This window comes from Streptomyces sp. NBRC 110611, assembly GCF_001590865.1.
In the GTDB taxonomy this organism is placed as follows: Bacteria; Actinomycetota; Actinomycetes; order Streptomycetales; family Streptomycetaceae; genus Streptomyces.
The window spans coordinates 127,754-185,025 of record NZ_BBUY01000001.1; the positions used below are offsets into that span (position 1 = coordinate 127,754).

45 protein-coding genes (1 of these 45 cut by a window edge) are annotated in these 57,272 nt (G+C 72.1%); 21 read left to right on the plus strand and 24 right to left on the minus strand.

The genetic code is table 11. From position 1 onward, the window contains the following. Window positions 1–430 precede the first annotated feature (430 nt). From groL to AZE13_RS37715, 3 genes are all read left to right on the plus strand, one after another. On the plus strand, window positions 431–2,053 hold the full coding sequence (groL, locus tag AZE13_RS00600) for a chaperonin GroEL (protein WP_066925373.1): 1,623 nt from the start codon (window positions 431–433) through the stop codon (window positions 2,051–2,053). 190 nt (window positions 2,054–2,243) lie between these two features. Beyond that, a complete protein-coding gene (locus tag AZE13_RS00605; protein WP_258527514.1) occupies window positions 2,244–3,116 on the plus strand; it encodes a DUF998 domain-containing protein in 873 nt (290 codons plus the stop codon). A gap of 100 nt (window positions 3,117–3,216) precedes the next feature. Next, window positions 3,217–3,798: a hypothetical protein gene (locus AZE13_RS37715; RefSeq protein ID WP_066925376.1), complete on the plus strand. Its 582-nt coding sequence runs from the start codon at window positions 3,217–3,219 to the stop codon at window positions 3,796–3,798. A 119-nt stretch (window positions 3,799–3,917) separates the two neighbouring features. Here the strand turns inward: AZE13_RS37715 and AZE13_RS00615 are convergent, their stop codons facing one another. From AZE13_RS00615 to AZE13_RS00625, 3 genes are all read right to left on the minus strand, one after another. Next, window positions 3,918–5,501 carry a PTS transporter subunit EIIC gene (locus AZE13_RS00615; RefSeq protein WP_066925379.1) on the minus strand — a complete coding sequence of 528 codons (1,584 nt, stop codon included), beginning with the start codon at window positions 5,499–5,501 and terminating at the stop codon, window positions 3,918–3,920. Between the two features lie 129 nt (window positions 5,502–5,630). Next, window positions 5,631–6,575, minus strand: coding sequence for an N-acetylmuramic acid 6-phosphate etherase (gene murQ / locus AZE13_RS00620; protein WP_066925382.1), 945 nt, complete (start codon window positions 6,573–6,575; stop codon window positions 5,631–5,633). A 99-nt stretch (window positions 6,576–6,674) separates the two neighbouring features. Next, window positions 6,675–7,604, minus strand: coding sequence for a MurR/RpiR family transcriptional regulator (locus AZE13_RS00625; RefSeq protein WP_066925385.1), 930 nt, complete (start codon window positions 7,602–7,604; stop codon window positions 6,675–6,677). 131 nt (window positions 7,605–7,735) lie between these two features. On the opposite strand from AZE13_RS00625, the gene AZE13_RS00630 reads away from it, so the two are divergent. Both AZE13_RS00630 and AZE13_RS00635 read left to right on the plus strand, forming a co-directional pair. Then, window positions 7,736–8,098, plus strand: coding sequence for a hypothetical protein (locus AZE13_RS00630; RefSeq protein ID WP_066927019.1), 363 nt, complete (start codon window positions 7,736–7,738; stop codon window positions 8,096–8,098). A 5-nt stretch (window positions 8,099–8,103) separates the two neighbouring features. Continuing rightward, window positions 8,104–8,397, plus strand: a complete 294-nt coding sequence (locus tag AZE13_RS00635; RefSeq protein ID WP_066925388.1) for a DUF4031 domain-containing protein — start codon at window positions 8,104–8,106, stop codon at window positions 8,395–8,397. Between the two features lie 174 nt (window positions 8,398–8,571). Here the strand turns inward: AZE13_RS00635 and AZE13_RS00640 are convergent, their stop codons facing one another. Both AZE13_RS00640 and AZE13_RS00645 read right to left on the minus strand, forming a co-directional pair. Further along, window positions 8,572–9,861, minus strand: coding sequence for a Cmx/CmrA family chloramphenicol efflux MFS transporter (locus tag AZE13_RS00640; protein ID WP_079123559.1), 1,290 nt, complete (start codon window positions 9,859–9,861; stop codon window positions 8,572–8,574). 245 nt (window positions 9,862–10,106) lie between these two features. Next, window positions 10,107–10,805, minus strand: a complete 699-nt coding sequence (locus AZE13_RS00645; protein ID WP_066925390.1) for a hypothetical protein — start codon at window positions 10,803–10,805, stop codon at window positions 10,107–10,109. 234 nt (window positions 10,806–11,039) lie between these two features. Between AZE13_RS00645 and AZE13_RS00650 the strand changes: the two genes are divergently transcribed. After that, window positions 11,040–11,753 carry a copper homeostasis protein CutC gene (locus AZE13_RS00650; protein ID WP_066925393.1) on the plus strand — a complete coding sequence of 238 codons (714 nt, stop codon included), beginning with the start codon at window positions 11,040–11,042 and terminating at the stop codon, window positions 11,751–11,753. Between the two features lie 197 nt (window positions 11,754–11,950). On the opposite strand, the gene AZE13_RS00655 is transcribed toward AZE13_RS00650, so the two are convergent. Together AZE13_RS00655 and AZE13_RS00660 are read right to left on the minus strand one after the other, a co-directional pair. Continuing rightward, window positions 11,951–12,202: a hypothetical protein gene (locus tag AZE13_RS00655; RefSeq protein WP_066925396.1), complete on the minus strand. Its 252-nt coding sequence runs from the start codon at window positions 12,200–12,202 to the stop codon at window positions 11,951–11,953. Window positions 12,203–12,388: 186 nt separating this feature from the next. Beyond that, complete coding sequence (locus AZE13_RS00660) at window positions 12,389–14,560, minus strand: HelD family protein (RefSeq protein ID WP_066925399.1); 2,172 nt, start codon at window positions 14,558–14,560, stop codon at window positions 12,389–12,391. A gap of 427 nt (window positions 14,561–14,987) precedes the next feature. Here AZE13_RS00660 and AZE13_RS00665 point away from each other — a divergent pair, with 427 nt between their 5' ends. Both AZE13_RS00665 and AZE13_RS00670 read left to right on the plus strand, forming a co-directional pair. Then, window positions 14,988–15,248, plus strand: coding sequence for a hypothetical protein (locus AZE13_RS00665; protein WP_066925402.1), 261 nt, complete (start codon window positions 14,988–14,990; stop codon window positions 15,246–15,248). Between the two features lie 311 nt (window positions 15,249–15,559). Beyond that, window positions 15,560–16,861: a glycosyltransferase 87 family protein gene (locus tag AZE13_RS00670; RefSeq protein WP_066925405.1), complete on the plus strand. Its 1,302-nt coding sequence runs from the start codon at window positions 15,560–15,562 to the stop codon at window positions 16,859–16,861. A gap of 24 nt (window positions 16,862–16,885) precedes the next feature. Here the strand turns inward: AZE13_RS00670 and AZE13_RS00675 are convergent, their stop codons facing one another. Both AZE13_RS00675 and AZE13_RS00680 read right to left on the minus strand, forming a co-directional pair. Continuing rightward, complete coding sequence (locus AZE13_RS00675) at window positions 16,886–18,538, minus strand: DNA repair helicase XPB (RefSeq protein WP_066925408.1); 1,653 nt, start codon at window positions 18,536–18,538, stop codon at window positions 16,886–16,888. Between the two features lie 114 nt (window positions 18,539–18,652). Then, a complete protein-coding gene (locus AZE13_RS00680; RefSeq protein WP_066925411.1) occupies window positions 18,653–21,517 on the minus strand; it encodes a helicase-associated domain-containing protein in 2,865 nt (954 codons plus the stop codon). 339 nt (window positions 21,518–21,856) lie between these two features. On the opposite strand from AZE13_RS00680, the gene AZE13_RS00685 reads away from it, so the two are divergent. From AZE13_RS00685 to AZE13_RS38940, 3 genes are all read left to right on the plus strand, one after another. After that, window positions 21,857–23,140 (plus strand): hypothetical protein, encoded by a 1,284-nt coding sequence (locus tag AZE13_RS00685; protein ID WP_066925414.1) that lies wholly within the window; start codon window positions 21,857–21,859, stop codon window positions 23,138–23,140. 164 nt (window positions 23,141–23,304) lie between these two features. Continuing rightward, window positions 23,305–24,060, plus strand: a complete 756-nt coding sequence (locus AZE13_RS00690) for an HAD family hydrolase (protein ID WP_066925417.1) — start codon at window positions 23,305–23,307, stop codon at window positions 24,058–24,060. Between the two features lie 434 nt (window positions 24,061–24,494). Next, window positions 24,495–24,878, plus strand: a complete 384-nt coding sequence (locus AZE13_RS38940) for a cold-shock protein (protein WP_066925419.1) — start codon at window positions 24,495–24,497, stop codon at window positions 24,876–24,878. 58 nt (window positions 24,879–24,936) lie between these two features. Here AZE13_RS38940 and AZE13_RS00700 read toward each other — a convergent pair whose 3' ends face one another. The 4 genes from AZE13_RS00700 to AZE13_RS00715 form a co-directional block, all read right to left on the minus strand. Next, window positions 24,937–25,788 (minus strand): 1,4-dihydroxy-6-naphthoate synthase, encoded by an 852-nt coding sequence (locus AZE13_RS00700; protein ID WP_066927024.1) that lies wholly within the window; start codon window positions 25,786–25,788, stop codon window positions 24,937–24,939. Window positions 25,789–25,834: 46 nt separating this feature from the next. Then, on the minus strand, window positions 25,835–26,797 hold the full coding sequence (locus tag AZE13_RS00705) for a futalosine hydrolase (RefSeq protein WP_079123562.1): 963 nt from the start codon (window positions 26,795–26,797) through the stop codon (window positions 25,835–25,837). Between the two features lie 38 nt (window positions 26,798–26,835). Continuing rightward, window positions 26,836–27,339, minus strand: a complete 504-nt coding sequence (locus AZE13_RS00710) for a hypothetical protein (RefSeq protein ID WP_066925422.1) — start codon at window positions 27,337–27,339, stop codon at window positions 26,836–26,838. A 127-nt stretch (window positions 27,340–27,466) separates the two neighbouring features. Further along, window positions 27,467–29,065 (minus strand): MFS transporter, encoded by a 1,599-nt coding sequence (locus AZE13_RS00715; RefSeq protein ID WP_066925425.1) that lies wholly within the window; start codon window positions 29,063–29,065, stop codon window positions 27,467–27,469. A 467-nt stretch (window positions 29,066–29,532) separates the two neighbouring features. On the opposite strand from AZE13_RS00715, the gene AZE13_RS00720 reads away from it, so the two are divergent. Together AZE13_RS00720 and AZE13_RS00725 are read left to right on the plus strand one after the other, a co-directional pair. Continuing rightward, window positions 29,533–30,438 carry a DUF3027 domain-containing protein gene (locus AZE13_RS00720; protein ID WP_066925428.1) on the plus strand — a complete coding sequence of 302 codons (906 nt, stop codon included), beginning with the start codon at window positions 29,533–29,535 and terminating at the stop codon, window positions 30,436–30,438. Window positions 30,439–30,638: 200 nt separating this feature from the next. Further along, entirely contained in the window at window positions 30,639–34,061 is a 3,423-nt protein-coding gene (locus AZE13_RS00725; protein WP_079123563.1) for a sacsin N-terminal ATP-binding-like domain-containing protein, read from the plus strand. A 178-nt stretch (window positions 34,062–34,239) separates the two neighbouring features. On the opposite strand, the gene AZE13_RS00730 is transcribed toward AZE13_RS00725, so the two are convergent. Next, complete coding sequence (locus tag AZE13_RS00730; protein ID WP_147264584.1) at window positions 34,240–34,419, minus strand: hypothetical protein; 180 nt, start codon at window positions 34,417–34,419, stop codon at window positions 34,240–34,242. A 116-nt stretch (window positions 34,420–34,535) separates the two neighbouring features. Further along, window positions 34,536–35,936: a chloride channel protein gene (locus AZE13_RS00735; protein ID WP_066925434.1), complete on the minus strand. Its 1,401-nt coding sequence runs from the start codon at window positions 35,934–35,936 to the stop codon at window positions 34,536–34,538. 486 nt (window positions 35,937–36,422) lie between these two features. Here AZE13_RS00735 and AZE13_RS00740 point away from each other — a divergent pair, with 486 nt between their 5' ends. Continuing rightward, window positions 36,423–37,748 carry a cation:proton antiporter gene (locus tag AZE13_RS00740; RefSeq protein ID WP_066925437.1) on the plus strand — a complete coding sequence of 442 codons (1,326 nt, stop codon included), beginning with the start codon at window positions 36,423–36,425 and terminating at the stop codon, window positions 37,746–37,748. A gap of 39 nt (window positions 37,749–37,787) precedes the next feature. Here AZE13_RS00740 and AZE13_RS00745 read toward each other — a convergent pair whose 3' ends face one another. The 3 genes from AZE13_RS00745 to AZE13_RS00755 form a co-directional block, all read right to left on the minus strand. Next, entirely contained in the window at window positions 37,788–38,342 is a 555-nt protein-coding gene (locus tag AZE13_RS00745; RefSeq protein WP_258527515.1) for a hypothetical protein, read from the minus strand. A 121-nt stretch (window positions 38,343–38,463) separates the two neighbouring features. Continuing rightward, complete coding sequence (locus AZE13_RS00750) at window positions 38,464–40,932, minus strand: HAD-IC family P-type ATPase (RefSeq protein WP_066925440.1); 2,469 nt, start codon at window positions 40,930–40,932, stop codon at window positions 38,464–38,466. Window positions 40,933–41,102: 170 nt separating this feature from the next. After that, the gene (locus AZE13_RS00755) at window positions 41,103–41,363 is read right to left on the minus strand and encodes a DUF2530 domain-containing protein (RefSeq protein ID WP_066925443.1); all 261 of its coding nucleotides are present in this window, start codon (window positions 41,361–41,363) and stop codon (window positions 41,103–41,105) included. Window positions 41,364–41,645: 282 nt separating this feature from the next. Between AZE13_RS00755 and AZE13_RS00760 the strand changes: the two genes are divergently transcribed. After that, entirely contained in the window at window positions 41,646–43,115 is a 1,470-nt protein-coding gene (locus tag AZE13_RS00760) for an NCS2 family permease (RefSeq protein WP_066925448.1), read from the plus strand. A gap of 163 nt (window positions 43,116–43,278) precedes the next feature. On the opposite strand, the gene AZE13_RS00765 is transcribed toward AZE13_RS00760, so the two are convergent. Then, entirely contained in the window at window positions 43,279–43,470 is a 192-nt protein-coding gene (locus AZE13_RS00765) for a ribbon-helix-helix protein, CopG family (protein ID WP_066927032.1), read from the minus strand. A 186-nt stretch (window positions 43,471–43,656) separates the two neighbouring features. On the opposite strand from AZE13_RS00765, the gene AZE13_RS00770 reads away from it, so the two are divergent. From AZE13_RS00770 to thpR, 3 genes are all read left to right on the plus strand, one after another. Next, a complete protein-coding gene (locus AZE13_RS00770) occupies window positions 43,657–44,121 on the plus strand; it encodes a MarR family winged helix-turn-helix transcriptional regulator (RefSeq protein WP_066925451.1) in 465 nt (154 codons plus the stop codon). A gap of 28 nt (window positions 44,122–44,149) precedes the next feature. Next, window positions 44,150–45,553 carry an MFS transporter gene (locus AZE13_RS00775; RefSeq protein ID WP_066925454.1) on the plus strand — a complete coding sequence of 468 codons (1,404 nt, stop codon included), beginning with the start codon at window positions 44,150–44,152 and terminating at the stop codon, window positions 45,551–45,553. 71 nt (window positions 45,554–45,624) lie between these two features. Then, window positions 45,625–46,221: an RNA 2',3'-cyclic phosphodiesterase gene (gene thpR, locus AZE13_RS00780; protein WP_066925457.1), complete on the plus strand. Its 597-nt coding sequence runs from the start codon at window positions 45,625–45,627 to the stop codon at window positions 46,219–46,221. 182 nt (window positions 46,222–46,403) lie between these two features. Here thpR and AZE13_RS00785 read toward each other — a convergent pair whose 3' ends face one another. Next, entirely contained in the window at window positions 46,404–47,402 is a 999-nt protein-coding gene (locus AZE13_RS00785) for an aldo/keto reductase (protein WP_066925461.1), read from the minus strand. A gap of 56 nt (window positions 47,403–47,458) precedes the next feature. After that, on the minus strand, window positions 47,459–49,066 hold the full coding sequence (locus AZE13_RS00790) for an alpha/beta hydrolase (RefSeq protein ID WP_079123564.1): 1,608 nt from the start codon (window positions 49,064–49,066) through the stop codon (window positions 47,459–47,461). A 225-nt stretch (window positions 49,067–49,291) separates the two neighbouring features. Between AZE13_RS00790 and AZE13_RS00795 the strand changes: the two genes are divergently transcribed. After that, complete coding sequence (locus AZE13_RS00795; protein ID WP_066925464.1) at window positions 49,292–50,386, plus strand: hypothetical protein; 1,095 nt, start codon at window positions 49,292–49,294, stop codon at window positions 50,384–50,386. Window positions 50,387–50,453: 67 nt separating this feature from the next. On the opposite strand, the gene serC is transcribed toward AZE13_RS00795, so the two are convergent. After that, the gene (gene serC / locus AZE13_RS00800; RefSeq protein ID WP_066925467.1) at window positions 50,454–51,572 is read right to left on the minus strand and encodes a phosphoserine transaminase; all 1,119 of its coding nucleotides are present in this window, start codon (window positions 51,570–51,572) and stop codon (window positions 50,454–50,456) included. Window positions 51,573–51,673: 101 nt separating this feature from the next. After that, complete coding sequence (locus tag AZE13_RS00805) at window positions 51,674–52,657, minus strand: helix-turn-helix transcriptional regulator (RefSeq protein WP_066925470.1); 984 nt, start codon at window positions 52,655–52,657, stop codon at window positions 51,674–51,676. 187 nt (window positions 52,658–52,844) lie between these two features. Here AZE13_RS00805 and AZE13_RS00810 point away from each other — a divergent pair, with 187 nt between their 5' ends. Beyond that, entirely contained in the window at window positions 52,845–55,814 is a 2,970-nt protein-coding gene (locus AZE13_RS00810; protein ID WP_079123565.1) for an FAD-binding and (Fe-S)-binding domain-containing protein, read from the plus strand. Between the two features lie 98 nt (window positions 55,815–55,912). Beyond that, window positions 55,913–56,275: an iron chaperone gene (locus tag AZE13_RS00815; RefSeq protein WP_066925474.1), complete on the plus strand. Its 363-nt coding sequence runs from the start codon at window positions 55,913–55,915 to the stop codon at window positions 56,273–56,275. A gap of 96 nt (window positions 56,276–56,371) precedes the next feature. On the opposite strand, the gene AZE13_RS00820 is transcribed toward AZE13_RS00815, so the two are convergent. After that, window positions 56,372–57,272, minus strand: the 3' portion of a protein-coding gene (locus tag AZE13_RS00820) for an LAETG motif-containing sortase-dependent surface protein (protein WP_066925477.1). 122 nt of this gene lie beyond the right edge of the window; 901 of the gene's 1,023 nt are visible here — the last part of the coding sequence; the start codon falls outside the window, past its right edge; it ends in the stop codon at window positions 56,372–56,374.

Here is a 57,272-nt window from a genome sequence, read left to right on the forward strand (position 1 = left end):
CCCGTCCCCCGGCCACCACCCCTGAACGACGCCCTGCGGGCGGCTTGCGCCCTCCCGTCACCCGGCCACCACCCCTGAACGACGCCCTGCGGGCGGCTTGCGCCCTCCCGTCACCCGGCCACCACCCCTGAACGACGCCCTGCGGGCGGCTTGCGCCCTCCCGTCACCCGGCCACCACCCCTGAACGACGCCCTGCGGGCGGCTTGCACTCTCTACCCCCGAGTGCTAATCATTGGCGTTAGCACTCTCCGAGTGAGAGTGACAAACAGGACCGGGTCGGTGAGGCCCGTAGGCCGGGTGGGGCAAGGAACCACCGCAGGTCTGCAGGTCGTCCGTCGCGGGCGCCAGCGCGGTCCGGAGCAATCCTTCCCCAAGCTCTCAACTGCGTTCGGGCAGGGGAGACCCCATTAGTCCGGGAGGACCACTTCACATGGCCAAGATCATCGCGTTCGACGAGGAGGCGCGGCGCGGTCTCGAGCGCGGGATGAACCAGCTCGCCGACGCCGTCAAGGTCACCCTCGGCCCCAAGGGCCGCAACGTCGTCCTTGAGAAGAAGTGGGGCGCCCCCACGATCACCAACGATGGTGTCTCCATCGCCAAGGAGATCGAGCTCGAGGACCCGTACGAGAAGATCGGCGCCGAGCTGGTCAAGGAGGTCGCGAAGAAGACGGACGACGTCGCCGGTGACGGCACGACGACCGCGACCGTCCTGGCCCAGGCTCTGGTCCGCGAGGGCCTGCGCAACGTCGCCGCCGGCGCCAACCCGATGGCCCTGAAGCGCGGTATCGAGAAGGCCGTCGAGGCCGTCTCCGCCTCCCTGCTCGACCAGGCCAAGGAGGTCGAGACCAAGGAGCAGATCGCCTCCACCGCGTCCATCTCCGCCGCCGACACCCAGATCGGCGAGCTGATCGCCGAGGCCATGGACAAGGTCGGCAAGGAAGGCGTCATCACCGTCGAGGAGTCCCAGACCTTCGGTCTGGAGCTGGAGCTCACCGAGGGTATGCGCTTCGACAAGGGCTACATCTCGGCGTACTTCGCGACCGACATGGAGCGTATGGAGGCCTCCCTGGAGGACCCGTACATCCTCATCGCCAACTCCAAGATCGGCAACGTCAAGGACCTGCTGCCGCTCCTGGAGAAGGTCATGCAGTCCGGCAAGCCGCTGCTGATCATCGCCGAGGACGTCGAGGGCGAGGCTCTGTCGACCCTGGTCGTCAACAAGATCCGTGGCACCTTCAAGTCCGTCGCCGTCAAGGCCCCGGGCTTCGGTGACCGCCGCAAGGCCATGCTCGGCGACATCGCCATCCTCACCGGTGGCACCGTCATCTCCGAGGAGGTCGGTCTCAAGCTGGAGAACGCCTCGCTCGACCTGCTCGGCCGCGCCCGCAAGGTCGTCATCACCAAGGACGAGACCACCATCGTCGACGGTGCCGGTGACAGCGAGCAGGTCCAGGGCCGCGTCAACCAGATCCGCGCCGAGATCGAGAACAGCGACTCGGACTACGACCGCCAGAAGCTCCAGGAGCGTCTGGCGAAGCTGGCCGGCGGCGTGGCCGTCATCAAGGCCGGTGCCGCGACCGAGGTCGAGCTCAAGGAGCGCAAGCACCGCATCGAGGACGCCGTCCGCAACGCGAAGGCGGCCGTCGAGGAGGGCATCGTCGCCGGCGGTGGCGTGGCCCTGCTGCAGGCCTCCTCGGTCTTCGAGAAGCTGGAGCTGGACGGCGACGAGGCCACTGGTGCCGCCGCCGTGAAGCTGGCCCTGGAGGCCCCGCTCAAGCAGATCTCCGTGAACGCCGGCCTCGAGGGCGGCGTCATCGTGGAGAAGGTGCGCAACCTGACCCCGGGTCACGGCCTGAACGCCGCGACCGGCGACTACGTCGACATGATTGCCGAGGGCATCATCGACCCGGCGAAGGTGACCCGCTCTGCCCTGCAGAACGCCGCCTCCATCGCCGCGCTGTTCCTCACCACCGAGGCCGTCATCGCCGACAAGCCGGAGAAGGCCGCCGCGCCCGCCGGTGGCGGCATGCCGGGCGGTGACATGGACTTCTGATCGGCCACTGGTACCACGCCGGTACCGCCACTGGTTGATCAACCGTCCTTGGTTCGCTGGGGCGGCACCCTCCTCCCAGGGGGTGCCGCCCCAGCGGCGTTTCGCGGCCCATTGCGACGACAGCTGACTACTCTGTGCATCAAGCTGAATATATTCAGCTATGCCCAGTTATGTTCCACCATGTTCGGCTATGTCGTGTGATGAGAGTGGGCGACGCCTGACCATGTTCGTCAGAGCCATCAAAGACATCAGCGCCATCAGAGGCATCAGGACCATCGGAGCCATCGGAGCCATCGGAGCCATCAGGACCATCAGGGCCATCGGAGAGGGAAGCCCCGAGCTGCCGCTCGACCTCGCACGAGTGGGCGCTCGCCGCCGCCGGGAGGCAACGGCGGCCTTCCTGCTCGCGGCGTCCGCTGTCCTCTACAACGCCTGGGTCCTGGAATTCCCCCTCCCGACCGGCCTGGACCCGCGCCACTCCTACGTCAGCGAGCTGTACGCCGCCGACCAGCCGTTCCGACCGCTCTTCGGCGGCATCGAGATCCTCTGCGCGGTACTGACGAGCGTGGGCGCGGTGCTGGCCCGCGGCAGCGCGACCGGCCCCTGGGCGCGGGCCGGGTGGCTGGCGGTCCTCGGCCTGGGCCTGTCGTCCCTCGCGGACGTCCTCCTCCCCATGTCCTGTGCGCCGTCCCTGGACCCGGGCTGCGAGGCCGTCCATCCCTGGCACACCGTCACCAGCGCCCTGGCCCACTTCTTCGTCTTCGCCTCGATGGGGCTGCTCAGCCTGGCAGGCGGTGTCGAACGGCCCCGCCTGCCGCTGGTCCGCCGCTGGGGGCCGCGGGTCCTCGGGCTGGCCCTCCCGGCGGCGGTCGGCACGGTGGGACCGCTGTTCGGCCGGCCGGGCTGGCACGGCATTCCGCAGCGGACGCACCTGGCGCTGGTCGGCGTGTGGTTCGCCCTGCTGGCGGCCGAGCTGGCGAGGTCGGCCGCCCGGTATCCCACCCGGTACGCCACCCCGGAGCCGGCTGAGCGCGGGTACCCCACTCGGGGGTCAACCGTGTGAGCGCCACTCACTCTTTGGGGGGCGGGTGCGGAGCGGGGGTGCCTGCGTTTCGTCCGAACCGCCTGAGAGCCGCCGACGGGACGCGTACGCTGCTCCGACGATGACCGAGTTTGTCGAAGAAGTCCGTTCCCGTGTCGTGCGGCTGCTGCGGATGGCCAACACCACCGACGACCGGCTGCGCAAGCAGATCGTCGCCTACGCCGACGCGACGCCGGAGCCACCGATCATGGGGTCGCTGGGGATCGGGACGACCGGCTGCCCACGATGCCGGCGCACCATGTGGCAGCAGCGGGACAACGAGGGCCCGGTGTGGGTGTGCGCATTCTGCGGCCACGTCGAGAGCGTGACCGTGATCTGCCCGCACTGCGCCGTGTCGATGGAACCACCGCCCGCGGGCTGGGTGGACCGCTGGTCCTGCTCCGAGTGCCCCCGGGTCGCCGCGACCGGCGAGAGTGCGCAGGAGATCGACGCCCGCGAACGGGACCGCCAGCGTGCCCTGGCACTGCTGGACCAGGCCCTCACCTCGCACCCCTGCACCACCACCCGCCCCCCGGTCCCGGGGCCCACCACCCGCCCCCCGGGCCCCGAGCCGGGACCGGGGCCCGCGCCGACGACGGGGCCAGGGCCGGCGACGGAGCCGGGAGCGGGGCCCAAGCCTGGGGCGGCCCCCGGGCTGGCTTGACGAGAAGTGACGTTCGAGAAGTGACGCTCCGAGATCTCCGAGATCTCCGAGATCTCCGAGATCTCCGAGATCTCCGAGATCTCCGAGATCTCCGAGATCTCCGAGTTCAGGGATCGAGTTCAGGGATCAGTGAGATCTGAGAGAGGTGAGATGGGCTCCGCATCGGAGTTCAGCTCGGCCCGCATCCGCCTGCTGAGCCCGAATACATACGTGGTGAGAAAGCCGGCCGCATAGCCGACGGCGAGGCCCAGGGCGTAGACCACGACGGTGGTGCCGAGGCTCTGGCCGCCCCGGACCAGGGGGAACAGAGCCCAGCCGGAGGGGCCGATGGCCGTGGAGCCGACCGTATCGCCGAGCTGGTTGAAGAGGCCGACGAAGCCGCCGCCGAACGCGCCCCCGATGCAGGCGGTGATGAACGGGCGGCCGAGGGGGAGCGAGATGCCGTAGATCAGCGGCTCGCCGACGCCCAGGAAGCCCGCGGGGAGGGCGGACTTGATGGTCCTGCGGATCGAGCGGTTCCGGGGAAGGCGGAGGTAGACGGCGAGTGCGGCGCCGACCTGTCCCGCGCCGGCCATGGCGAGGATCGGGAGAAGCACCGTGTAGCCCTGCTGCTGGATGAGCGTGGTGTGGATCGGGATCAGCGCTTGGTGGAGGCCCAGCATGACGAGGGGCAGGAAGAGACCGCCCAGGAGAAACCCGGCGAGCGCACCGCTGTGCGCCAGCAGCCAGTGGGCGGAGGTGCCGATGGCGGTGGATGCCTCACCCGCGGTGTACATCAGGCCGAAGATCGTGACCAGGCCGGTGACGAGAACGGTGAGGGCCGGAGTGAGGAGGACATCGAGCGCCTGGGGGATCAGCCGGCGGCAACGCTTCTCCACCTGGACGGCGAGCAGTGCGGCAGCCAGCGCGCCGAGGACACCGCCTTGGCCGGGGGAGAGCTGTTGGCCGAAGGCGGTGATGTGAGTGACGCCGGGGAAGACGATGACGGCGGCCACCGCGCCGCCGAGGACCGGAGTGCCGCCGAACTCCTTGGCGGTGTGGTAACCGACGAAGACCGCGATCAGCGACATGAAGCCCGAGGCGATGGCGGTGAGCGCGGGGACGATGGACGGCAGCCAGCCCAGGTTGGCCAGCAGGCCGTTGACGCCGGCGACGATACCGCAGCCGATCAGGGCCGGGATCAACGGGACGAAGACGTTGGCGATCCGGCGGAGGAAGAGTCTGAGGGGGGTGGCGTTTCTGGTCTTCTGACGGGCCTTGAGGGCGGTGCCCTGGGCGGCGAGTCGCTCGGCCGTGGTTGTAGGGGCCTGCGTTATGGGGGCCTTGCGCGCTGCCTCCTTATTCCGGCAACGAATACGGAGCGTGATTGATTCCTTGCGGAGCGGGGTTTTTTGGAGCGGGTTCTGGGTGGTTGAGGTCGGCGTGGCGGTGATGGGGGCTGCGCGGGTCTGCGCCACCAAGTGTTCGAGCTGGGGGGTGACCTGGGCGACCGTGCCGGGGCCCAGCACGATCTGGTACGTGTCGTCTTCGACCACGCCCATGACGGCCGACAGCCCTTTGAGTGCTTCGCCCTGGACCAGTGAGCGGTCCTGGAGGCCGAGGCGGAGCCGGGTCATGCAGTGGGCGATGGCGGTGATGTTCTCGGCGCCGCCCACGAGCGGGAGGATCGCGGCGGCGATGGCGCGGTTCGGGTCTTCGGGCATGGGTGGCGCCTTGCTGTGCGGGTTGTGTCACTGGTTCATGTTCGTGGGTTCATGTTCGTGTCGCTGGTGGCGGGTTGATGGTTGTTCGCGGTGGTGGTTTGGGGGTTCGTGGGTGGGGTTTGGTGGGGTTTATTGGTTGTGGTTCTTTGCGGCCTTTAGTGCGGTACGGAGGTGGCCGTTGGAGGACTTGAGGAGGAGGGCGGCGGTGGGGGCGTCGACGTTGCCGAGGAGGGTGAGGATGGCGTTCTTCACCTCGCCGTCCGTGATGCGGAGTGCGGTCTCGATCTCCAGGTCCGTGGCGCCGGTGGCGAGTGCGACGATGCGGTGCGAGCGGGCTCGCAGCTTGTCGTTGGAGGCGCGGACGTCGACCATCAGATTCCCGTAGGTCTTGCCCAGTCGGATCATGGTGATCGTGGAGAGCATGTTGAGTACGAGCTTCTGTGCTGTGCCGGCCTTGAGGCGGGTGGAGCCGGTGAGCAGCTCGGGGCCGACCACGATCTCGATGCCCTGCTCGGCGGCCGCGGCCAGTGCCGAACCGGCGTTGCAGGACAGGCCGATGCTGAGCGCGCCGGTGGCGCGGGCGTACTCGACGGCACCGATCGCATACGGGGTGCGGCCGGAGGCCGAGATGCCGACGACGGTGTCGCGGTTGGTCAGGCCGATCGCGGTGAGGTCCTTGGCGGCCAACTCCCTGCTGTCCTCCGCCCCTTCGACGGCGGTGACCAGAGCTGTCGGCCCGCCGGCGATCAGGCCGAGGACCTCGGACGGGTCGGTGTTGAAGGTCGGCGGGCACTCGCTGGCGTCCAGGACGCCGAGGCGCCCCGCCGTACCGGCACCGGCGTAGACGAGACGGCCACCGAGGGCCATTCGGGCAGCGGTGGCGTCGATGGCGGCGGCGATCTCCGGCAGTCGCGTGGCGACGGCGGCGGGGACGGTGGCGTCCTCGCCGTTCATCGTGCGGGCGATGTCGAGGGTGGAACGGTGGTCGATATCGGCGAGGTCGGGCCGGAAGGCCTCGGTGGTGAGGGTGTCCAGTTGGGCCCGCAGCTGGGCGGGGTCGGTGGTGGCGGTCATGGCTGGGCGCTCATTTCCGTGTGCGGTTGTGGGGCGGGTCGGGGGCGCGGGCCTGTTTCCTGTCCGTTGAGGGCTGTCCTTGAGGGTGTCTGTTTGGGTTTACGGCTGGTGTCGGTGGGCGAGGGCTTCGTAGGACGCGGACAGGGCCGGGGCCGCCGTGTCGTATGTGCGCTGGGCGACGCCTATGAACAGGCAGTCGATGACGAGTAGTTGGCTGGTGCGGGACGACATCGCGGCGGGGCGGAGTTCGCTCTCGCGGGCCGTGGAGGTGGTCAGTATGTAGTCGGCGTAGGCGGCGATCTCGCCGTCGGGGCGGCCAGTGATCGCGATGGTGGTGGCGCCATGGTCGAAGGCCACCCGCAGGGGCTCGATGACGTCGGTGGTGCGGCCGGAGTGGGTGATGGCGATGGCGACGTCGCCTGTCTGCATCTGTACCGCGTTGGTGACGGCGAGGTGCGGGTCTGCATGGGCGTGGGCGATCAGGCCGATGCGCAGGAACTTCTGGGCGAGGTCCTGGCCGACCAGGTTGGAGGCGCCGATGCCGTACACATCGATCCGGCGGGCCCCCGAGAGTGCGGCGACGGCGGCCTCGAGCTGAGTGACGTCCAGCCCGGCCGCGGTGTCGGCCAGGCACTGCTGCTCCTCCTGCGCCAGCTTGGTGACCACGTCGACGAGGGAGTCGTCGACCGCTATGTCCGCGGTCACGGCGGGCGCGCTGCCGGCCGCCTGCTGTGCGGCGAGCGCGGCGAGCGCGAGGCGGAGGTCGCGGTAGCCCGGATAGCCGAGCAGCCGGGACGTTCGTACGACGGTGGCTTCGCTGGTGCCCGTGCGCTCGGCGAGGCCGGTGACGGTGAGCGCGGCGCAGCCGGCCGGGTCGCTCGCGACGGTCTCGGCGACCCGCTGCATGGAGCGGGTCATCGTCGGCGCGAGTGTGCGGACCTTGGCGGCGAGTGCCGCGGGGGCGGGCGGGGCCGGTGGTCGGGGATCGACGGCCACTTCTTTGAAAGTTTCCTTCACGTTATTACTCACGTCTGAAAAGTAATTTCATTGATTGTTGTGCGTCAATACCCTCCGTGAGGATGTGGATAACGTGTCGCAGCCGCCGCCAGGGCTGTGGACAACGTCGGGCGCCGAGCGGCGGTCGGGAGACAATGGGGGACATGGAGCTGGAACAGGCGTTGCATGCCGCGCGGGCGCTGGTGCTCGCTGATCTGATAGCGGACGAGGTGGCCGACGCCGACATCGTCTCGCTCGTGGAGGATGCGGTGGTGCACCGCCGGTGGTGGGTGGAGCAATGGCCTGACGGCGCGGAATTCGTCGCGGGGCTGATAGCGCAGGACGTCCAGGACGCCCTCCTGGAGCGGTACGGCCGCTGGCCGCTGTGCCCTGTGTGCACGGAGTCGGGTGATCCCCATGCCCTGGACGTGGAGCCGGAGTTGGGGCCCGATCCGCACTGGGTCTGCCCCAAGACGGCGGTCGCGGTGGCCCGGGTCGGCCGGCTGCGTGCCTCGGTGGAAGGCTGAGGTGCGTGGCGGTCCTCATCGACCCACCCATATGGGCGGGACACGGCCGTATGTGGTCGCACCTGGTCAGCGACCGGTCCTTCGACGAGCTGCATGCCTTCGCGGCTCGGCTCGGCATCCCGCGGCGGGCATTCGAGCGGGATCACTATGACCTGCCCATCGAGCGTTACGACGAGGCGGTGCGTGCCGGGGCGGCGGAGGTCGGGAGCAAGGAGCTGGTGCTGCGGCTGACGGAGGCGGGTCTGCGGAGACCGAAGCACCGGCCGGCTCCGCGGCGTAGCGGTGTCAGCAGGCCGTAGCCGTAGGGGGCGGGGGGTAACCCGAGTGGCCGAGGGGCCGGGTGGTCGAGCGGCCCCGTGCGGGAGTGCCGAGTGGCTGCCTGGCCCAGGGGTCGGCCCCGGATCGGTGGCCAGTACCCCTGGGTCAGGTGGCTCGGTGGTCGAACGGTCTCCGTCGGGCTTCCCGGGCCCCGGTCAGTGCCGCTTCGCGGTCTCCCTCGCGGGTGCCGCGGCCGTCGAGGACGCGACGACCCGGGAGTGCTGCCGTGTGTGGTGGAGCCGGAAGGCGACGGCGGTGGTGACGACGGCCGCCGCGGCCAGCGCCGCGCCCGTCCAGGCCACGGACGGGTAGCCCCAGTGCGCGCTGATGGCCAGGCCGCCGAGCCAGGGGCCGAGGGTGTTGCCGATGTTGAAGGCGGCGGTGGTGGTCGCTCCGGCCAGCGTCGGCGCGGCGTTCGCCACGTTGAACATCCGGGCGTTGAGAGCCGGAGCGGTGGTGAACGCGGTCACCCCGAGCATCAGGGAGAGCGCGATGGCCGCGAATGCGTTGTGCGCGGTCAGCGCCAGCACGGTCAGGACGGCGGTGGACGCGGCGATGCCGCCGAAGATCGTGCCGAAGGGGTGCGCGTCGGCGATCCGCCCACCGATGAACGTGCCGATCAGCGCGCCGACACCGAAGAGCGCGAGCACGGTCGGCACCCAGCTCTCGGCGAGGCCGGCGGTGTCGGTCAGCAGCGGCGAGAGGTACGAGAAGAGCGCGAAGACCGCGGCACCGTTCAGGGCCGTGGCGGTCAGCGCAAGCCAGACCTGGGCGTCCTTGTAGATGGTGAGCTCGCGGCGGAGCTGGGGGCGGTCGTCGCCGGTGGGCACGGCCGTACGCGGCACCAGCGCGATCACCCCGACCAGGCCGAGCGCGGCGAGCCCGGCCACGGCCCAGAACGCGGCGCGCCAGCCGGCGTGCTGGCCCAGCATCGCGCCGGCCGGGACACCGGCGATATTGGCGATGCTCAGGCCGCCGACCATGACGGCCATCGCGCGGGCCCGCGCGGTCACCGGTACCAGCGAGACGGCGACCGCGGCGCCGACCGCCCAGAAGCCGGCGCAGGCCAGCGCGCTGATGACGCGCGAGACGAACAGCACGCCGTAGGACGGCGCCAGCGCACCTGCCACCTGCCCGAGCCCGAAGACGGCGAGGAGCGCGATCAGCGTCGTGCGGCGGGGGAGCCGCAGTGTGGCGGCGGCGAGCACCGGGGCGCCGACCACCATGCCGATCGCGAAGGCGGACACCAGCAGACCGGCCTGCGGGATGGAGACCCCCAGGTCACGGGCGAGCGGCTGGAGAATGCCGGAGAGCATGAACTCGCTGGTGCCCAGGGCGAAGACCGACAGGCCGAGGATGTAGACGGCTATGGGCAGGCGCGTGCGAGTGGTGGGTGCGGTAGCGGGGTGGTCGGAGGCAGTGGGGGGAGTGGCGGGTGCTGACATGACAGCTACCAACCGTGACGGTGCTCTGCGCATTCCCGGTTGGCGCGGTCGGTTGACGTGACATTGGCCATGGTGGTTCCGGACATCGGCCATGGCGGTTCCGGCGCGCGGCTCACCGGTCGGCCGTGCGCCGGTACCGCCGTTCGGTGATCGGCGGGCTGTCAGTGGCTGCGCGTAAGGTGATGGATACGGAGTGAGGTGGCGGGGGGAGGTGGGTGGTGGATGAGTGATGGCCGCGGCGGGCCTCAGCCGCCGAGGAGGTCCAGTTCGGTGGTGAGGTTGCGGCGGGCCAGGTGCTCCCAGCGGTCGAAGCCCAGCGGAGTCCTGAACAGCCGTGGCAGAGCGAGGAGGTGGCGGAGAACGGCGGAGCGGCCGGCGGCGAAGTCGGGGTCCGGTACGAAGGCGTACTCGTTGCGGACGGCGGCGGCGTAGGCGGCGTAGCCGTCCGGCGAACCGGCGAGCACCGCGAGATCGGCATCGCACAGCACTTCGCCGTCGGCGTCGTCGGGGTCCGGATCGTGGGTGACGGTGAGCCGCACCAGGCGGGCGACCTCGGCGGTGCGGGCCGCGTCGATGCCCAGCTCGGGCAGGGCGCGCTCGGCGAGGGCCGCGCTGCGCTCCTCGTTCTCGGAGCGGTCCGGCCGGTAGACCGCGTCGTGGAACCAGGCCGCCAGCTGGACCACGGCCAAGTCATCGGCATGACCGGCGAGTTCGTCGATGCGGGTGAGGACCGTGGCCAGGTGCTCGACAGTGTGGTAGTGGCGCTGCGGCTCGCTCCACCGGGCGAGCAGGTTGTCCGCGTACGGGGTGGGGTCGGGGGCCGGTGCGCCTCCGGGGAGCGCGGTCTGCGCGCCGCCGCGGGCCTCGGCGATGGTCGCGGCCCAGCGTCGGCGCAGTTCCGGCGCCGGGTCGGTGGTGTCTGCCGCACGGGACACGGGGGTCATGCGAATCATTGTGCCCTGGGGGCGACCAGCCCGTTACGCTGGAGATTGGACTAGACCTGTAGGCCCCTGTTGCCGGAGGTCCGGGATCGTCACCGATACCGGACCGTCGGCACCGTCATACGGCATCGTCATCGATAGCGGATCACCGGAATCGTGAGCGGCACCGGATCACCGGATCCCGGATCACCGGAATCACCGGAGTCGTCAGCGAGCTTCACCAAGGATTGAGGTCATATGAGCAAGCGCGCGCTCCTGGAGGTGATCGCGCTCGGCCCCGAGGACGCGGTCGCCGCCCAGGCCGGCGGTGCCGACCGCCTGGAACTCGTCACCGATATGGCGGCCGACGGGCTCACGCCCTCCCGGGCCACCTTCGCGGCGATCCGGGCGGCCGTCGATCTCCCGCTCCGGGTGATGCTGCGGGCTGCCGACGGCTTCGCGGCCGGTGACCTGGAGGCGCTGTGTGAGGACGCGGCGGCGCTGCGTGCGGAGGGCGCCGAGGAGTTCGTGCTCGGATTCCTGACGCCGGACGGGCGGCCGGACCTCGCCGCGGTGACGGCACTGGCCGAGGTGATCGACGGCTGCCGGTGGACGTTCCACCGGGCCATCGACCGGGCCGCTGACCGCGATGCCCTGCGGAAGGAACTGGCGGGGGCAGCCGGCGCCGCGGGCCTCGACACCTATCTGACGGCCGGTGGTGCGCAGGGCGTCGCGTCGGGGTTGCCGGTGCTGCTCACCGAGCAGGCGCGTAGGGCCGGGGCCGAGCCCGGATACGCACCGCGGATGCTGGTCGGCGGGGGACTCGGGCTCGGCCATCTGCCGGCGCTGTGCGCGGCCGGCCTCGACGCCTTCCATATCGGAGGCGCCGCCCGGCCGGCCGGCTGGGATGCGCCGGTGGATGCGGCGGCGGTACGGGAGTGGCGTGAGGCGCTGGACCGCGAGGTGTCCTGAGGCAGCGGCTCGGGGGCTTGGCGGGTTGGTGGGCTCGGCGGGTTTGGTGAGGTGGCTTGGCGGCGGACTGGGCGGCGCAGGCGGCGTCCGCCAGTCCGCTCCTCGGTCCGCCCGGTCCGCCCGGCCGTACGGGGACGCCGCCCGGTGGTACGGGTAGGCGGGAGGAGGGACGGGACCCCTTGAGGCCGCCGGGCTCCCTATCCCAGGCAGAATTGCACCCAGATGGCGATGCAGTTGGCGGTGCCTTCGTCGGGATCACCGTCCCTGTGGTGCTCGTCGCTGCGGGCGATCGGGCCCGACTGGGCAACCGGGGCCTTGGCGGCGGCATGAGGGCCGAGCGGGGTGGCCACGGCGGATGCGGCCGTCACCGTCCCGGCCGAAAGAGCAAGGGCCAGGGCGGCGGCACTGACTGTCGCGATGCGGGCAACGGCCTTCTTCGGCCGGTTCATGTGTGTGTTCATGGGAAAACCATGCATGGCTTGGCGGCGCATCACGCCCTGAGCGCGACTGATCGGATGACGGGTCGTCGGAAGTTCATCCGGCGGGATCCGCGGTGACGCCACTATGAGGATCCGCGGGCGACGCCGACCACGAGATCCGTGGCGATGCCCGCCATGAGATCCGTGGCGGGCCCACTATGCGGTCCAGGGCGACGCCCGCTGGTCGGTCAGTTGTTCCGGGAGCGGGGCCGCGTGGACCACCGTCAGGCCCGAAACCGGACGGGTCAGGCATACGTACAGGCGCCGCAGGCCGGTCCGTTCGTCCGGTTCGCCGTCGACGATGGCCGCGGGCTCGTCCAGGACCACGTAGTCGTACTCCAGGCCCTTGGCGAGCGTGGCCGGTACCAGAGTCAGCCGGGACTCGGCCGAGGTCTCCTCCCCTGGAGCCAGGCAGGCGATTCCGGCCGCCTCAAGGGCCGTGCGCAGCAGCGGAATACGGGCCTCCGACGCGATCAGGCCGATCGATCCCTCCTTCTTCAGGGCGTCGTCGCAGGCCGCCAGAGCCGCCGCGGTCAGGTCGTCCGGCTCGACCCGGCAGATCGCGAAGTCGCCCGCCGACTCGCGGATCGAGGTGGCTTCCGTCAGGCCGGGTGCGATGGCGGGCAGCAGCCGGGACGCGTACGCGATCACCTCGCGCGGTACGCGGAAGCCCTGGGTGAGTTCTTCGACGGCCGAACCCGGCTTGCCCAGGTGGGCCAGTGCTTCGTCCCATGTGCCGGTGGCCCAGGGGGTGGTTCCCTGGGCGATGTCGCCGAGGATGGTCGCCGAGCCCGTCGTGCAGCGGCGGCCGACCGCGCGGTACTGCATGGGGGAGAGGTCCTGCGCCTCGTCCAGGACCACATGACCGAGCGAGGGCGTGCGCTCGATCAGATCCATCGCCTCGTCGATCAACACCGTGTCCGCGGCGGACCACTTGGCGCTCTTCACGCTGCGCGCCGCCCTCTTCCCCGAGCCGGGCTGCGTCCACAGGATCGCCTTCTGCTCCTCGGGCGTCAGGATCCCCTCGGCCTGCTCCGCGAGGAAGTCCGCGTCGCCCAGCAGCCGCAGCACCAGCTTCGCCGGATCGACCGGTGGCCAGGCCGCCTTGACCACGGCCTTCACGGCGGCATGACGGGCCACCGCGTCCTGCACCCGGTCGTCCGGGGCCTCCCCGGCCTGCTCCATGCGGACCAGCACGGCATGTGCGATCCGCTGGGGGAGCGCCTCGCGGGCCGCGCCGTAGCGGATGTCGCGGTCGGTCAACTCGCGGACGAGTTCTTCGAGTTCATACGCCGGTACGCGCCAGCGGCGGGAGCCGCGGACGACCACACAGGGCTCCTCGGGCACCGAGATGTGCGAGCGGACGGCCCGGCGCAGGACCTCCGCCATCCGCGCGTCTCCCTTGATCATGGCCGCGGCCGCCTCGTCCGTGGCGCGTACCGGCACATGCGCCACCAGGTCGTCGACCGTGGCCTGTTTGACCTCCAGCTCACCGAGGGCGGGCAGGACCTGCTCGATGTAGTGCAGGAAGGAGCGGTTGGGGCCGATGACGAGGGTGCCGGCGCGGGCCAGCCGCTCACGGTGCGCGTAGAGCAGATACGCGACCCGGTGGAGGCCCACCGCGGTCTTCCCCGTACCGGGTGCCCCCTGGACGCAGACCGTGCCGCCGATCCCCGCGCGCACGATCTCGTCCTGCTCCGGCTGGATCGTGGCGACGATGTCCCGCATCGGGCCGACGCGCGGGCGTTCGATCTCCGCCTGGAGCAGTCGGCTGGTATGGGCCTCCTCGGGGGAGCCGGAAGGTGCCGTCACTGCCGGGCCGGTGAGGTGCTCGTCCTCGTACGCGGTCAACTCGCCGCCCGTATAACCGAATCGGCGGCGCAGCTCGAGATCCATCGGGTCCTTCTTGGAGGCCCGGTAGAACGGCTGGGATACGGGGGCGCGCCAGTCGATGACCATCGGATCGCCGTCGGCGTCGTGCACATGGCGCCGCCCGATGTAGAAGCTCTCTCCCGCGGCGCCCTCGGCGAGGTCGATGCCCGGTGCGTGGAGGTAGTCGAGGCGGCCGAAGAAGAGGGGGGTGTGGGAGAGGTCGGCGAGCGCCTTGATGCGGGCGTCGATCTCGCCCTGGAGGACCTCGGCGTTGACCCAGTTCGCGGTCACGTCCGTGATGTTGAGGTTCTCGGCGTCCTTGCGCATGGCGCGGAGGGCGGCGCGGGAGGCGGCGAGGTGTGCACGTTCGGCGTGGAGCGCCGTCGATGAGGGGTTGTGGGGGTGGTGCGGAGGGTGGGGGTGGTCGTCGGGCGACGGGTGGGCAGGCGAGGGCACGGCGTTGCCTCCGGAGGCAGGTACTGTGGCGCGAAGCGAACGGCGGATACGCAGATGCGTATCCGCGTATCCGCATACGTGGATACTGCGGCGTGAAGCGAAGGACCGGCCGGTTTCCGACCGGGCGGCGGCACTCCTCGGCGGGAGGCAGGCAGGCGCGCGATTGTAGTCAGCGCGTTGTTGTGGCGCCAACGAATTTCCGGCCCCCCCGGGGTCCGGCGCCTCCCTTTTCCCCGGCCTCCCCGGCGTGCCGGCCTGGGGCCCGGGCGCCATGCCGTAGGGGATGACCCTGACAGCCGGAGGCCTTCAGTAGGTCTCCGGTAGGTCTCCCGTAGGGGACGGGGTGGACTGGAGGTGGAGATCCGGTGCTCTCGGAATGGGCCCAGGGGCCGATGTGCGGCAATCGGGTGAATCCCATCATGGAGTCATGAGCAGCGCAGCGATTCCACCAGCCTCCATTCCGTCCGCCGCATTCCACCCGGCCCGGGGGGCCACGGCCCTAGGGCCCGACTCCGTCCGCGGTGCGGCGTCCGCCCCCGGGCACCGCCACCTCCTGGGCGATGCCGTGCGCGCGGTCAAGGTCTTCGGCAAGGCCGCCTTCAGCGTCGCCGTCCTGGGCGAGTACGCCGACGACGTTCCCGGCGTCCGCCAGGCCGACCGTCGGGCCGGTCGCCGGACCAGCCACTGAACCATCGACCACCCACCCGTCACACCCACCCGTCACACCCACCCGTCACCACCCAATCGATCACCGCGTCGATCAGCGCGTCGACCACTGAACCGACTCGTATGTAGCCGCACACGTGTCCATCGCGACGCCTTCCGGGCAGAATGCGGACAATCGCGATCGGGATTCGACTCCGCGGCGACTCAGCACGCCTTCCGGCGACCTCGTGTCGACATCTGGATGACCGAAAACCGTTACGGATGATCGGCCCCGGTCCACTAGCGTCGCGGCAGAGCGCGCTCGGGGCTATGTCGACGAGGAGGAGTCAGCGAGTGTCTGCCGCCGATGGGATGCGGCCGTGGAGAGGGGCCTGGGCCCTGAGCATCGCGAGCCCGCGCCGTCTGGTGTGCGCAGCGGCGCTGCTCCTGGCGTCGTTCGCCGGGCTGTACGTGCTGTATCGGTTCCACCCGCTGTCGATGTCCGACATAGCGGTCTACCAGGCCGAGGGCGAGGCCGCCGCGGCCCGCGGCGACCTCTACGGATTCACGGTCACCAAGTGGAATCTGCCGGCCACCTATCCGCCGTTCGCCGCTCTGCTCTTCATCCTGACGACGTGGGTCTCGCTCAGTACCCTCAAGGTGGTCTGCGTCCTGGTCAACGCGGCTCTCCTCGCCCTGCTGGTCCACCTCTCCTGCAAGGCCGCCGGCCTGCGACGAGTCGCGTACAGCGCCCCCGCCCTGCTCACCGCCACCGCACTCGGACTCTGGCTGGAGCCGGTCTTCCAGACCTTCGCCTTCGGCCAGATCAACCTCGCTCTGACCTGCCTGGTCCTCTGGGACCTCTCCCGCCCGGACGGCGCGCGCGGCAAGGGCTTCGTCACCGGGATCGCGGCCGGTATCAAGCTCACCCCGGCGATCTTCGCCGTCTACCTCCTGATCACCGGCCGGGTGAAGGCCGCTTTCACCGCCCTTGCCGGGTTCGTGTTCTCGGCGGTCCTGGGCTGGCTGGTGCTGCCGGAAGCCAGTGTCGAGTTCTGGACCCGGCGGATGTTCGAGACCGGCCGGGTCGGTCTGGCCTGGATCGTCGACAACCAGTCACTCCAGGGCCTGATCAGCCGGGTACTGCACACCCCGGAACCGGGCCTGCTGTGGGCGGTGCCGACGGCGCTGACCGCGGCGGCCGGACTCTGGACCGCCCGGCGGATATATCTGCGGCGCGGACTGGAGATCTGGGGCGTACTGGCAACGGCCGTCACCGCGCTGCTGGTGTCGCCGATCAGCTGGTCCCACCACTGGGTCTGGTGCGTGCCGCTGCTGATCGCGCTCGCCGCCCACACCCGGCGCAGCCCGTGGCGGCGGGCATTGCTGGCTGCCCTCGCCGTCGCCTTCACCCTCCGCACGATGTGGATCGTGCCGCACGCCGGGGACCTCGACCTGCGCTTCTCCTGGTGGCAGCAGCCGCTCGCCGCCCCGTACCCGCTGATCGGCCTCACCCTGCTCGCGGTGCTGGCCAGCTGGTCACCTCGGCCCGCGGGCGCCCTGACCGAGGAGCCCGGCGACGTCCCGAGCAGACCTGCCGGCCGTATGCCCAAGCCGAGGACGGACGCCCAGGAGCTCCCCGCCCGGACCGGCTAGGAGCTGGGGGCGTCTCAGCCGTTCTCACACGTCCTCATCCGCCGCCAGCAGCTCGTCCGCGTCCACGATCCGGTACGCGTACCCCTGCTCGGCCAGGAAGCGCTGACGGTGGGCGGCGAAGTCCTGGTCGATGGTGTCCCTGGCGACCACCGAGTAGAACCGCGCCTCGTGCCCGTCCGCCTTGGGGCGCAGCACCCGCCCCAGCCGCTGTGCCTCCTCCTGCCGTGAACCGAACGTCCCCGACACCTGGATCGCGACCGTGGCCTCGGGAAGGTCGATCGAGAAGTTCGCCACCTTGGAGACGACCAGTACCGAGATCTCGCCCTCCCGGAACGCGTCGAAGAGCTTCTCCCGCTGGGCGTTGGTGGTCTCGCCCTTGATCACCGGCGCGTTCAGATGCTCGCCGAGCTCGTCCAGCTGGTCGATGTACTGGCCGATGACCAGTGTCTGCTCGCCCTCGTGCCGGCGGACCAGCGCCTCGGTCACATCGCGCTTGCTGTCGGTGGTCGCGCAGAAGCGGTACTTCTCCTCGGTCTCCGCCGTCGCATACGCCAGCCGCTCCGACTCGGTCAGGTTGACCCGGACCTCGACGCAGTCGGCCGGGGCGATGTACCCCTGCGCCTCGATCTCCTTCCACGGTGCGTCGAACCGCTTGGGCCCGATGAGGGAGAAGACATCCGACTCCCGGCCGTCCTCCCGCACCAGCGTCGCGGTCAGCCCCAGCCGCCGCCGCGCCTGCAGATCGGCGGTGAACTTGAAGACCGGCGCGGGCAGCAGATGCACCTCGTCGTAGACGATCAGGCCCCAGTCCCGGGAGTTGAACAGCTCCAGGTGCGGGTAGACGCCCTTCCGCTTGGTCGTCAGCACCTGGTACGTGGCGATGGTGACCGGCCGGATCTCCTTCTTCGTGCCGCTGTACTCGCCGACCTCGTCCTCGGTCAGCGAGGTCCGCCGTACCAGCTCGTGCTTCCACTGCCGGGCCGAGACCGTGTTCGTCACCAGGATCAGCGTGGTGGCCTTCGCGCGGGCCATGGCACCCGCCCCCACCAGCGTCTTTCCCGCGCCACAGGGCAGCACGACGACACCTGAGCCGCCGTGCCAGAAGCCCTCCACGGCCTGCTGCTGGTACGGCCGCAGCCCCCAGCCGTCCTCGTGCAGCTCGATCGGATGCGCCTCACCGTCCACGTAACCGGCCAGGTCCTCGGCCGGCCAGCCCAGCTTCAGCAGCGTCTGCTTGATCTGTCCGCGCTCGGAGGGGTGCACGATCACGCTGTCCGGGTCGATCCGCGCCCCGACCAGCGGCTGCACCTTCTTGGACCGGAGGATCTCCTCCAGTACCGGCCGGTCGGTGGTGGTCAGCACCAGCCCGTGGGCGGGGTGCTTGACCAGCGTCAGCCGGCCGTACCGGGCCATGGTCTCGGCGACGTCGACGAGCAGCGCGTGCGGTACCGGGTACCGCGAGTACTGCACCAGCGCGTCGACGACCTGCTCGGCGTCGTGCCCGGCGGCCCGCGCGTTCCACAGCCCCAGCGGCGTCACCCGGTACGTGTGGATGTGCTCCGGTGCCCGCTCCAGCTCGGCGAAGGGCGCGATGGCCCGCCGGCAGGCGTCCGCCAGCTCATGGTCCACCTCCAGAAGCAGCGTCTTGTCGCTCTGGACGATGAGAGGTCCGTTCACGCGCCTCGCCCTTTCCCTTCGGCACCCGGCCGGCACGCGAGTGTCCCGTACCGCCAAACCTCCAGTGTGCCCCATCGGGGCGGAACGGGGACGGGGCTGCCGGGAGCGCGGATCTCAGACCGCGTCGTCCGCCAGTTCCGCCACCCCCGTGATCCGGTGCAGGGGGTAGGTGCGGACCTCGTCGGCGGTGTGGTCGTAGGCGGTCACGAAGCCGCCCTCCACGCGTACGGGGGCGATGACGCGCTGGCTGGCCGCGCCGTCCGCGTTGACGTACCCGATCCAGACGGCCGAGTTGGTGAGCACCGCGGCCTGCATGGTGGCGAGGGTCTCCGCGGAGGTGGTGCGCGGGAAGGCGCCCCGGGACCGGTCCGGGACCTTGGCCTGGTCCTGGTCCCGGGTCTGATCCTGGGCCCTGGTCTGGCCCTGGGCCTGGGTGGGGGCCCGGACCGGCTTGCGTTCCGCGGTGGCGGCGAGGTCGCCGGCCCGGATGGCGCGGACCGCCGCTTCGAGCAGGGTGCGGTCAGGGGACGGCGGCCCGTCGGGCACCGGGACGGGCGCACTGCGCGGCAGGGTGCGGTACGAGTCGGCGCGGGCGACCAGGACATCGCCGGCGGCGGACTCCGCGGCCGGGGCGTAGCCCATCTCCCGTAGTCCGTCCAGGAGTTGTTCCGGGGAGGACTGCGCGGCCAGTACGGTCGGGGCGAGCCGGCGCAGGCGGAGTGCGGCGGCGCGGCGGTCGGCGAGGATCTCGGAGAGCAGCGCGTCGTCGTCGCAGCGGACGTAGGCGGTGGCCGCGCCGACCCGCAACTGGCCGTGTTTACGGGCCACATCGTCGATGAGGTAGGCGAGTGGCTGAGGAACCGGCGTACGGGAGTGGGTGCGGAGGAACTCCCGCAGCTCGGCGGCCGAGCGGCCGGCGTCCAGGGCGCGGCGTACGGAGGCCGGGGTGAAGCGGTAGACCGTGGCTCCGCCCTTGGACTCGATGTCGGCGAGTACGCCGAGCGCCTCGGCGAGCGGGCGCCGCAGCGGGCCGGGGGCGACGGCGGTCAGGTCCGCCTGGAGGAGGACGTGGTCGAGCGGTTCGGGGAGCAGCGGGGCGAGCAGGGCCGCGGCGCGGGCGGCGGCCGTCGCGGTCTCGGCGGGGGTGGGGACGGTGACGGTCGCGGTCGCGGTGGGGACGGTCGTGATCTCGGTGGGGGTGGTCGCTTCGTGCGCGGCGTTGATCAGGGTCCGGCCGTGGGCCGACAGCGCGCCCCGGCCCGTCACGCCGAGCAACTCCGCCTCGGACAGCGTCCATTGGGCGATCCGTGAGCGCAGGTCGAGGGTGGGTGCAGAGCTGCCAGGAGGGGATGCGGCCGAGGTGGGGGCAGGGGTGCCCGGGGAGGCGGTCGCGGTGGGCGCGAGGCCGCCAGGGGAAGCGATCGGGGAGGGTGTGGGGATGCCCGGGGTGGTGTTCCCGGCAGGTGCTGCGGCGGTTGCGGCCGGTCGTCCCGCCGTCCCCGCCCCGCGCAGCGGACGTTCCCACCGCAGCCGGGACAGGACCGTCGCCGCCGGTACGGAAGCGCCCGGCGGCAGACCGGCGAGCAGCGCCAGGGTGCGCCGGCGGACCTCGGGCGCCGGGGAGCGGTCCAGATGCGGGCCGAGCGCGGCCAGCGTGCGCCCCTTCGCGTCGGCGGTACCGACCACGCCCGGGGTGCGGGTGGCCGGCAGCCAGCTGGTCACCAGCGCCGCCCAGCGCTCATGATCGGGCAGCTGCAGCCACTCCTCGGCCGCCGGGGTGGCCGCGTACCGCTCATCGGCCTCGCCGTCAGAGGCGATCAGCCCGGCCCCGTGGGCGAGTTCGAGCCAGAAGGCGGCGAGCTGCTCAGTGGTGTCCAGGGCCACGGCGGTCCGCTTGAGATCGCGGACGCTCAGGCCTCCGGCGCGCAGCACCGGGGGCCCGCCCAGGTCCCACTCCTTGAGCAGCTCCTCGACGGTCGCCAGCGCGGTGTACGCCTGGCCCGCGGCGGTGCGGTCCACAAGCTGGGGATCGCGTTCCGTGACCGGCTCCAGCGCGGGCGGCACCGGCTCGGGGTGACGGTGTGCCCGCCCGCCCCGCAGAAAGAGCGCCGCCTCGCGCGGCAGGACGACGTTACGGCCGCCGGCCGGCAGCAGCAGTCCGCGGTCGAGCAGCCACTGCAGGTGCGGGGCCGGGCGGTCGGTGACACCGCCGTACGGCGGGCCCCACATCAGCTTGTCGAGGACGGCCACGGACTCGGCGGGCGCACTGTCGAGCAGCGCCGCCATCCGCGGGCGGTCGGCGAAGAGCGAGGTCAGCGCGGCGACCGCGGAAACCGGGTCATGGGTGGTGGGCAGCCCGGCGGCCGCGATGATCTCCTGTAGCCGGCCCGGTGACATACCGGCCGTGGCCTCGGCGACGGTGGGGCCCAGACCGGTCGGCGACGGGTGCGCGGCGCTGGGCGTCAGCAGCTCGCGGGCCGTACGTACCAGCCGCAGCCGGTCGTCCGGGCCCCACACCAGCGCCTGCGCACGCAGCTGCGCCACCGCCCGGGGCAGTTCGGCGACGACCGCCTCGTCCGCGGCGCTCACGGCCTCGTTGCCGTTGGCCGCCTCGTCTTCCCGGCCCTTCTCCCGGCCCTTCTCCCGGCCCTTCTCCCGGCCCTTCTCCCGGCCCTTCTCCCGGCCCTTCTCCTGGCCCTTCGCCTCGTCTTCGGCGTCTCCGCCCATCAGCGCGGCCAGTGTCCCGTACGGGCACGGATCCGGCGCCACCGCCAGCGCCTCGGCGGTCTGCAGCGCGAACAGGTCGAGCCGCTCCACCGCGCGCACGACGGACGCCCGGGTCCCGGCCCGGGTCGCCAGCTGTGTGACGTCGCCCGGTACCGGATTGAGCAGGTCGGGCCGGGCCCGCAGCAGCCCGATGAGCCCGCCGTCGGTGCGGGTTCGAAGCTCCTCGGCGAGGGTGCGGGGGATACCGGTCATTCGTCCTACGTTAGCGGGGTGAGGGGGGCGGGGGCAGTGCGTGGCGGCGTGGGGCGGGGACCGGGCCCGAATCGGGGGCTCGAATCGGGGCCGGAGGCGGGGCCGGGAGCTTTGACTGGGGTGGGGGGCCGCCGGAGGATGCCAGGTGCCGCGAGACGCCGCTGAGCGTGCCGGGCGGCCTCCGGTCCGTTGTCAGTGCGGGGCGGTACCGTCGAGGCGGTTGCGGTAACCAGCGGACGCCGCAGGTGATTTCGTCGCCGGTGAACGCATCTCGGGGGAGTCGCCGCTGCGGACCAAGGGGATCAGTGGATCAAGGAGAGCAAGGGGGCAGGGGATTTCGTGGGGATCGAGAGCGATCAGCTCGTCTTCGACTATCTGAGCCGGGTGGGCGACCTGGCCCAGCAGCAGGGTCTACCCGCCGCCACGCGGATGCGGCTGGTGACCCGGCTCCGGGCCGAGATAGACGAGCGGAAGCCCGACTCGGTGTCCGGTGTGAAGCGGATGCTGGCGCGGCTGGGGTCGCCGGAGGCGGTGGTCGCGGAGGCCGGCGGCACCACGCCGTCCGGGGAGCTGTCGGGGGACGGGCCTACCGCGCGGGCCGGGCACTCCTCTGGAGCTGGGCACCTTTCAAGGGCCGGCGAGCCGCCTTCCCGGCGGACTTCCCCTCGCGACAAGCTCGCCGGCCTGGCCTGGCGCAGCGGCCTGACCGGTAAGGCGCTGCGGTACGGCAAGGCGTCCACGGATGACAAGCCGCAGACCTCCGGCCTCCCCCCGCACCTTGCCGGTGCGGACGAACTCGGCGACGGGGGCGGCGCTCCTGACTGGTGGCGGATGGGGCCGGCACCGTTGGGCCCGGGCGAGACCGTGCCCGGATTCGTCGGGGGCATCGAGATTCCGGAGATGTGGGACCGGCCGGATGGCAAGGGCACGGGCAAGGGCACGGGGGAGGACGGGGGCGAGGGCGAGGGTCAGGGTGAGAGCGGTGAGGGCTGCACGGGTGGCAAGGGCAGTGGTGGCGACGGCGGCCGACTGTCGCTGAGCAAGAGGGACGAGAGCGGCGAGGGAGGCAAGGGAGGCAAGAGGGCGACGGGCAGGGCTGCGGGGGGCAGGCGGGGTGCGGCGGTAGACGCCGAGGATGCCGTGGCGGCGGCCGACGTGGCCGACATGACCGATGTGGCGGACGGCAGCGGTGAGACCGGTGACACCGGCGGCACCGGTGAGGAAACCGGTGAGGAAGTGGAGCCCGGTGTCCGGGAGGACACCGCCGGTCCGATGCCCCTCCGGGCATGGCTGAGCCCCGTCCCGACGCTGGCCGCGCTCCTGCTCGTGGCCGGTGCGGTGCTGGGGTCCTGGTGGGCGGTGGCGGGGGGCTGGGCGCTCGCCTACGTATCGCGGCGGCTGAGCCGGACCGAGGCCAAGTTCGCGGCGCTGGGGGTGCCCGGGATCGTCGTCGGCGGCCTGCTGGTCTGGTTGTGGGGGCGCCTCGACCGCCGCTGGGGCGAGCCGGTCGCCGAGGGCCGGCTGGGGCAGGAGTTGCTCGATGGTCTGCCGGTCGTGGCCCGGTTCGCGGCCATCGCCTCCGCGCTGTTCCTGCTGTGGCGGATGCGGCGGGCGGCGCGGTAGCGCAGACGAGGCGGACGCGGCAGACGAGAGCCCCTGCGCCAGCCCCCTGGCCCTCGCAGCCCCTACCCCTCGCAGCCCCTGGCCCTCGCCCCCGTGTCCTCGCCCCGCAGCCCCTGCCCAGTGCCCCTGCCCGACCGGCCGGGAGCGCCTGCACAATGGCAGGCATGGCTGCGTACCCCCTGACGGTCGGATTCGACCTCGACATGACGCTGATCGACTCCCGGCCGGGCATCAAGGCCGCCTACGAGGAGCTGGCCGCCAGGACCGGTACGTATATCGATGCCGAGGCCGCGGTGACCCGGTTGGGACCGCCGCTGGAGGAGGAGATCCGCCGCTGGTTTCCCGAGGAGCGGGTGGCGGAGGCCAGCGGCCTCTACCGCGAGCTGTATCCGGAGTACGGGATCACGCCGACCCTGGCCATGCGCGGCGCCCGGGAGGCCATCGCCGCGGTGCAGGCAGCAGGCGTCGGCGCGGGCCATGGAGCACAAGCAGAAGCAGAAGCAGGAACAGCAGCAGGAACAGGAACAGGAGCACCAGGGCGGGCGATTGTGGTGACGGCCAAGTACGAGCCGAACGCCAAGCTGCACCTGGCACACCTGGGCATCGAGCCGGACGCGGTGATCGGCTCGCTGTGGGCGGAGGCGAAGGCCGAGGCGCTGCGCGAGTACGGTGCGCGGATCTACGTCGGCGACCACACCGGTGACGTACGGGGTGCGCGCGCCGCGGGCGCGGTGTCCGTGGCCGTGGCCACCGGGCCGTGCGACGGGAGTGAGCTGCTGGCGGCCGGCGCCGATGTGGTGCTCGGGGACCTCATGGACTTCCCGGCGTGGCTGAACCGTTACGTTGCGGAGTCACTGGACGGTTCGGGCGCTCCGGACGGTCCGGACACTCCGGGCACTCCGGACGTCGCCTCGGCCTGACGCCGCTGCGTGAGCGCGGAACGGACCAGTCCGGTGGCGGCGACCAGGAAGCCGAGACCCATCAGCATGCACAGCCAGTAGAAGGCGGACGGCAGCGGAGGGGTCCCCAGGAACAGCGGCGTCACTGTGGCGAGAGTGGCCAGTGCGCCAAGTAGGAACATGATCGCGCCGATTCGGACCAGCAGATCCCCGGCCCGGGGAGTTTCGTCAGACACCTGACCAGGGTAAGTCCGGGCCAGAGGCGACGAGGATCCACCCGGCGGCGTCTTGTCACCGGCCCCGGGACCATTAGCCTTGGTGGTGGCGGGTCCTGCGGCCCGCTGCATTGCTATCCAGACCCGTTTCTTCCGCAGCCAGTTCCCGCGGCAGACCCAGCCCAGATTTCCACCGGATTCCCACCAGATTTTCCAACGAGTACGAGGACGAGGACAGACGTGCCTACCGGCAAGGTCAAGTGGTTCAACAGCGAGAAGGGCTTCGGCTTTCTCTCCCGCGATGACGGCGGCGACGTCTTCGTGCACTCGTCGGTGCTGCCCGACGGCGTGGCCGCGCTCAAGCCTGGCCAGCGTGTCGAGTTCGGCGTCGTCGCAGGGCAGCGCGGTGACCAGGCGCTGTCCGTGATGCTCCTCGACCCGACCCCCTCGGTCGCCGCGGCCCAGCGCCGTAAGCCCGATGAGCTCGCCTCGATCGTTCAGGACCTCACCACGCTTCTGGAGAACGTCACCCAGCAGCTGGAGCGTGGCCGTTACCCCGACAAGGCGCACGGGGCGAAGATCGCCGGCATGCTGCGCGCGGTCGCCGACCAGCTCGACGTGTGAGCCGGTTAGGCATCTGAACCAGTCCGGCCGCTGAACCGGCTCGGCCGGTCACAGAAAATCAGACAAACTTCAGCGCATCCCGGCCGAGGGGCGGCACCAGCCCCTCGGCCGCGGCGCGGGTGAGCAACCCGCGCACCGCGGCATAGCCGTCCTCTCCGAGGCCGGCGGTGAACTCGTTCACATACAGCCCGATGTGCTGGTCGGCCACCTTCGGGTCCATCTCCTGCGCATGCTCCAGGACGTACGGACGGGACGCTTCCGGGTCGTCCCAGGCCATCCGGACGGAGGTGCGGATGGCGGCCGCCAGCTCGCGCAGCGTCCGCTCGCCCAGTGACCGCTTGGCGATGATCGCGCCGAGCGGGATCGGCAGCCCGGCGGTCCGCTCCCAGTGCTCGCCCATGTCGGCCAGGCACACCAGGCCGTAGTTCTGGTAGGTGAAGCGCGCCTCGTGGATGACCAGGCCCGCGTCGACCCGGCCGTCCCGGACGGCGGGCATGATCTCGTGGAACGGCAGCACCACGATCTCCCCGACACCGCCCGGTACCTCGGCCGCCGCCCACAGCCGGAACAGCAGGTACGCGGTGGACCGTTCGCTGGGTACCGCGACCCGTCGGCCGGCCAGGTCCGCGGCCGTCCCCTGCTGCCGGGTCAGCACCAGCGGCCCGCAGCCGCGCCCCAGCGCCCCGCCGCAGGGCAGCAGCGCGTACTCCTCCAGGACCCATGGCAGCACCGCGTACGACACCTTCAGGACGTCGAACTCACCGCGCTCCGCCATCCCGTTGGTCAGGTCGATATCGGCGAAGGTGACCGCGAGCTCCGGCGCGTCCGGGACGCGGCCGTGCGCCAGCGCGTCGAAGACGAAGGTGTCGTTCGGGCACGGCGAGTACGCGATGTCCAGCGGCCGGGTCACGGGCTGGGCCACGGGCTGGATGACGGGCCGGGTCACGGGGGCCTCCTCAGGGGTGGGACGGGGCGGATCCGGGGGCGGCCGGACCGTCGGCCGGACTTGCGGTGCCGGGGACGGCGGTCGGATATGCGGTGTCAGGACCATCGGCCGGACCTGTGGTGTTCAGGGGGGCGGCGGCCGCGGTCGTCAGGTCTTCCGGGAGCGCGCGGAGCGGGCGGAGCGGGCGGAGCGGGCGGACCGTGCGGAGCGTACGGAAGGCGCCGGTGAGCGCGGCGAGGGCGTCGCCGATGCGCCAGGCGGCGCGGTCGCGCGGGCCGACGGCGTTGGAGATCGCACGGACCTCCAGTACAGGCACACCGTGCGCGGCGGCCGCCTCGGCGACCCCGAAGCCCTCCATCGCCTCGGCCAGCACGCCCGGGTGACGTTCCGCCAGCTCGGCGGCGCGCTCCGCGCTGCCGGTGACCGTGGAGACCGTGATGATGGTGCCGATGGCCGCGCCGGCCGCCGTGGCGACGGCCCGGACCAGCGCCGGGTCGGGCCGGTGCACCACCGTGCCGAAGCCCAGTTCGGTGACCGGAGCGAAGCCGTCCGGAGTCTCGGCGCCCAGGTCCGCCGCGACGATCGCCTCCGCGACCACCACCGAGCCCAGGGGCGCGCCGGACGGGGAGCTCCCCGGTGGCGCCGCGCTGAGGCCGGGGGCGAAGCCGCCGCCGATACCGGCCGAGACCGCCAGGTCGTAGGGCTGCCCGGAGAGCGCGGCGGCGGTCAGCGCGGTGGCCGTGCCGGCGGCCGCGGCGGCCGGGCCGACACCGGCGGCCAGCACATCGAACGACGCCACTGCCACTGCCTCGTCCGACGTCACTGCCACTGGCTCGTCCTCGCCGTCCTCGCTGTCGCCGGCGCACCGCAGCAGCTCGTAGCCGCCGGGCAGCGGATCCGGCTCGCCACCGTCCAGCGCGGCAGCGACCGCATCCCGCTCGGCGGCCACCGCCGTGACTACGAGAATCCGCATCAGAACGCCCCCACAGCCCGTCGGTTGTCGGCCCGTGCTCAGCCCTTCCGCTGCAGCGTGAAGTGCCACATCGTCTTGGGGCCCTCGCCCTTGCCGATCTCCGCGACCTGGAGGGTGACGTCCTTCTTGTACGACGGCTGGCCGGTGACCGGGTCCCGCTGCATGAAGAGGGTGTCCGCGTCGAAGCTGCGGTACGTCTGCTTGCTGGGCTCCTCCATGACGGGGCCCGCGCCGATGGCGACCCAGCCGGACTTGGCGACGTCCGGGTCGACGCCGACACGCACCTTCTCACCCGGGTGGACGGTGATCGTCTTGCCGCCCTTCTTGGTGATGCAAGCGGCGATGTCCTTCCGCGACAGTTCCTTGCCCTCGCCGTCGCAGCCGGGCGTGGCCTCGGCCGTCACCGTCGTCGAACCGACGGACACGGTCGCGAGCGAGGTCGGCTTCTCGCAGGCGGAGAGGGTGATGAGACCCAGGGACACGGCACCGATGGCGGCAGCGGCGCGGCGGCCCTTGCCCCAGGAGATCAACGCAGCGGTCATACGGGCAGGCTATCTGGCGCCCCGGTCCACGCCACGCGCGGGTACGGCGTGCCGCGCCGCCCATCGCACTCGGGTCCCACCGCCGTCGCATTCCGGGTTCGCCGCCGTCGCACTCCGGGGCCGGCCGTCATGCCACTCGCGCCGTCGGCCCGCCCCCGTGCCGGGCCGCGCTCAGCAGCCCCCGTACGGCCAGCAGGGCGCCCAGCGCCACCAGCCCCGCGGCCACCGACATCCCCAGCTCCCCGATCAGCGGCAGCACGATCCCGAGCGCACCGCCCACCACCCACGACATCTGCAGCACCGTCTCCGACCGGGCGAACGCGGAGGTCCGTACCGCCTCGGGCACATCGCGCTGGATGACCGCGTCCAGCGACAGCTTCGCCAGCGCCTGGCACAGCCCCGCCGTGGCCGCCGCCGCGGTCACCACGACCACCGCCATCCCGTCGTAGAACACCGCGGCGAGCACCATCACGCCCAGCGCCAGCCCCAGTACCCCCGCGATGATCGGCTCCGGCCCCCGGGCCTTCAGCCACGCCCCGACCGCCGTCCCCAGTGCGTTGCCGGTGCCGGCCGCCACCGCCACCAGCCCGAGTGAGACGGCCGGGCTCAGCCCGCCCAGCGGGTGCTCGCGCAGCAGGAACGCCAGGAAGAACGTCAGGAATCCGGAGAGCGCCCGCAGCGCGGCATTCGCCTGCAGCCCGTGCAGGACGGACGGCCCCACCGACCGCAGCCCCGGCTTCGGCCGCCGACCGCGCCGGGCTCCCGCCTCCTCATGCCCTGCCTCCTCGTGCCTTGCTTCCTCACGCCCCGCTTCCTCCTCCCCGACCCACCTCTCCCCGACCCACTTCTCCCCGACCCACCTCTCCCCGACCCACCTCTCCCCGACCCACTTCTCCCCGCGGGACGCCGCCTCCTGGGGCGCCGCGTCACGGGACGCGGCCTCCTGGGACGCCGCCTCATGGGACGCCAGCCGGGCCCGTCCCTCCCCCTTCGCCGAATCGACCTTGTGCGGCAGCGAGAACGACAGGAACGTGCCCGCCACGAAGACCGCGAACGCCCCGTACAGCGGCCAGTGCGGCCCGATCAGATGCAGCCCGGCCCCGGCCGGCGCCCCGACGCCGGTCGCCAGCAGCCCCGCCAGCGTCACCCGCGAATTGGCCTTCACCAGCGAGATCCTCGGTGGCAGCAGCCGCGGCACCACCGCGCTGCGCACCACGCCGTACGCCTTCGACGCCACCAGCACCCCCAGTGCCGCCGGATACAGCTCCAGCCCCCCGGTGGCGACCGCGCCCGCCATCGTCAGCGCCAGCAGTGCCCGGGCCAGCATCGCGCCCGCCATCGCCGCCCGACGGCCGTGCGGCAGCCGGTCCAGCAGTGGCCCGACCACGGGCGCGAGCAGCGCGAACGGCGCCATCGTCACGGCCAGATACAGCGTCACCCGGCCCCGTGCCTCGTGCGTCGGCACCGAGAAGAACACCGTCGAGGCCAGCGCGACCGTGATCATCACGTCGCCCACGGCGTTCACCGCGTGCAGCTCGATCAGCTTGGCGAGCCCCGACTCGCCCGCGCCCTGCGCATGCGTCGCGCGCCGCACCCCGCGGGCCGCGCGGGCCAACGGCCGGTGCAGCGCCCGGCCGACCGCCCGGCCCGCCCGACGGACCCGGCCGTCCCCGAAACCGCCCCGCTTCGACGTCCGCGACGCCCGGGGAGGCTGCCGTGCCGACACTTGGTCATAGTGCCCCACCGTGCGCCCCAACTCGCCCAGGAGAGGGTGGTTTCTCCTATCTGTCCTACGGGATGCCGTACGCGATGCCCCGCCTGGCCGCCGTTGCCACTGCCTTCCGAGTCTTCCGAGCCTTCCGGGTCTCTTCCGGGTCTTCCGAGCCCTCCGGTCGCGGTTCCCGCTGCCATTTGCCGCTCCCGCCGGGGAGTCGTACACCCGTGAAGGGGTAGCGTGTGTAACGCGCCACCGGCGGTCGGAACTGGCCGCGTGTCTCATCACCGTCCGCGATCCCGCAGAATGGTTCGTATGAGGTGCGCTCGGCCGAACCGATCGGGCGCGGACGTCGACGCGGTCCCACGGTCCGCTCCGCCCGCCCCCGTCCCGCCGGTCGTCCGGAACGACAAGGACCGCTCCGGCTGGCGCACTCGTGAGACGGCGTAGAAGAGAGAACGATTCTTGTGAGTGCTGCGATGCGAAGCCGTACCCCCGACCGCCTGTGCGCCGAGGCGGTCGACCTTGCCCGGACCGCGGCGCAGGACGTCGCGCTCCCCGGCGTGGTCGGGGAGCACCTCGGGGCCGTCGCCGACGGCGACCGCGTCGTCACCCACCTCTTCGCCGCCGACGAGCCCGGCTACCGCGGCTGGCGCTGGGCCGTGACCGTCGCCCGGGCCTCCCGCGCCAAGATCGTCACCCTCGACGAGGCGGTGCTGCTGCCCGGCCCCGACGCGGTGCTCGCGCCGGAGTGGGTGCCCTGGAGCGAGCGGCTCCGCCCCGGCGACATGGGCCCCGGCGACCTGCTGCCCACCGAGTCCGACGACCTGCGTCTGGAGCCCGGTTTCTCCGGCGAGGACAGCCCCCCGCCGAACTCCGCCGTCGCGGAGGGCATGGCCGCGGACGTCGCGGACACGGAGGAGGCGGATGTCCTCCCCGGCTCGCCCGCCATCCAGCCCACGCCTGCCCGGGGCGGTATCGCGGACGTCGCCGAGGAGCTCGGCATGCGGCGCGCACGGGTGCTGTCCCGCTACGGACTGCACGCCGCCGCCGACCGCTGGGAAGAGGCCTACGGCGCCAAGACGCCCATGGCCCAGGCGGCCCCCGCCACCTGCATGACCTGCGGCTTCCTCGCCCCCCTCACCGGCTCCCTGCGCCAGGCCTTCGGCGTCTGCGCCAATGAGTTCTCCCCCGCGGACGGCCGGGTCGTCTCCCTCGCGTACGGCTGCGGAGCGCACTCCGAGGCGGCCGTCATGCCGAAGCCGCCGCGGCCGGCGCCGCCGGTGGTGGACGAGACGGTCGTCGAACCGCTGACCCTGCGGCCGGAACGGGACGGCGGCTCGGTGGAGGAGGCCGGCCCGGCGGAGGAACTGGGCCACAGCTGAGGGGCTGGGCCCCCGTTGTCCGTATCCCTGCTGTTGTCCGCATCCCTGACGTTTCCCGCTGCTCCGCCCACTCCGGCACCTCTTCAGCTCTCCGCGCTCCTCCGGCCGTAGGCCGGAAAACTGCACCCCCGCCCTGGCTCGGCCGACGACGTGGGGCGATACCGTCTGTGGCAAGGAGACGGACGAGGGAGACGAGACACGTGACCGCAACGTCGTGGGTGCGAGGCGCAGCCGGAGACCCGTTCGGGACGGCTCGACTGCGGCGCGGCGTACTGGACGCCTGGGCCGCGTCACCGGCCCGGTTCCGGGAGGACGCCAACGCGGAGGAGGACCTCGCGCTCGGCGGGTACCGCGACCGCCTCGCCGTGGAGCTGGCGCAGAACGCGGCCGACGCGGCGGCCCGGGCCGGCGTCCCCGGACGGCTCCGGCTGACGCTGCACCCGGCCGACGCCGGCGCGCCCGCCGTCCTCGTCGCGTCCAACACCGGCGCCCCTCTGGACGCCACCGGTGTCGAGTCGCTGTCCACGCTGCGCGCCTCCGCCAAGCGGGAGCCGAGCATCGCGGCCGGTGCCGTGGGCCGGTTCGGCGTGGGCTTCGCCGCGGTGCTGTCCGTCAGCGACGAGCCGGCGCTGGTGGGCCGTACCGGCGGGGTGCGGTGGTCGCTCGCCGAGGCCCGCGAGATGACCGAGGCGGTGGCGGCGCACAGCCCCGGCCTCGGCGGCGAACTGCGCCGCCGCGACGGGCATGTGCCGCTGCTGCGGCTCCCGCTGCCCGCGGAGGGCACCGCCCCCGACGGCTACGACACCGCGGTCGTCCTCCCGCTGCGCGACATCGCGGCCCAGGACCTCGCCGAGCGGCTGCTGGACGGGATCGACGCGGCGCTGCTGCTGACCCTGCCGGGGCTGGCCGAGGTGATCGTCGAAACCCCGGAGGGGGTACGGGAGCTGAGGCGCCGCCAGGACGGCCCGTACGTCCTGATCGAGGACAGTGAGCGGGGCGCCACCCGGTGGCGGGTGGTGAGCGACGGCGGGCCGCTGGACCCGGCGCTGCTCGCGGACCGGCCCGTCGAGGAGCGGCTGCGGCCGTTCTGGACGGTGACCTGGGCGGTGCCGGTGGACGCCGAGGGCGCGCCGGCCAGGCCCGGTACCGCGCCGGTGGTGCACGCACCCACCCCGACCGACGAACCGCTGGCCCTGCCCGCCCTCCTCATCGCCTCCTTCCCGCTGGAGCCGACCCGCCGTCATGTAGCGGCGGGCGCCCTGGCGGACTTCCTGACCGGCCGGGCGGCCGCCACGTACGCGACGCTGCTGGCCGACTGGCGTCCGGTGTCGGTGGGCACCCTCGACCTGGTGCCGGGCCCGCTGGGCAAGGGCGGCCTGGACAGCGAGCTGCGCCGCCAGGTGCTGGAACTGCTGCCGCGGGTACGGTTCCTGCCGAGCGCGGGGGAGGCGGTGCGGCCCGAGGCCTCGCCGGCCCTCGCCGGGGCCCTGGGGGAGCCTGCCGCGGAGCGGGAGGAGGGGGACGCGGGCGAGAACGCCGCGGAGTGGGCCCAGGCCGAAGTCGCCGAGGAGTGGGCCCTGGGTGAGGGCGCCGCGGAGTGGGACCAGGACAAGAGCGCGGCCGACCGCTACGTACTGCGCCCCGTCGACGCGGAGCTGTGGGAAGGCGCGGGCGCCGCGGCCGTCGCCGTGCTGGCCGAGCTGTTCCCCAGCCTCCTCCCCGCAGGCCTCGAACGACGCCCGGAGCTCCGTTCGCTGGGCGTGTCCCGGGTGCCGCTCGGCGAGATGATCGACCGGCTGGCGGGCGTCGAGCGCTCTCCCGGCTGGTGGTGGCGGCTCTACGACGCGCTGGCCGGCACCGACCCCGACCGGCTCAGCGGGTTGCCGGTGCCCCTGGCGGGCACCGCCGCCCAGGGGCCCGGCGGCGAGCACGGCACCGTACGCACCACCATCGGCCCGCGCCAGGTCCTCCTTCCTCTGCCCGGCGGCGGCCCCGCCGCGGACACGGAGGCCGCGGCCCGGCACCGTACGCTCGCCCGGCTCGGGCTGAAGGTCGCCCACCCCGACGCGGTCCACCCGCTCCTGGAGAAGCTCGGCGCCACCCCGGCCGCGCCCCGGGCTGTCCTCAACACTCCCCAGGTCCGCGCGGCCGTCGCCCACTCCCTCGACGCCGACGAAGACGCCTACGACGTCCTCGCCGAAGACTTCGACCGCGCCCCAGGGGGCGGTGCCGTGCCGGGCGCTTCCCTGGGCGCCGAGGAACTCGCCGACACCGTCCTCGCGCTGGTCCGCGACGCCAACCTGTCCCCCGGCGACGAGCCCTGGCTCGGTGCCCTCGCCCTCCCCGACGAGGACGGCGAGCCGGCGCCCGCGGGCGAGCTGGTGTACCCGGGCAGCGCCTTCGAGCGCGTCATCCGTCCGGGCGAACTGGCGGCCTGTGACGCCGACTTGGCCGCGCGGTGGGGCGAACAGCCCCTCACCGCCGTCGGTGTGCTGGCCGACTTCGCCCTCGTACGCGCCACCGATGTGGTGCTCGACCCGGACGAAATGGAGCCGCGGGACGGCGACTTCGCCGAACCGGACGACGTAGGTCTGCTGGACGCGGTCGACGTCTGGTGCGAAGACCTCCTCGACGCCCTCCCGGAGACCCCGGTCCCGCCCGTCCTCACCGAACTGGTCGCCGTCCGCGACCTCGACCTCGTCGACGACGACGCCTGGCCGCAGGTGCTGGCCATGCTCTCCCGGCCGCCCCTGCGCGACGCGCTCACCGCACCCGTACGCGTCCTCCTGCCCGACGGCACCACCGACTCCGTACGCCCCTACACCGCCTGGTGGCTGCGCGGTCACCCCGTCCTGGACGGCCGCCGTCCGGCCGGCCTCCGCTCGGCGAGCGGCGACCCCCTGCTGTCCGGGCTCTACGAGTCCGCGGACGCCGGCGACGTCGACGCCCAGGTCCTGCGCGCCCTCGGAGTCCGGACCTCCGTCGCCGCCCTGCTCGACGAACCGGGCGGCGCCGCCGAACTCCTCGCCCGCCTGGCCGACCCGTCCCGGCCCGTGACCGCCGCCCAACTCCACTCGCTCTACGGCCTTTTGACGGACCTCGATCCCGACCAGGTCACCCTCCCCGACGAACTCCGTGCCGTCCTCGGCCACGACATCCAGGTGGTCGACGCGGCCGACGCCGTCATCGCCGACGCCCCCGACCTGATGCCCCTGGCGGCCCACCTCCCGCTCCTCCCGGTCCGCCCGGAACGCGCCGCCGACCTGGCGGAGCTCCTGCAGGTCCGGCGGCTGAGCGAGGCGCTCCCCGCCGAGGTCCGCTCCGAGGGCGTCCGCCACGAAGTCCCGGCCCCCGTACGGACACTCCTCGGCCCCAGCACCCCCACGTCGTACGTGGAGCACGAGGAACTCCTGGTGGGCGACGCCCCGGACGGCGCTGCCGCCACCACCGAACTCGACTGGCGCTGGACCCCGGACGGCACCCTCCACGCCGCCACCGTCGAGGGCGTGGCCGCCGGCCTCTCCTGGGCCACCGCCCAATGGCCCCGCCGCTTCGAGGTGGCGGCCCTCCTGGAATCCCCGGACCGGGGGGACGAAATGGCCCGGGCCCGCTGGTTCGACTGACGGGCCGAGGAGGACGAGGAGAGCGAGGAGGACGAGGGGCCCCGTCCGGTACGGGGCCCCGACGGTGAAATTACCCTGACTGCCGTAGGGACACTTCTACGCCGGACCCTTGCATGATCGCCACAACGGTCGCCGTGAACTCTTCTCCCAGTTGATGAACTCCCGCCAGGCGGCCGCGTCATCCTCCGCCGACGCGCGCGGCCGCCGCCTTGACCTCCGGCCCGGCGGCGCGGTCGGTCTCCCGCTGCTTGTCGACCTCGTACGCCGCGTGGATGCCCTGGGTGAGGAACCGGATGTGGTCCTCGGCGGTGGCGGAGGGGGCCATGGCGTCCTCGGCGGTCAGAGCGGTAGCGGTCACGATCCCACGGGTGATGAACGTCCGTGTCCGAGCGGAACTGCTGCTGGTGCTGGTGCCCTTGTGCATCGCTGTTCTCGGATACCCCAGCATTCAGTGCCGCTCCTGTGACGGGCGGCTCAGGTGTGCGGGGTGGGGAAGAGGAGGCGGGTGGTGAGGGATGCGGTGAGGGCGGCTGCCGCGGTGGGGAGGGCGAGGGCGTAGTAGCCGCTCAGTTCGAGGGCGAGGAGCGTCGCCGTGGCGGGGGCGCGGAGTGCGGCGGCGACGAAGGCGGCCATGCCCATCGTGGTGGAGAGGCCGGCGTTGTCCATCGCGTCCTGGCCGAGCAGGACGGCGGCGGTCTGTCCGCAGAGGGTGCCGAGGAGGCCGCCGAGGCAGAGCAAGGGCGCCAGCAGGCCACCGGAGCCGCCGATGCCGAGGGTGACCGAGGTGGCGAGGGCCTTGCCGAAGAGGAGGAGGAGAAGGAGCTCTGCCGGATACCTGCCGTGTGCGGCGGGTCCGATGACGGCGAGCCCGGTGCCGTACAGCTGAGGCAGGAGCAGGAGCATCGCGCCGAGGAGGAGTCCGCCGCAGGCCGGGTGGAGCGAGGTGGGCAGCCGGCTCGCCCGCAGGGCGGTGGCGCAGGTTCGGCGGACGAGGAGCAGGAGGCGGTGGAGGCACGCGGCTGCCGTCGCGGCGAGCAGGCCCAGGGCGGCGCTCAGGCCGTAGCCGTAGGCGGCCGGGTGCGGCGGTGCGGCGAGCGGCAGGTCGAGCAGGGGAGCGGGGGCGAGGAGGAGGGCGGTGGCGGCGGTGGCCGCCGTGGTGGCGAGCGCGGTGGCGGCGAGGGCGGTGGCGCCGGTGATGCCGAGGAGTTCGATGGCGAACAGCAGGCCGGCCAGCGGCGCGTGGAAGACGGCGGTGATACCGCCCGCCGCTCCGCAGGCCGCCAGGAGGCGGCCGTGTGCCGCGATGGCGGCTCCCAGGCGGGAGCCTGCCGTGTGCAGGCAGGAGCCGAGGGCGGCGCCCAGGTGGAGGACGGGGCCGGTGGCGCCCAGCGAGCCGCCGCAGCCGATGGTCGCGGCGGCGGCGAGTGCGCGGGCGAGGGGCCCGGCCGGGTCGATGCGCGTGCCGTGCCGGACGGTGTGCTGCAGATCGGGTATGCCGCTGGTGCCCGGTGCGAGGCCGTGGACCAGGGCCCCGGTGAGCAGGCCGCCGAGGACGGGGGTGAGCAGGAGGACGGGCGTGGGCTCGGCCGGTCCGTCCGGGGAGGTGGTGAACAGGACGGTGAGGGCGGTGACCAGGCCGGTGACGCCCGCGGCGCCGACGGCCGTACCGGCTCCGGTGAGGAGCGCCAGCCCGCACAGCGTCCAAGGGAGGGAACGCAGCCGGGATATGAGCCCGTTGCCGGGGGCGGGCGGCGCCGGCTCCTCGGTGTTGAGCGGCGGTGTCCGCGGTTGTCCGGTGTGCGGTGGTGCCGGCTGTCCGTCCGGTCCGTGGCGGGGTTCGTACGACGGGCCGACCGGTGCCGAGAAGCTGTCCATGCGGGTGTCCCCTCATCCTTGCGCAGAACGCCACGGAGAGTGTGCGGGAGGTGCGCGGCAGGCCGAAGGGGTCTGCCGGGGGTGGAGTTGGGGCATTCGGATCGCGCCACCGCCCATGGCGCGCGGGGGCAAAGGTGGTGCGGTGCGCGACGCGTACGACGTGCGGGAGTCCCGCCGTCTGCGAGACCTGGGCGTACGTCGGCCGGGCCGGCGAACGGGGCGAGGCCCGGCGAACGAGGCGAGGGCCGGTGAACGGGCGAGGGCCGGCGAACGGAGTGACGGCAGGGGAACGGCCGCTCCCATACGCGCAACCCGGCAGGTAGAAATCACTCGGGCTTTTACCGGGAATACGGCGGAAGCGCGGTGAATCAGGCAATCCTCTCTAGGTCATATGCATCGGACACAGTCCTGCGTGGCCGCCGCACCGCATGAGCGGCCTCCGCCGCCTGCGATCCGCGGCACCACTGTGAAGGGGACCCCACACCCATGCACCATTCCCATGCGCCCGCCCCCGTCGTGGTTCTGATCGACCTCGCCGTGATCCTGCTGTGCGGGATCGCCCTCGTACCGCTGTGCAGACGGCTGCGCCAGCCGGTCATCGTCGGCGAGATCGCCGTCGGCATCCTGCTCGGGCCCAGCGTCCTCGGCCAGCTCCCCGGCGACCTGCCCCGCCTGCTCTTCCCCGACGAGGTCCGCCCCTACCTGGGCGTCGTCGCCGAAATCGGCATCGTCTTCTTCCTGTTCGCGGCAGGGTGGGAACTCGACCTCGGTGCCCTGCGCGGACGCGGACGCGCCGTCGTGGCCGTCTCCGCCTCATCTATGGCCCTCGCCCTGCTGTGTGCGAGCGTCGTCGCCTACGCCGTCCAGGCCATCCACCCCGCCCTCCCCGCCCGCGGGGTTCACCCGCTCGTCTTCTCCCTGTTCGTCGGCACCGCCCTGTCCATCACCGCCTTCTCCGTACTCGCCCGCGTCCTGCACGAGAACGGGCTGCACACCACACCGGTCGGCACCACGGCCACCGCGGCAGCGGGCGTGGGCGAGATCTTCGCCTGGTGCGGCGTCACCGTCGTCATCGCCCTGGGAACAGGCGGCGGCACGGGGCAGCTCGCCCGTACGGCCGCCGAACTCGCCGTCTACGGCCTTGTCATGGCCTTCCTCGTACGCCCTCTGCTGCGCCGCCTCGCCGTACGGATCGACCTCGTCCAGCACCACTCCCTCGCCCTGGCCACCGTCTGCGCCGGGCTCTTCCTCTCCGCGAGTGCCACCGCCTGGATCGGTGTCCACGCGGCCCTGGGCGCCTTCGCCTTCGGAGTCGCCCTGCCGCGCCTGGACCCTGCCACCCAAGCCGCCGTGGCCGCACCGTTCCAGCAGATGGGGGCCATCCTGCTGGCCGCGTTCTTCGTGGTCACCGGCCTCTCCGCCGATCTGACCACCCTCAGTGGGCTCGGCCTGCTCAGCGTGGGCATCCTGCTGTTCGCCGCCTGCGCGGGCAAGTTCGCCGGTGCGGCCCTCGCCCACCGCGCATTCGGTGCCGCCTGGGGAGAGGCGGGGTTGCTCGGTGTCCTGCTCAACTGCCGTGGTGTGACGGAACTCGTCGTCCTGGCCATCGGCCGTCAGGCCGGGCTGATCGGCGACAAGCTGTTCACCATGCTCGTGCTCATCGCACTCCTCACCACCGCCGCTGTCGCCCCCCTCACCCGCCTCCTCAGCGCCAGGGCCGACACGGCGCCCCCGTCGCCGCCGCTGCCCGCGCCCCGGGGGTCGCGGCACGAACAGTCCTCCGGCCCCGCGACGCCGCCCCAGTCGCGCTGAGCGCGAACGTACGGGACCGGCCCCAGGGCCGCGCGGCTCTCACCGTGACGAGGGCCGCGGTTGACGAGCGTGCGAGAAGCGGTCGACGGCCACGTTGGCCAGGGCCACCAGAAGGGCGGCCAACAGAGCCGGGAGCCAGGGGTGTTGGACGCGCAGCCCCGGGGTGAAGGCTGCGACGAACAGCGCGGCCAGGAAGGTGCTCACCAGGGAAAGGAGCGCCTCCGCACCGCGTCGGGCCTTCGGAGAGAGGGAGGGGGAGCGGGACAGGGAGAAGGAGCGGGAGAGGGCGGTGGAGACGGGGACGAGGCGGAGGAGCAGGCGCAGCGGGAGAGTGAGGACCGAGGCGAGCAGCCCGCAGGGCAGGCACAGCACGGCGGCCCAGATGAGGGGCCCAGGGCCGTCGATTTCGATCAGGCCGCGGGAGACCGCGGCGACGACGAGGACGCCGAGCAGCAGCGCCAGGACGACGAAAGCGAGGACGCCGAGGCCCAGTCCGGTCATGCCGAAGGCGGCGAGCGCCTTCTCGCGTGGGGGCATGGAACCCCAGGTCGGCTCGGAGTCGTCGTCCGACTGCTGCTGTTGCTGATGTGACACGGTGCGCCTCCCCTCCCCTCTCCTCAAAGCCCTTCCCTCCTCCCGCTCTTCCTCCCGCTTCATGCTCGCAGAGGGCCGTATCCGTCCTCACACCCCCTTGGCTGATCAACCGGGAAGCGGCTCAGGCAGGGAAGCGGCGGGAGATCCAGTGCCAGGTGATTTCCAGGAGGAGTGCGGCCACGGCGGCGATCGCCACCGCCGCCCAGGGCATCGTCGTACCGACCAGGCGCAGGTCGAAGAAGTCCTGCAGCCAGGGCGTGACAAGGACGACGAGGAAGCCGAGGGCCATCGCCAGGACCAGGGCGACCCGCCACCAGGTGTAGGGGCGGGCGATGATCGCCAGCACCCAGATCGCAGCGAGGAAGAGGGTCAGGGTGGCGGCGCTGGTCTCGGCGGAGAGGGCGTCCGGGCCGGTGTAGTGGTAGCGCGCGAGGAAGTACGTGCCGAACGCGGCGAGGCCGGTGATGAGGCCGGAGGGCAGGGCGTAGCGCATCACCCGGCGGACGAAGTGCGGGCGGGCGCGTTCCTTGTTCGGGGCGAGGGCGAGGAAGAACGCCGGGACGCCGATGGTGAGGGTGGAGAGCAGGGTGAGGTGGCGGGGGAGGTAGGGGTACGGGATCTGCCAGCAGGCGACCAGGAGGGCGAGGAGGACGGAGTAGACGGTCTTGGTGAGGAAGAGGGTGGCCACGCGGGTGATGTTGCCGATGACGCGGCGGCCCTCGGCGACCACCGAGGGGAGGCTGGCGAAGCTGTTGTCGAGGAGGACGATCTGGGCGACGGCGCGGGTGGCCTCGGAGCCGGAGCCCATGGCGACGCCGATGTCGGCGTCCTTGAGCGCGAGGACGTCGTTGACACCGTCACCGGTCATCGCGACGGTATGGCCGCGCGACTGGAGGGCGGCGACCATGTCCCGCTTCTGCTGAGGGGTGACGCGGCCGAAGACCGCACCCTCGTCGAGAGTGGCGGCCATCGCGTCGCGGTCGGTGGGGAGGGTGCGCGCGTCGACGGGGGACTCGGCGCCGGGCAGGCCCAGTTTGGCCGCCACCGCGCCGACCGATACCGCGTTGTCGCCGGAGATGACCTTCGTGTGCACACCCTGGTCGGCGAAGTAGCGCAGGGTGTCCGGGGCGTCGGGGCGCAGGCGCTGTTCCAGGACGATCAGGGCGGTGGGGTGTGCGTCCCGGGTGATCTCGGGGGCGTCCAGTTCCTGTGCGGTGCGTGCGAGGAGAAGTACGCGCAGGCCCTGGGCGTTGAGGTCGTCGACGTCGGTGAGGCGGTGGTCGCCGGGCGGAAGCAGGACGTCGGGCGCGCCGAGCAGCCAGGTCGTGCGCTCGCCGTCAGGGCCGGTGAGGCAGGCGCCGCTGTATTTGCGGGCGGAGGAGAAGGGGAGCGACCGGGTGCACTGCCAGCCGCCGTCGGCGGGGTAGGCGTCGATGATCGCCTGGAGGGAGGCGTTGGGGCGGGGGTCGGCGTCGCCGAGGGCGCCGAGGACCTGCTTGATGTAGGCCTCGTCGCGGCTCTCGGTCGCGGTGCCGTGGCGCTCGGTCGGGGGACTCCCGTCGCTCGGGGGCTCGCCCGGGGGCTCGCCCGGGGGCTCGCTCAGGGACCGTAGCGCGCTGACGTCCATACCGCCCTCGGTGAGCGTGCCGGTTTTGTCCAGGCAGACCACGTCCACCCGGGCGAGGCCCTCGATGGCGGGGAGCTCCTGGACGAGGCACTGCCGGCGGCCGAGGCGGATGACGCCGATGGCGAAGGCCACAGAGGTCAGGAGGACCAGCCCCTCCGGGATCATCGGCACGATGCCGGCGACCATCCGGCGGATCGCCTCGTCGCCCGGCAGCCCGAGGGTCAGCAGATGGCTGGCGATCAGGCCGATCGCGGTCGGGACCATCATCCAGGTCACGTACTTGAGGATCTGGCTGATGCCGGTCCGCAGCTCGGAGTGGACCAGGGTGAAGCGGCTGGCCTCCTCGGCGAGCTGGGCCGCGTACGCCTCCCGGCCGACCTTGGTCGTGGTGAAGGCGCCGCCGCCGGCGACGACGAAGCTGCCGGACATCACCGGATCACCGGGCTTCTTGACGACCGGGTCGGCCTCGCCGGTCAGCAGTGATTCATCGATCTCCAGGCTGTCGCTCTCCAGCACCTCGCCGTCGACGACGACCTTGTCGCCCGGCCCGAGTTCGATGAGGTCGTCGAGGACGACCTCGGAGGTGGGGATCTCGGCGGCGACGCCGTCGCGCCGGACGGTGGGCCTGGCCTCGCCGATGACGGCGAGGTTGTCCAGGGTCTTCTTGGCACGCAGCTCCTGGATGATGCCGATGCCGGTGTTGGCGACGATGACGAACCCGAAGAGACCGTCCTGGAGGGGCCCGATGACCAGGATGATCGCGAAGAGGAAGCCGATGATCGCGTTGAAACGGGTGAAGACGTTGGCGCGGATGATGTCGACGGTGGAGCGGGAGGAGCGCACCGGGACGTCGTTGACCTCGCCCCTGGCCACGCGCTCGGCGACCTGGGCGGCGGTCAGGCCGGGGTTGACCGGCGGCGGGTGCTGAGGAGCGGCAGTGGGGGGCTGTGCCCGTTCCGTCATGCTCTCGACGTTACGGGCGGAATGCGCTGCTCACCCGTTGAGCGGTCTCGCGGGCTGTATCAGCGCCGGTATCGGTCCGGCCGGTATCGGTCCGGGGGGCGGCCGGTATCGGTCCGGGAGCGGCCGCAGCAGTCAGGAGTTGTCGCAGCGGTCAGGAGTTGTCGCAGCGGTCAGGAGTTGTCACCGGCCGCCGCTGCGCGCTTGATCGCGGCATCGCGCTTGCGGACGTACCAGATGCCCAGCAATCCCAGGGCGCCGCCGGCCAGGCAGGTCCAGACCCACCAGGTGTGGCCGTGGTCGGCGAACCAGCCGTAGAAGGGGAGCTGGCCGAGGAAGAGGACGAACCAGATGATGGTGCCGCCGGTGATCGTGCCGACGACAGGGCCCTCCAGAGGGGCCGGGGCCTCACGCAGTTCGGACTTCTTCCACATGGCGCTCAGCTTACGGGGCGGGTGGTGCTCGGCTCACGGGGCGGGTCACGGAGAGCATTACGGGGCGGGCTACGGGGGCGGGGGACCGGCCTGCGGGGACGGGGGCGTGGCCCTGCGGCCCGTGTGCCGCAAGGGTCTACGCGCGGAGATAGCGATCACTGCATTGTTTATTCATACTGAACCTTTCTGGATCTGACCGGGTTGGATCGTCTGTTCATCCAATTCGCTCCCTTTTTGGCCCACCTTCTGTGCCTGCCCAGGCCCGTACGACTGAGGTCCCGCATGTCCCCCTCGGCCACCAAGCCGGTCGACACCCTTGAGAACCCGGCTCCGAAGCCACCCCGGAACGGCTTCGACCGTTTCTTCAAGATCTCCGAGCGGGGGTCGACGGTAAGCCGCGAGCTGCGCGGCGGCCTGGCGACGTTCTTCGCGATGGCGTACATCATCGTGCTGAACCCGATCATCCTCGGTTCTGGTGTCGACAAGTACGGTCACCATCTCGACAACGGCCAGCTGGTCACCGCCACCGCGCTGATGGCCGGTCTGACCACGATCCTCATGGGCGTCATGGGCAACGTCCCGATCGCCGTCGCCGCCGGGCTCGGCATCAACGCCGTGGTGTCCCTGCAGCTCGCCCCCAAGATGAGCTGGCCGGATGCGATGGGCATGGTCGTACTCGCCGGTCTGGTGCTGATGGTCCTGGTCGCCTCGGGCCTGCGGCAGCGGGTGATGGACGCGATCCCGAACGGGCTGCGGCGCGCCATCGCCATCGGTATCGGCATGTTCATCTCGCTGATCGGCCTGGTGGACGCGGGTTTCGTCAGCCGTAATCCGGATTCCGCGCACACCACCGTTCCGTTGGGGCTGGGCGAGGGGGGACAGCTCAAGGGGTGGCCGGTGCTGGTCTTCGCCATCGGCCTGGCGCTGATGTTCGTGCTGATCGTGCGGAAGACCAAGGGCGCGATCCTGATCGGCATGGTCACCATGGCCGTGGTCGCGATCATCGTGAACGCCGTCACCGACACCCCGGACGCGGCCTGGGGCCTGGCGGTCCCCAACGTCCCGGAGAAGATCGTCGGCGCCCCGGACTTCGGCCTGATCGGCCATATCAGCCTCTTCGGCGGGTTCAAGGAAGTCGGCGTCCTGACCGGCTGCCTCTTCGTCTTCACCGTGCTGCTCTCCGGCTTCTTCGACGCGATGGGCACCATCATCGGCGTCGGCGAGGAGGCCGGGCTGACGGACAAGAACGGCAACCTGCCGGGCATGGGCCGGATCCTGATGGCCGACGGCATCGCGGTCGCCGGCGGCGGCTTCGGCTCCGCCTCCGCCAACACCTGCTTCGTGGAGTCCACGGCGGGTGTCGGTGAGGGCGCCCGTACCGGCCTGGCGAATCTGGTGACCGGCGGGCTCTTCCTGCTCGCGCTGATCTTCACCCCGCTGGCGACGGTCGTCCCCTCGCAGGCCGCCACGCCCGCGCTGCTGGTCGTCGGCTTCCTGATCATGGCCGCCAACGTCAAGGACATCGACTGGGGCGACTTCACCGTCGGCATCCCGGCGTTCCTGACGATCATCTCGATGCCCTTCACCTACAGCATCACCAACGGCATCGGCATCGGCGTCCTCGCCTACATCCTGCTGCGCGCCGCTGCCGGCCGCTTCCGGCAGATCCCCTGGCTGCTGAACGTCGTCGGCCTCTGCTTCCTCGTCTACTTCCTGCTCCACCCGATCGAGCAGGCGCTCGGGGTGAAGTAGCCCACTGGCCCGCCCCCCCCTGTTCCCGCCCTCCTGTTCCTGCCTTGCTCTCCTGCCTCGCCGCTTCCTCTTCCATTACGGCAATGAATACGGAGAGTGATTAGTTTCCGGCAGGGGGTAGTGGAGGGGTGGAGGGGGAGCGGGAGGGGTGAGGGGTGAGGGGTCAGCCGGCTGGGCCCCAGATGCCGAGTCGCTTCGTCTCGTCGACCGACGACTGGAAGCGCTCGTCGAAATCCTCGCGGATGAGCGTCCGGACGACATAGTCCTGGACGCTCATTCCGCGTTTTGCCGCGTGCTGCCGGATGCGCTCCAGCAGCTCCCCGTCCACTCGCAGGCTGAGCACGTGCGACGCCATACGGACACGGTCCCGCTCCCGTGCGGTCAGGTGTGTCACGTTCGACCGCGTCCTCACTCATAAGGGTGACCCCGGACGTATGCCTCCTGCCGGGCGCCAAGGCTGACTCCGGGCGCCGGTCTGCCATGCCGGCCTGCCGCGGCTTCCCGCTTTTCTTAGAAAGGCTAATGAGCTATGCTAAATACCATGTCGGAACTGTCCCGCCCCCAGCCCGACGGCCGGCAGGGCACCCCGGACGACGCGGCCGCGGTGAGCGCGCTGCGGTCCGCCGTGATGCGCCTGTCCCGCCGTCTCAAGCACCAGCGCGTGGACGAATCGCTGAGCCCCACCGAGATGTCGGTGCTCGGCACTCTGGCCCGCTGCGGCAGCGCCACCCCCGGTGAGCTGGCCCGCAAGGAGCATGTGCAGCCGCCGTCGATGACCCGGATCGTGGCCATGCTGGAGGCCAAGGGACTGGTCCGGCTCGAACCGCACCCGGACGACCGCCGCCAGAAGGTCGTCACCCAGACCGAACAGGCCGAGGCGATGCTCGAAGAGAGCCGCCGCAAGCGCAACGCCTGGCTCGCCGAGCTGGTCTCCGGACTGGACGAGGACGAGTGGGCGAAGCTGCGGGCCGCCGCTCCAGTACTGGAGAAGCTCGCCCAGCTGTAGACCGCAAGCCCGAGGAGGCGAACCCACTTTGAGTACGGGACCCGGAGCAGACTCCGCCCCCGCACCGAACACCCACCACGACACGGGCCGGGCCGCAGGCCCCACTGCCGGTCCCGCCGCCCCACCGCGCCGCGGGGGCATGTTCAGCTCCCTCCGCATACGCAACTACCGCCTCTTCGCGACCGGCCAGGTGGTCTCCAACACCGGCACCTGGATGCAGCGCATCGCCCAGGACTGGCTGGTGCTGAGCCTCACCGGCTCGTCCGCGGCGGTCGGCATCACCACCGCGCTGCAGTTCCTGCCGATGCTGCTGCTCGGCCTCTACGGCGGTGTCCTCACCGACCGCTTCCCCAAGCGCACCCTGCTGCTGCTCACCCAGTCCGCCATGGGCCTCACCGGCCTCGCCCTCGCCGTCCTCACCCTCACCGGCCAGGTGCAGATCTGGCACGTCTACCTGGTCGCCTTCCTCCTCGGCCTGGTCACCGTCGTCGACAACCCCGCCCGGCAGGCGTTCGTCTCCGAGATGGTCGGCCAGGACGAGCTGCGCAACGCGGTCAGCCTCAACTCCGCCAACTTCCAGTCCGCGCGGCTCATCGGACCGGCCGTGGCCGGCGTCCTGATCACCGCCTTCGGCAGCGGCTGGGCCTTCCTCCTCAACGGCCTGTCCTTCACCGCGCCGGTCGCCGGCCTGCTGATGATGCGTACGGCCGAACTCCACAAGGCCGACCGGGTCCCGCGCAGCAAGGGCCAGCTCCGCGAGGGGCTCCGTTACGTCGCCGGGCGCCCCGACCTCATCTGGCCCATCGTCCTGGTCGGCTTCATCGGCACCTTCGGCTTCAACTTCCCGATCTGGCTGACCGCGTTCGTCTACCACGTCTTCCATGCGGGCGCCGGCACGTACGCCCTGTTCAACGGCCTGATGGCGGCCGGCTCCCTGATCGGCGCGCTGCTCGCGGCCCGCCGGGCCAGCTCCCGGCTGCGGCTGGTGGTCGGTGCGGGGCTGCTCTTCGGACTGCTGGAGATCACCGCCGCCCTGGCCCCCTCCTTCTGGGTCTTCGCGGCGCTCCTCACCCCCATCGGACTGGTCGGCCTGACGATCAACGTCACCTCCAACTCCAGCGTCCAGATGGCCACCGACCCGGCGATGCGCGGCCGGGTGATGAGCCTGTTCATGATGGTCTTCATGGGCGGCACCCCGCTGGGCGCCCCGCTCGTCGGCTGGGTCACCGACGCGTTCGGCGCCCGTATCGGCTTCCTCACCGGCGGTGTGATCTCCCTGGCCGCCGCGGCCCTCGTCGGCCTGATCCTCGCCCGGGTGGGCGGACTCCGCCTCAAGATCGACCTGCGTCGGGGGCATCGGCATGTGGCGTTCGTCCCGAGGATCCCGGACGCGACCCCACCGGAGGAGCGGGAGCTGGCTCCGGTGGCTTAGGCGTATGGGGCTCAGCCGTACGGGGGCCGGGGGGAATTGACGACCGGGGGCGGGCGGCGTACGCCTGGCCCATGAGACTCTTCGCCGCCGTCCTGCCTCCCGCCCCCGCGCTGCACGAGCTGGCCGCCGAGGTGGCACTGCTGAAGCGGCTCCCGGCCGCTGACCGGCTGCGCTGGACCGGGCGGGACGGCTGGCACTTCACCCTCGCCTTCTACGGCGAGGTCGCCGCGGAGACCCTTCCCGACCTCCAGGAGCGTCTGGCGCGTGCGGCCCGCCGGCGCGACCCGTACGAGCTGCGGATCGCCGGCGGCGGCCGCTTCTCCGACCGAGTGGTGTGGGCCGGAGCCGACGGCGACCGGCCCGCCATGCGCGGGCTCGCCGACTCCGCGGCAGCCGCCGCCCGCCGGGCCGGCATCGCCATGGCGGACGAGCACCGCCCGTACGCCCCCCACCTCACCCTCGCCCGGAACCGCGTCCCCACCGTGCACCTCGCCCCGTACGCGACCGCCCTCAAGGACTTCGCGGGCTCGCCGTGGACGGTGGGGAGGCTCTCCCTGATGCGGAGCCACCCACCCGTCGGTGGGGTGGCCGGCGCCCAGCCGCACTACGAGGAGATCGCCTCCTGGCCACTCGGCGCCACTCGGCCGGTGAACGGGCCTGGCCGGTGAAACGTTCGGGCCCACCCCGGTTACGCTCGTGGGGTGGACCCGAAAACCCGTAACCGGATCATGTCCGGCCTGTTCGCCGTGCTGCTCATTGTCGTGATCGTGGCGGCGGCACTGCGCTGAGCGCCGCCGCCGTACGGCTCACCGCCCGGCTTACCGTCCGGCTCACCGCCGGGCGCCCCGCCTCACCAGGCGAACGCCTCCGGCGACGGTCCCGGACCGGGGAAGATCTCATCGAGCGAGGCGAGCAGCTCGTCCGGCAGCTCCAGCTCGACGGCGCGCAGCGCGGAGGCGAGCTGGTCGGCCGTGCGCGGGCCGACGATCGGGCCGGTGACACCGGGACGGGTCAGCAGCCAGGCCAGCGCGACCTCGCCCGGCTCCAGGCCGTGCCGGTCGAGCAGGTCCTCGTAGGACTGGACCCGGCCGCGGATCGCGGAGTTGGCGAGCGAGTCGGCCGAGCGGCCGGAGACCGTACGGGCCGCGCCGCCCTCGCGCTCCTTCCGGATCGCGCCGCCGAGCAGCCCGCCGTGCAGCGGGGACCAGGGGATGACACCCAGGCCGTAGCTCCGGGCGGCCGGGATGACCTCCATCTCGGCGCGCCGCTCGGCCAGGTTGTACAGGCACTGCTCGCTGACCAGGCCGTACGAACCCCGGCGCCGGGCGGTCTCGTTGGCCTGGGCGAGGTGCCAGCCCGCGTGGTTGGAGGACCCCGCGTAGAGGATCTTGCCCTGCTGGACGAGGACGTCCATGGCCTGCCAGATCTCGTCCCAGGGGGTGTCCCGGTCGACGTGGTGGAACTGGTACACGTCGATGTGGTCGGTCCCCAGCCGCCGGAGGCTGGCGTCCACCGACCGCCGGATGTTGAGGGCGGAGAGCTTGTCGTGGTTCGGCCAGACCCGGTCGCCGTCCGGCGCCATGTTGGCGTACACCTTGGTGGCCAGCACGGTCTTGTCCCGCCGCCCGCCGCCCTTGGCGAACCACGAGCCGATGATCTCTTCCGTCCGGCCCTTGTCGGCGCCCCATCCGTAGACGTTGGCGGTGTCGAAGAAGTTGATACCGGCCAGCTGCGCCGCGTCCATGATGCCGTGGCTGTCGGCCTCGTCCGTCTGAGGCCCGAAGTTCATCGTCCCGAGGACGAGTCGGCTGACCTTGAGTCCGGTGCGCCCGAGCTGCGTGTACTTCATGGTGGGCCAGCCAACGCCTTCGAGTGAGCTCGAAGCAAGTACGGCACGCGGCCGCGTCACGGGTGTGCGGCGGGGAGCGGTGCGGGTGCCGGGGCGGCCGGGCAGGACGTGTCGCGTGCGGGGACGGAGCCGGTGAGGAGATAGGTGTCGACGATCCGGTCGACGCACCCGTTTCCGTTCAGGTACTGGCCGTGATCGCCACCGTCGACGGTCACCAGACGCGAGCCGCGCAGCGCCCGGTGTGCCCGTACCGCGGCTTCGTAGTACGTGGCGGGATCGTGCCGCGAGTTGAGCATGAGGACGGGGGGCAGGCCTTTGCCGGTGACGCGCACACGGGGGGCCGGGGGTGACGGCCAGGCCGCGCAGGTCGCGGCGAAGGCGAGGGAGCGCGCGCCCAGCAGCGGGTATCGGGCGGTGTCCTCGGCGCTCCGGGCGACCCAGTACCCGGTGTCGCCGGTCCAGGGTGTGTCGCCGCAGGTCACCGACGCGAACTCGGCGAGGAAGCCGGGGCTGAGGTAGCTGCCGTACAGCTTCGCGACGAGCGCCCGCTCCTCGCGCGTCGCGGTGTCCCAGTGCTCCAGGGCGGTGAGCGCCGCCGCCAGCACGGGGAAGCCCCGGGCCTTGTAGATGGCCTGGATGGCACCGCTGTCGAAGGCGTTGGGCCCGAGACGCAGCGAACGTGAACCGTCCGGTGCCGGGGAGCCGGCGGGCAGATCCAACGGGTGCTCGCGCAGGGCGGCGCGCCGGGCCTCCCAGGTCGCCTTCGCTTCGGCGGCGGTACGGCCGTAGTGGTAGACGGAGTCGTGGGCGGCGAGCCAGGGCAGGAAGTCCTGCTCGAACCGGCGCTGGAAGCTCAGCGGCTGCCCCTTCTCGAACTCCTCCCATGTGCCGTCGAATCCGATGTTGCTGTCCAGTACGACGCGCTCGACGCGCTGCGGGAACTCCGTGGCGTAGTACGCGCCGATCATCGTCGCGTAGGACGGCCCGTAGTAGGAGACCTTCCGCTGTCCCAGCAGCGAGCGGAAAAGGTCCATGTCGCGCACCGTCTGATCGGTGGTGATGTACCGCGCCAGGTCCCCGGAGCGGCGCGCGCACCCCTCCGCCAGCTGCCGGGCCCGGTGCAGGACCCCGCGGATCGCGGCGGGGGAACGGTCGCGTAAGTCACCGTCGGAGCGGAAGAACTCCCGGAACTCCTCGTCGCTCTGGCAGCTCACCTGCGTGCTCTTCCCGACTCCGCGCTGGTCGAAGCTCACCACGTCGTATGCGGCAGCCACCGCCGGCGACTTCGCCACGAAGCCCGCCGGCCGCTCCAGCCCCTGGCCGCCCGGTCCGCCGGCCGCCATCATCAGCACCCCGCGTCGCCGCGCGGGGTCCGTCGCCCGGTGCCGGGACACGGAGAGGGTGAGGTCCCTTCCTGCGCCCGGACGGTGCCAGTTCCGCGGCACGGTCATCCGCGCGCACTCCAGCAGCGCACCGCTCGCTGTGCTGCACGGCTGCCAGTCGAGCCGCTGGGCCGTGTACCGGGCGGGTATCGGGGGCGCCGCTGCCCGGTGCTGCGCCGCGACCGCCGGCGCCGGAGCCGGGAGGACGGTGGCGGCGACCGCGGCCACCAGCGCGCTTGAGAGGGCGGGCAGCGTCCACCGTGGTTTTCGGGACTTCGGCACTGTGTGCTCCTGACGAGGAGAAGAGGGAGGGGCGTCCGTACGCGCCGCGCGTGCCCTACGTGCTGCGCGTACGGCGCGTACGCGTACGGAATCGATGCTCCGCGCCCTGCCGCTCGTGATCCATCACGCTGGTGCCACTTCTCCGGTGGCACCAGTGCCACCCCCACAGGAGGGCGCTCCTGGGGACGACGCCCGCCGCCGCCCCGGGGATGGCAGTCTGTGCCCATGCGTTCGCTTCTGTGCGCGGCCGGGGCCGCGGGGATCCTCTGGGTGGCCGGAACCGTACCGGCCGCCGCCGTGCCGGCGGTTGCTGTACCGGCCGCTGATGGCGCCGTACCGGCCGCTGCCGCCGACGAGCCGGACGGCTTCACGATCAGCGACCCGCGCATCACCGAATCCAGCGGCCTGGCCGCCAGCCGCACGCACCCCGGTATCTACTGGACCCACAACGACAGCGATGACGGCCCGTACGTCTACGCCGTCGACAGCCGGACCGGCCGCACGGTCGCCCGGATCACCCTGCGCGGCATCGGCACGCCGCGCGACGTGGAGGGGATCTCCGTCGGCCCGGACGGCGCCGTCTACGTCGGCGACATCGGCGACAACCTCGGCGGCACATGGGACCACGTATGGATCTACCGCTTCCCCGAGCCCCGGGAGCTGCGCGATGCCACCGTCACCGCCACCCAGTACACCGTGACGTACGCGGACGGCCCACGCGACGCCGAGGCGCTCATGGTGCATCCCAGGACCGGCCGGGTCTATATCGCCAGCAAGAAGCAGGACGGCAGCGGGGCGCTGTACGAGGGGCCCGCGCGGCTCAGCGCCACCGGTACGAACACCTTCCGCAAGGTCGCCCCGGCCGACCTGTGGGTGACCGACGGCGCGTTCTCCCCGGACGGCACCCGGCTGGTGCTGCGCAGCTACTTCGGTGCCCGGCTCTACCGCTGGCAGGGCGGCGGCCACCCCGGCCCCGAGGACCTCGGCAGCGTCGGCGTCCCGATTCAGCGGCAGGGCGAATCGGTCTCCTTCACCCCGGACGGCCGCACGCTGATGTACGGCTCCGAGGGGCGCGACAGCCACGTCACACCGGTCGGCCTGAGCGGCGACCAGCTGCCGGAGTCGGCGGGGGAGGGCGGAGCCCCGGGGAACGGCGAGCAGGGGAACGGCGGCGGTGACGCCGGGAAGCCCGGCGGCGAGGGGAGTTCAGGCGGCGAGGGGGCGGATCTGAACCCCAGCTTCGTGAAGGGCGCGATGGTCCTCGCGCTGGCGACGGCGCTGGTCGTGGCCGTACGGCGGCTGTTGCGTCGGCGTTCCTGACCCGGGACAGGCGACGCCTTGGTGTCACGTGCCGCACACGTCGCGGCACGTGACGCCAAGTCCCCTGCTACAGCTGGCCGATGACGTAGTCGATGCAGGACGTCAGGGCCTCGACGTCCGACGGCTCGACGGCCGGGAACATCGCGATGCGGAGCTGGTTGCGGCCGAGCTTGCGGTACGGCTCGGTGTCGACGATGCCGTTGGCGCGCAGGGTCTTGGCGACGGCGGCGGCGTCGATGTCGTCGTTGAAGTCGATCGTGCCGATGACCTGCGAGCGCTTGGCCGGGTCGGTGACGAACGGGGTGGCGTACTTGGAGTCCTCGGCCCAGCCGTAGAGGGTGCGCGCGGAGGTCGCGGTGCGGCGCACCGCCCAGTCCAGACCGCCCTGGCCGTTGAGCCACTCCAGCTGCTCGTTGAGCAGGAAGAGGGTGGCGAGCGCCGGGGTGTTGTACGTCTGGTTCTTGCGGGAGTTGTCGATCGCGGTGGGGAGCGAGAAGAACTCGGGGATGTGGCGGCCGGAGGCGTGGATACGCTCGGCGCGCTCGATCGCGGCGGGGGAGAAGACGCCGATCCACAGCCCGCCGTCGGAGGCGAACGACTTCTGCGGGGCGAAGTAGTAGACGTCGGTCTCCGCGATGTCCACGGGCAGGCCGCCCGCGCCCGACGTGGCGTCCACCAGAACCAGAGCGCCCTCGTCGGCACCGGCCACGCGCTTGATGGGCATGGCGACACCGGTGGAGGTCTCGTTGTGGGTGAAGGCGTAGACGTCCACGCCCTCCTCGGCCTGCGGGGCGGGGTGGGTGCCCGGGTCGGCGGAGATGACGCTGGGCTCGTCCAGCCACGGGGCCAGCTTGGCGGCCTTGGCGAACTTCGAGGAGAACTCGCCGAAGGAGAGGTGCTGCGACTTGCGCGCGATCAGACCGTGCGTGCCGATGTCCCAGAACGCGGTGGAGCCGCCGTTGCCGAGGACGACCTCGTAGCCCTCGGGGAGCTGGAAGAGCTCGCGGACGCCGTCCTGCACCTTGCCGACCAGGTTCTTGACCGGGGCCTGGCGGTGGGACGTACCGAGCAGGGAGGTACCGGTGGCGGCGAGGGCGTCGAGCGCCTCCGTTCGCACCTTGGAGGGGCCCGCGCCGAAGCGTCCGTCGGCGGGCTTGATGTCAGCGGGGATCTGGATATCAGCCACGGGGGCAGCCTAAACCGTGGTGATGCGGGGCGGCGGTGCGTCCGGCGGGTGAGATGACGGTGGGTCGTACGGCGGACAGACGGTTCCTGGCGTGCTGGGGCTTATGGCCGGGTATCTGCCGCGTAGACGGCGGTGATCGCGGCGGCGGCGTCGGCGATGACCCGGCGGGCTTCGGGCGGGTCCAGTACCTCGAGGGAATCGCCGAACTGGAGCAGCTGGCGGACGGCGTTGACGACCGGATAGGCCAGTTCGACGACCGCCCAGCCGTCGTCAGCGTCCTCCGCACCGCCGGTACGGGGCGGCCCGGTCAGCGCTCCGCCCAGGATCCGCACGGCCAGATCCAGCCGCTCCCGCCGGATCCGGGCGACGACCCGTACCCCCGCGGGCCGCTCCTCGACCTGGCGGCGCAGCTGCTGCCAGACGTCGGTGAGCTCCACGCCCGGGCGGCGCCGTACCGGGGCGTCGGTCAGCGTCGCGGACGCCACCCGGTCGGCGCGGAAGAGCTGGGGCCGGCCGCGCCGGTCGGCGACGAGGTACCAGGTACCGGCCTTGGCCACCAGCCCGTACGGGTCGACCGTGTACGTCCGCAGCCGGGTCTCGCCGCTGTGGCGGTACCGGATCCGGAGCCGGTGGTCGGTGAAGACGGCGGTGTGCAGTGCGTCCAGGTCCGCCTCGGCGCGGGGGCCGCTCAGCCACCGGTCGGGGTCGACCAGGATGCGGCGGCCGGTCAGTTCCGCGGCCGGGCGGTGCGGTGCGGGCAGCGCGGCCATCACCTTGCGCAGGGCGGAGCCGAGCGCGTCGTCCAGGCCCAGCGCGGTGTGCGCGCCCTGCGCGGCCAGTACGAACAGGGCGCGGGCCTCGTCGGTGGTCAGGCCGGTCATGTCCGTACGGAAGCCGGGCAGCAGGGCGATCCCGCCGTGCCGGCCGCGCTCGGCGTAGACGGGCACGCCGGCCGCCGACAGCGATTCGATGTCGCGGTAGACGGTGCGGGTGGAGACCTCCAGCCGTTGGGCGAGCTCGCCGGCCGGCACCCGGCCGCGGGTCTGGAGGAGCAGCAGGATCGAGAGCAGACGGTCCGACTTCACACCCCGCTTTATATGTGACGGCCGTTGTCGATTTATCGCCGGAGGGTCCTCTCGTGATCGCCGGAGGGTCCTCCGATATCGCCGGAGGGTCCTCCCGTGATCGCCAGAGGGTCTCCCGCTCGGCTCGCGCGGGAAATCCGTCCACCAATGGGCAGGATGACCCGGCCCCCACGGGCAGGCTGGGTACATGGCTGATCACACCGAGACGAACCGGCGGGGGAAGCGACAGAAGCAGCGGAACCAGGACGTCGGCCCGGACACCGGCCCGGACACCGGTGCGGATATCGACCCGGGCCTGGCGAAGGAGCTGACGGCCGCGGTACGAGGCGAGGTCTCGTTCGCCGCGGCCGACCGGGCGCTGATGACCATGGACGCGTCCAACTACCGGCGGGTACCCCGGGCGGTGGTCGCCCCGCGGGACGCCGAGGACGTCGCGTCGGCACTCCGGGTGTGCCGGGAACACGGCGTACCGGTCGTGCCCCGAGGCGGCGGGACCAGCATCGCCGGGCAGGCCACCGGCACCGGCGTGGTGCTGGACTTCACCCGGCACATGCGGCGGATCGTGTCCCTGGACCCCGAGGCCCGTACGGCCGTCGTCCAGCCCGGAGTGGTGCTCGACGAGCTGCGCGCCGCCGCCGCGCCGCACGCCCTCACCTTCGGCCCCGACCCCTCCACCCACAGCCGCTGCACCCTCGGCGGCATGATCGGCAACAACTCCTGCGGCTCGCACTCGGTGGCGTGGGGCACCACCGCCGACAACGTTCACGAACTGCGGCTGCTGACGTACGGCGGCGAGCAGGTACGCGCCGCCCGCGGCACCGATGCCGACGGCGTGCCGGCCGGCCTCCCGCCACGCCTCCGCGACAGCGTAAAGGCCCTGGTCGACAGGGAGTTGGCGGTGCTGCGCACGGGCTATCCGCAGGACCTTCCCCGCCGGATCTCCGGGTACGCCCTGGACGCGCTGCTCCCGGAGGCGGGCACCGACCTCGCCCGTGCCCTCACCGGCAGCGAGGGCACCCTCGGGGTGCTCACCGAGGCGACCGTACGGCTGGTGGAGACCCCGGCCGCCCGGGTGCTCGCCGTCCTCGGCTACCCCGACGAGAGCGCCGCCGCCGAGGCGGCCCACACCCTCCTCCCGCATCGCCCGATGACGGTCGAGGGGATGGCGGCCGACCTGGTGGGCGGCGCGGCCGGCCTGCCCGAGGGCGGCGCCTGGCTGTTCGTGGAGATGGGCGGCGCGAGCCCCGGCGAGGCGGCCGCCCGCGCCGGGACGCTCTGCCGGGCGGCGGTCGCGGACGGCGCCACCGCCCACACGGTCGTCACCGACCCGGCCGGCCGGCGCGCCCTGTGGCGGATCCGCGAGGACGCCTCCGGCACGGCCACCCGGCTGCCCGATGGCGGGGAGGCCTGGCCCGGCTGGGAGGACTGCGCCGTACCGCCGGCCCGGCTCGGCGCGTACCTGCGGGACTTCCGCGCCCTGCTGGCCCAGCACGGCCTGCGCGGCACCCCCTACGGCCACTTCGGTGACGGCTGCGTCCACGTCCGCATCGACTTCGACCTGCTGACGCCCCCCGGAATCCGCCGCTTCCGCCAATTCTCCACCGACCTCGCGGAGTTGGTGGTCTCCCATGGCGGCTCGCTCTCCGGCGAACACGGCGACGGCCAGGCCCGCGCCGAACTCCTCCCCACGATGTACGGCCCGGAACTGGTCGGCCTGTTCGGCCGCTTCAAGGACCTCTGGGACCCGGCCGGCGGCCTCAACCCCGGCATGCTCGTCCGCCCCGCCCGCCTCGACGACAACCTCCGTTTCGCGCCGCTCCCCGACCGCCCCGTCCCGGTCGCCTTCGGCTACCCGCACGACAACGGCGACTTCTCCGCCGCCGTACGCCGCTGCGTGGGCGTCGCCAAATGCCGTACCGAAGCGCTGAGTCCGGCCTCGGCCGACGTCATGTGCCCGTCCTACCGCGCCACGGGCGAGGAACAGCACTCCACCCGCGGCCGGGCCCACCTGCTGCACGAGATGCTCGCCGGGGAGGTGGTCACCGACGGCTGGCGCTCACCCGAAGTGCGTGACGCCCTCGACCTCTGCCTCTCCTGCAAGGGCTGCCGCAGCGACTGCCCGGTCGGCGTCGACATGGCCACGTACAAGGCGGAATTCCTCCACCACCACTACGCGGGCCGGCCGCGCCCCGTCACGCACTACTCCATGGGCCGCCTCCCGCGATGGCTGCACGCCGCCGCCCCCGTCGCCCCCGCCCTCAACGCCCTCGCCCGTACGCCCCTGGCCGCCGTCGCCAAACGCCTCGCCGGCATCGCCCCCGAGCGGCCCCTTCCGACGCTGGCCGCCGACCCCTTCACCCACTGGTGGCGGCGGCGTCCCCGCCCCTCGGCTTCCGGCGGCACCACCGTGCTCCTCTGGCCCGACACATTCACCAACTACCTCTCCCCGGAGGTCGGCCGCGCCGCCGTACGGGTCCTGGAGGCGGCGGGCCTGCGCCCGCTCCTCCCCCCGACCGCCCCACCCCTGCGCAGCGGAAGGCCACGGGTACGTGCCCGGCGTCCCCTCTGCTGCGGCCTGACCTACGTCTCCACCGGCCAGCTCGGCCACGCCCGCGCCACGATGCGCCGCACCCTCGAAGCCCTCGCTCGTCTCGTACGCGCCGGCCGCCCGCTCGTCGTCCTCGAACCCAGCTGCGCCGCCACCCTCCGCACCGACCTCCCGGAACTCCTCTCCGACGACCCGCGCGCGTCCCGGCTGGCGGCCTCCGTACGGACCTTCGCCCAAGCACTGGAGGAGTTCGCCCCCGACTGGCAGCCCCCACGCGTCAACCGCTCCATCGCCGGGCAGACCCACTGCCACCAGCATGCGGTCCTCGGCGACGCCGCCGACCGCCGCCTCCGCGAACGCGCCGGCCTCACCGGCGAGCTGAGCGGCGGCTGCTGCGGCCTCGCCGGCAACTTCGGCTTCGAACGCGGCCACTACGACGTCTCCGTCGCCTGCGCCGAGGACCAACTCCTGCCCGCCGTACGGGCCTCGGCCCCGGAAGCGGAGATCCTGGCCGACGGCTTCTCCTGCCGCACACAACTCTCCCAACTGGGAGACCGCCCGGGACGCCATCTGGCCGAGGTCCTGGCGGAGGCGCTGACGAAGCGCTGAGGCGGAGGCACTGACGGAGACGCTGATGGAGACGCTGATGGAGGCCTCGGGGCTGTCAGGTGCGACATAACCGTGTGCAATGGTGCAGAGTGACGCGAATGCAGAGCGATGCGAAGGACGTAGATGCCTACCTGGCCGAGGTGCCCGAACGGCGCAGGGACGCCTTGGCCAGGTTGCGCCGGTTGTGCCGAGCCGAGCTGGAGGGCTTCGAAGAGGTCATGGCGTATGGAATGCCCGCGTACGAGCGCGACGGCATCGCCGAGATCGCGTTCGCCGGCCAGAAGCAGTACCTCTCCTTCTACCTGATGCGCGGTGATGTCCGCGAGGCGTTCGCCGAACGGCTCGCCGATCAGGACATGGGCAAGGGCTGCCTGCGTTTCCGCAGGCCGGAGACCATCGACTTCGACTTGCTGCGGGACCTGCTCAGGGCTACGGCGGCGCGGCCCGGCACGGTCTGCTGACACCGCACAGCCGGCCTTCCCCTCGGGGCGGGAAGAGCCCGGAAGGGAAAGGCCGGCTGTGCGGTGTGTGCGGGTGAGCGCGGGTCAGCGCTCGTTTCAGTGCTTGTTGGCGGTGCGGCGGCGGGCGGCGATGACCAGGCCCGCGCCTGCGGTGAGGGCGGCGGCGGAGCCGCCGATGGCCCACGGGGTGGCCGGGCCGGCGCCGGTGGCGGCCAGCTTCTCGTCGCCACCGGAAGCGACCGGCTTCTCAGCGGCGGACTTCTCGGCCGAGGGCTTGTCGGCGGCCGGCTTCGCGGGTGCGACGGGCTCGCTCTGAGTGCTCCCGCCGGTCTTGCCGCCGGCCGTGTCGTCACCCTTGCCGTCGTGGGCACCCGGCGTCTTGCCGTCGCCGGTGGAGGGCTTGGAGTCACCGCCGCCGGAAGGCTTGTGGCCCGTGTCCCTGCCCGCGTCCGGCTTCTTCTCGCCGCCCGGAGTCTTGTCGTCGCCCGGCTTCTTGTCGTCACCCGGGGTCTTGTCGTCCCCGGTGTCCGGGCGCTTAGCCCCATCCGCGGGGGCCGGGAAGAAGTAGAAGAAGGGGGACCTCTCGATCGGCCGGTCCTTCTCCTTCGGCATTCCGAAGGGGGCGATAAAGCCGTTGATGCCCTCCTCGTAGATGAGGCGGGTCGCAAGCCGCAGGCGAAGGTCCACGGTGAACTTGCCGTGCGCCTCCAGTGTCGGCACCTCAAGCTTGAACTCGTGGGGGTCGCTCGGGTCGCTCGGGTCGGGAGCGATCGCCGCCCAGGAACCGTCCTGGGAGCGCTGCTCCAGCTCGATCTCACCGGACTTGGCGTTCCAGCCCGAGTAGCCGACCACCATGCGCACCGAGAAGCCGGTGAGCGGTTCGTCATCGGGGTTCTTGACGGTCAGCTTCGCCTGCAGCCACTGGCCGGTGGTGACCTCGCTCTGGCCGGTGATGGTCAGCGGGACGGCGCTGAGCTTTCCGGCCTCCGCCGGCGAC

What these genes read in the sequence shown, in the direction of transcription:
- groL (WP_066925373.1), top strand. Translation starts at nt 431, where the DNA reads ATGGCCAAGATCATCGCGTTCGACGAGGAGGCGCGGCGCGGTCTCGAG.
- AZE13_RS00605 (WP_258527514.1), top strand. Translation starts at nt 2,244, where the DNA reads ATGTCGTGTGATGAGAGTGGGCGACGCCTGACCATGTTCGTCAGAGCC.
- AZE13_RS37715 (WP_066925376.1), top strand. Translation starts at nt 3,217, where the DNA reads ATGACCGAGTTTGTCGAAGAAGTCCGTTCCCGTGTCGTGCGGCTGCTG.
- AZE13_RS00615 (WP_066925379.1), bottom strand. Translation starts at nt 5,501, where the DNA reads ATGCCCGAAGACCCGAACCGCGCCATCGCCGCCGCGATCCTCCCGCTC.
- murQ (WP_066925382.1), bottom strand. Translation starts at nt 6,575, where the DNA reads ATGACCGCCACCACCGACCCCGCCCAGCTGCGGGCCCAACTGGACACC.
- AZE13_RS00630 (WP_066927019.1), top strand. Translation starts at nt 7,736, where the DNA reads ATGGAGCTGGAACAGGCGTTGCATGCCGCGCGGGCGCTGGTGCTCGCT.
- AZE13_RS00640 (WP_079123559.1), bottom strand. Translation starts at nt 9,861, where the DNA reads ATGTCAGCACCCGCCACTCCCCCCACTGCCTCCGACCACCCCGCTACC.
- AZE13_RS00645 (WP_066925390.1), bottom strand. Translation starts at nt 10,805, where the DNA reads ATGACCCCCGTGTCCCGTGCGGCAGACACCACCGACCCGGCGCCGGAA.
- AZE13_RS00650 (WP_066925393.1), top strand. Translation starts at nt 11,040, where the DNA reads ATGAGCAAGCGCGCGCTCCTGGAGGTGATCGCGCTCGGCCCCGAGGAC.
- AZE13_RS00655 (WP_066925396.1), bottom strand. Translation starts at nt 12,202, where the DNA reads ATGAACCGGCCGAAGAAGGCCGTTGCCCGCATCGCGACAGTCAGTGCC.
- AZE13_RS00665 (WP_066925402.1), top strand. Translation starts at nt 14,988, where the DNA reads ATGAGCAGCGCAGCGATTCCACCAGCCTCCATTCCGTCCGCCGCATTC.
- AZE13_RS00680 (WP_066925411.1), bottom strand. Translation starts at nt 21,517, where the DNA reads ATGACCGGTATCCCCCGCACCCTCGCCGAGGAGCTTCGAACCCGCACC.
- AZE13_RS00690 (WP_066925417.1), top strand. Translation starts at nt 23,305, where the DNA reads ATGGCTGCGTACCCCCTGACGGTCGGATTCGACCTCGACATGACGCTG.
- AZE13_RS00705 (WP_079123562.1), bottom strand. Translation starts at nt 26,797, where the DNA reads ATGCGGATTCTCGTAGTCACGGCGGTGGCCGCCGAGCGGGATGCGGTC.
- AZE13_RS00710 (WP_066925422.1), bottom strand. Translation starts at nt 27,339, where the DNA reads ATGACCGCTGCGTTGATCTCCTGGGGCAAGGGCCGCCGCGCCGCTGCC.
- AZE13_RS00720 (WP_066925428.1), top strand. Translation starts at nt 29,533, where the DNA reads ATGCGAAGCCGTACCCCCGACCGCCTGTGCGCCGAGGCGGTCGACCTT.
- AZE13_RS00735 (WP_066925434.1), bottom strand. Translation starts at nt 35,936, where the DNA reads ATGGACAGCTTCTCGGCACCGGTCGGCCCGTCGTACGAACCCCGCCAC.
- AZE13_RS00740 (WP_066925437.1), top strand. Translation starts at nt 36,423, where the DNA reads ATGCACCATTCCCATGCGCCCGCCCCCGTCGTGGTTCTGATCGACCTC.
- AZE13_RS00750 (WP_066925440.1), bottom strand. Translation starts at nt 40,932, where the DNA reads ATGACGGAACGGGCACAGCCCCCCACTGCCGCTCCTCAGCACCCGCCG.
- AZE13_RS00755 (WP_066925443.1), bottom strand. Translation starts at nt 41,363, where the DNA reads ATGTGGAAGAAGTCCGAACTGCGTGAGGCCCCGGCCCCTCTGGAGGGC.
- AZE13_RS00760 (WP_066925448.1), top strand. Translation starts at nt 41,646, where the DNA reads ATGTCCCCCTCGGCCACCAAGCCGGTCGACACCCTTGAGAACCCGGCT.
- AZE13_RS00765 (WP_066927032.1), bottom strand. Translation starts at nt 43,470, where the DNA reads ATGGCGTCGCACGTGCTCAGCCTGCGAGTGGACGGGGAGCTGCTGGAG.
- AZE13_RS00770 (WP_066925451.1), top strand. Translation starts at nt 43,657, where the DNA reads ATGTCGGAACTGTCCCGCCCCCAGCCCGACGGCCGGCAGGGCACCCCG.
- thpR (WP_066925457.1), top strand. Translation starts at nt 45,625, where the DNA reads ATGAGACTCTTCGCCGCCGTCCTGCCTCCCGCCCCCGCGCTGCACGAG.
- AZE13_RS00785 (WP_066925461.1), bottom strand. Translation starts at nt 47,402, where the DNA reads ATGAAGTACACGCAGCTCGGGCGCACCGGACTCAAGGTCAGCCGACTC.
- AZE13_RS00795 (WP_066925464.1), top strand. Translation starts at nt 49,292, where the DNA reads ATGCGTTCGCTTCTGTGCGCGGCCGGGGCCGCGGGGATCCTCTGGGTG.
- AZE13_RS00810 (WP_079123565.1), top strand. Translation starts at nt 52,845, where the DNA reads ATGGCTGATCACACCGAGACGAACCGGCGGGGGAAGCGACAGAAGCAG.
- AZE13_RS00815 (WP_066925474.1), top strand. Translation starts at nt 55,913, where the DNA reads ATGCAGAGCGATGCGAAGGACGTAGATGCCTACCTGGCCGAGGTGCCC.